Below are 57,671 nucleotides of genomic sequence, written 5' to 3'. Positions count from 1 at the left end.
CCCGGGCCTGAACTCATCGTGTCGCCCACTTGAAAAGGATTAGGGCGGCCCACATTATTACGAATCCAAGCCTCAGTCGAATGGAGCAAACACAGAATTATGAGTGGAATCCGCACAACCTTGCTGCTGGCGGCGCTGACCGGGCTGCTACTAGTGGCCGGGCAGGCAATGGGCGGCCAGACCGGGCTGGTGATCGCCCTGATCCTGGCCGCAGTGATGAACTTCGCCTCCTACTGGTACTCCGACCAGCTGGTGCTGAAGATCTATCGCGCCCAGCCTGCCAGCCCGGCCGAAGCGCCGGTGCTCTATGATGTGGTGCGTGAGCTCTCCAGCCGCGCTGGGATGCCAATGCCCAAGGTCTACCTACTGCCAGAGCAGGCCCCCAACGCCTTCGCCACCGGGCGCGATCCACAGCACGCGGCGGTGGCCGCCACCCACGGTCTGCTGCGCATGATGAGCCGGGAAGAGCTGGCCGGGGTGATGGCCCACGAGCTGGCCCATGTCAAACACCGCGACACCCTGACCATGGCGATTGCCGCCACCATCGGCGGGGCGATCGCGATGCTCGCCAACATGGCACAGTTCGCAATGCTGTTTGGCATGCGCAGTAGCGACGGGGAGAACAGCAACCCGTTTGCGGCGATCCTGATGATGATCCTGGCGCCGATCGCCGCCTCGCTGATCCAGATGGCGATCTCCCGCTCCCGGGAGTATGTGGCGGATGCCGAGGGCGCGGCGATCTGCGGCAACCCATTGTGGCTGGCTAGCGCCCTGCGCAAGCTGGGGCAGGCGAGCCAACGGATCCCGATGCCGGAGGCAGAGAGCCACCCGGCCTCAGCCCACCTGTTCATCGTCAACCCCCTCAGCGGGCGCAACCTGGCGCAGCTGTTCGCCACCCATCCGCCCCTGGAGGAGCGTATCCGCCGCCTGGAGAACGCCGCCTACGGTCGAGGGTGAGGCCACCCCGTCCAGCCGGCATGAGAGCAAGGCGGGGTGAGGTGTAAAATAGCCCTCTGGAATCAAGAATCACAAAGGGAAACCCCATATCTGAGCATATTCACTACGGCTGCGCCTGTAACTCGACTCTCATCGACATGCTGGACAACGCGGGGCTGGAGTTGACCCGGCGTGAATGTGTGAATTCCTGAAGGGCAGCGCAGCCGCTGGCGCCTTTCTCGGCATGGGGCGGCGCGCATCGCCCCCGCCCGCTCGGCTCGCGATCGCAACTTAAAAATCACCCGGCATCACGATGCGCCGATCGCCGGCATCGAAATGCGCAATGTTGCCTGGAGCGCCGTCAACCGGGTCACTACCAGCGCTAAGGAGCTGGGGCCAGAAGAGCGCATTACACCGTTTGAAGCGATGCGTGCGATTACCGCAGATGCCGCCTGGCAGAATTTCAGGAAGCTCGCAAGGGCACCCTGGAAGCAGGCAAGCTGGCAGACATGATGGTACTCTCCGCCGCCCCGATGGCCGTTGAGCCAATGAAAATCAGAGAGATTCAGGTTCTGGAGACGCTCAAAGAGGGGAGCAGCATCTACCGAAGAGCATAGCAGCTGCCGCCGGCTGCACGGATTATTTTTTGCCATGCAGCCAACTGTGGCACTAAAAGAGGCTACTCACAGGGTTTGAAGAAACGCCCCTCCTCCATCGCCTCACGGCACTCGGCACCACTCTGGGTCAACCCGCTCGGCACCTGTACCAGCTCTTCCCGCTCCATGCCGAGCAGCTGCCGCGCCGCATCGCAAGCCTGGGTGCGTGCGCACTGGCCGCGGCTGCCGCAGACCTGCTTCTGCAACGCCTGACAGGGGCTCTTCCGGTTGGTACTGCGCCGCTTGGTACAGACCTGGAAATAGTTCTCGTTATTGAGCGCATCCAGACAGAGGCGACGGCTGTCGAGTTCCACACCCTGCCAAATCGGGTTGAGCCCGCGGTTGCTTAACTCTTCCTTCTCCAGGGACAGCAGCTGCCTTGCCGGATCACAGGCGGGATGCTTCTGGCACTCATTGTGGATCCCACATACCTTACGCACCAGTTGCATGCAGGCCACCTGTTCCATCTCCCGCTGCTGTCGCTCATGGGACTCCAACAACGCCGCATCCATCACCACCACCCCGTCACGCACGATGATCACCGCGCCGTTGTCGAGCTGGTGCACCCCGTCCCAGAGCGGCTGACTCTCGCCTTGCGCGCTGCGACTCGCCTTGTTGGTTTGCGGGTCGATGGAGATTCGGCTGCCATCCTGCATCAGGCCCTCCCAGGGTAGGGGGTCAGCCAGCAATGACAGCGGAAGGACCAATAGAGAAACAATCAGCGACATCTGGTAGAAAACAGCTTTCATCTTGCAGGCTCCGCCTCAACTGCACGCATATGACTGAGTCAGACTAACATAATCCACCTGTAGGTCATTGTTCAGGGTCAGTTTTATCTACAGTCAGCAGACAGGGGGACGGGCCTGCCCCGATAGACTTGTCAGGCCGTCCGGTTAGACTGTCCCATGAGGAGCCTGCCTATGTGGATCACAACCGACCAACTCCTGCTGCTACTGCTGTTGCTGACGACCAACGGTGCCCCGCTGCTGGCGCGGGAGCTGTTGCGCTCGAGCTTCAACCACCCGATCGATGGAGGCCATAGGCTCGCCAGCGACCACCCTCTGCTCGGCCCCTCCAAGACCTGGCGTGGCGTCATCGCAGCACTGCTGCTGACACCGCTGGTATCACTGCTGCTCGGTCTGGGCTGGCAGCTCGGGTTGGTCATCGCCCTGTTTGCGATGCTCGGTGACATCAGCTCCAGCTTCATCAAGCGGCGTCTGGGGATGCCCTCGAGCAGCATGGCGCTGGGCCTGGATCAGGTCCCCGAATCGCTGCTTCCGCTACTCGCCTGTCGGCTGCTGATCGAGCTGCCGCTGACACAGCTGGCGCTACTGGTTGTGCTCTTCTTCATCGCCGAGTTGTTGCTCTCCAGGGTGCTGTTTTGGTTGCACATCCGGCGCCACCCCTATTAGGGCGTCCCGTGGCCGCCGCGCATAATGGAAGGATGATGTGGGGCGCGGTCCGACCTATCTATGGGGCGGCTCGCAGCCGATGCAGGGTTACCTCCGGCGGGCAGTTGAGGCGCACGTTGACTATGCAGCTACCGGTGCCGACGGAGGTGTAGCCACACATGCCATTGTAGTCCCAGGGGCCTGAGCCCATGTAGCGCGGGCACTTGGCATCGAGGGTGATGGGAATACCGCCCGGCAGACAGATTTGGCCACCGTGAGTATGGCCGCAGAGCATCAGATTAAACCCGGCATGGGCCGCCTGACGATAGATCTCCGGGGTGTGGCTGAGCAGGATCGAGACCGCCTCCAGCGGGATCGCGTGGGCCGCCTTCTCGATGTTGTCGACCCGGTAGTAGTGAGCGTCATCGATTCCCACCAGATAGATTCGCTCCTCTCCCCGCTCAATGCACTGATGTTCGTTGAGCAGCATGCGGATGCCCATCGCCTCCAGCGCCGGCAGCATGGTGACACTGTCATGGTTTCCCAGCACCCCGTAAACCGGCTGGCGCAACCCGCTCATCAGCACACCCATCCACTCGATTGCCGCCTCCACCGGCCCATGGGTCTGGGCGCGGTAGTCGCCGGTGAGCACGCAGGCGTCGTACTCCAGCTCCCGCACCGTCTCAACCATCGCGTGGACCGCCGGGGGGTAGATATCAGCATGGATGTCGCTCAGCTGCAGCAGAGTGTAGCCATCGAACTCTGGCGACAGTCCCTTGATCATCACCTCGTGACGGCGCACTTGGATATCGAGGGTGTTGCGCAGCCCCCGGCGATAGAGCCCCACCAGGCGCAGGCTGTTACGGATCAGCGAGTGGACCGAATACCAGTTCTCCGGGTGGAAAAAGTTGATGCCGTTGCCGAAGACCCTGGGCTTGGTCTCCTCCTCAATACCCAGCCGCAGGCGAGCATGCAGCCTGCCAAGGCGCTGTTCCAACTGTTGCCTGATCTCCTGCTCCATGCTTCAAATCTAACCCGGAAGCGGACTCTTCACCAGCTTCGAATCACGATTACGGAACAAAGGTTGCGGGATTTGATGCGGCAGTGCTGTGCGTCCTCCATAAGCAGAAAAAACGAGCGGCCTGAGCCGCCCGCTGACGCCCAACATGAGATCGATTATTCGACCTGGATGATCATCCGCCGCGCAGCATGGCTCATCTCCCCAGCATAGCTACCAGGAGCCAGCAGCCGCCGCACTGCGGCACCGTTGTTGAGGCGTGACTGCAGATCAGCGAGGAACGCGGCAAAGCTGGTGTGCAGCGCCACCGGTCCATCGGGCTGGACGATCGAGTAGAGGCCCACTTCATTGGAGCCCTGGACCACCATGAAGTCACCTTCCAGCCCCAGCAGGTCGATACGCGCACCGGCCTGGCTGATGTGGTGGAAACGCCCCATCCCTTCCAGGTTGAGCAGTAGGCTCTGGTCGACAATGCTCACCCCGGCGGCGCTGGCTGGATCCCAGCTCACCACCAGCACCGCGGGCAGAGCCGAGAGATCCTCCAGGGTCTGGGCGGTGAAGTCGGCCGGGGCACTGCCGAAGGGGGTGACGAAGCCACGTGCCCGCATTGCTGCGGCGATGGTAAAGCTGGAGGTGTTGAGGCTCGAGGTATCAATCTCGTAGTGGTTGGGATCGGCATCCTGCTCCGCTGTAAGGCCAGTGCCGCTGAAGTCGAACGCTTCGGCCTTGCGATGGCTGAAGCGGTCCACCACCATAGCGAAGCCGTCCACACTATTCTCGGCAACAGTGCCACGCAGAGTGGTCAGGTGCATCCGTACCAGACCCTCGCTGGCATCCATCACCAGGTTGCCGGGGGTGGTCTCGGTGAGAGTGCCAAAGACCCGCAGCCGTTGACCGACCGAGATCTCATCCTTGCTGAAGTCACCGCTGGAGAGCTGCTTCTTCACCTGGGTGTTGTCACCCAGGGTCACGCTCACCTGGTCACGGAAGATCACGCTGCCGTCGCTACGCACCAGGGTCGCACCTTTGACAGTGAGGATGTCGCCGCTACGTGTGACCACATCACCAGTGACCACGTCGCTGTCGCCGCCGGGCACGCTGGAGCCGGCATAGACCTCAGTCGCCTCGAAGCGGCGCGGGCCAAACTTCAGATCGCCCACCGCGATGGTGGCAGTGAAGGCCGGCATCGCCGCCAGTGCGCTCAGCCCTGCTGCACCGGTGTAGCTCTGGCCATCGATCTCGAACAGCGTCGCATCGGTGGTCTGCACCTGCAGGGTGCCGAAACGTTCGTCACTGCTCAGACGATGATGGAACGGACGCATCACGACCGTGTAACTACCGGCGGCCTCATCGACCTGCTTTAGCGGACCGCGCACCCGATGGGGCTTGGGCCGCTCGGCATCCACCTCAGCGATCAGCACCGGCTCGATGGTGCTCACCACCTCACTGCCGAACTCGGTGCGGTGGGAGACGTTGAGGTCGAAGTCGAGGGTCAGATTGGCGGGGATGCCGGGGGCGATCAGCAGCCGGTTGTGCTCCTCCAGCTTGACCTCCACATCCAGGCTGGTGACCGGGTTGCCGTCACTGTCGATCAGCCGATCCACATCGACGATCTCACCCGCCGCGTTCTCCACCTGGATCACTGCGTTGCTATAGTCGAGCGACAGGGTGCCCGCCACATAGAAGCCCGATGGCACGGTGGCGGCGGTGAGGAACTCGGTCATATCGACATACTGGGCGAAGTCGACGGTAGTCTGCAGCGGCAGGGTCTCCACCACCACGCCGTTGGCCTTTTTCAAGGTGATAGCGGTAACATCTACGGTATAGGTAGCGAAGTCGCCCGCCGCATCGGTCAGACCGACCCAGACATCACCGCTCTCCCCTTCGACCGAGCCACCACCACAGCCACCCAGCAGTGCGGCAAAGCCGATCGCTGCCAGCAATGAACCCAACTGCAAGAAGCGCTGCAACGCCGCGCCACCTGCCTTAAAAACACTGAAATCTTTGCTACCCACAACAGTTCTCCTCTGTTTGAACTGACTCAAAGGCGACCGGATCGACGCCTGTAGTCAGAACAACGCAGCTGAAGGAGATCGGTTGACAGGGATTGAGTACGGCGGCGTGACATCCATCACAAGCCGCTGGTTGGGAGATTATCGACCCGGTCACCAAATGATTGGTGGTGATCTGTCTGATTGTCGAGGTATCGGCAACAGGATGCTACCATCAAGCCTCCAGGGATGAATTCACGACGGCCTCAACCATCAGACATGGACTGCATCGTCCGTCAGCACCGCTTCCGGGCGACTCGAGGTTCGAGGCCATTGTTCGGTGCACCGGTACGCTTCGGCTCGAGAGCGAAGGCCTTCGCTGACATCGAGCACGACCTCATGAACCGCTTGGCACGTGCGAAGATGGTTGTCCAGCTCGATGAGCAGATCACCATGCCGGCGTATCACCTGGAAATCCAGATCGATCTCCCCTTCCAGGCGAGTCAACACCTCCGCCAAACCGATGGTTGCCGTACCACCTTGTGGCGAGACGTAAAGAAGATCCAGCATCGCATTTTTCTCACGACACAAGGCAATCGCACGCTCCACCGCCACGGGGCCAAATACCTCATCGCCGGCCAAGACCACACTGGGCTGCACTGTATCGGCTATGCCCGGAATGGATCGCGTGGAACGGGCCAGCACCTCGGCCTTCTGTTCCGCAAGGAGCATCTCCCCAGCATCCGCATAGGTCAACGCCTCGCCCATCGTCTTCAATATCTCTTTGATGCCTTTCAACATGCTTCTCTCCGCGGATTCCGTCGATAAAAAAACAGACCCGATGAATCAACCAGTAGCAGCACATCAACGGCACTGCCAGGAACGGTTGCCGAGCTCCACGCACACTGCACACGCATCATCCGGTACCGGCCGTCTCAAAACTCGATATTCATAGCTGTGATCATCAGCAGCAGAAACATCATTGTCATAACACCCGCTCCTGCGCCATTGGCCAGAAAGACATAGCCAATCCAGATCACCACTGCCGCCAGGATCAACGGCTTGCGCAGTCGTTTGAATCTCTTGTCCATCACCCATGCACTCCACTTGAAGTGGACAATACTTGATACCCCGCTGAGCGCCCGGCCGACTTCAAGACGAGAGACTTCAAGACCGAACCCAGCACTCCCTCAGAAGACCACATTCATCATCAGCATCATCACCACCAAGAACAGCAGGGTCATGATGCCGCCTGCGCGCATGAAGTCTGGCACACGGTAACCACCCGGCCCCATGATCAGGGCGTTGACCTGATGGGTCGGGATCAGAAAGGAGTTGGAGGTGGCGATGGCCACGGTCAGGGCGAATACGGCGGGGTCGGCATCCGCGCCGATGGCAATATTCACCGCCAACGGCACCAACAACACCGTGGCACCCACATTCGACATCACCAGGGTAAAGAAGGTCGACAGCAGCGCCACCGCCGCCTGGATCACCCAGATCGGCATCTGCCCCACCACCTCAAGCACCTGTTCGGCGATCCACTTTGCCGTACCGGTGGTCTCGACCGCCAACCCTAGGGGGATCAGTGAGGCCAGCAGGAACACCGTCTTCCAGCTCACGGCCTCGTAGGCCTCTTCGATGCTGAGCACCCCGCAGAGCACCATGCCTATAGCGCCGGTGAGCAGTGCCACCGAGAGGCGCAGATCGGTGAACAACACCAGTCCCAAAGCAACAGAAAAGAACAACATGCATAACCGATCTTCTGCGGACGCAGTTCCTCATGGGGATACTCGGTGGTCACCAGCACAAAGTTGCGGTCCTTCTCGATGCGGGTCAGGGCATCCCAGGCGGTATGCACCACTAGGGTGTCGCCGGCCTGAAAGGGGATGTTGCGGATCTCATCACCCTCATGCAGCGTCTTGCCGTTGCGGTGCAGACCAACCATCGCCAGGCCATAGCTCTTGCGCATCCAGACATCACGGGCGCTCTTGCCGATCAGACTGGAACCGGGCGGTATCACCACCTCCGCGATACCGGCCTTGGTGGGAGCCAGGGCCTCGGCGAAACTGCGCAGCCCCTGGCGCTTTTTCAAAGCATACTTTTCGATGAAGTGGTTGAGATCACAGGGGTCGGCCACCAGCCCCAACACCATCCCCCTCTGGATCTCGGTGGTGCGGGCCAGGGTGCCCGGACCGACTCGGGTCTCCTCGCCAAGACGTTTACTGGCGATCACCCGCACCCGGTATTTGGTCTCCACATCATCCAGTCGCTTACCCACCAGAGGGCTGGTGTCCGGCACCACCAGTTCCGACAGGGAATAGTTGATGCCGTAGACATCCTGGAAATACTTCATCGGATCGGAGCCACTGGTGCTGCTCTCGTTCCCGCTAGCCGGCAGCACAAACCGACCGGCCAATACGAAATAGATGATGCCGGTCGCCACCAGGGCCAGCCCCACTGGGGTGACGGAGAAGAGCGACCAGGTCGTCATCTGCTGTTCCGCTGGCAGCGCCTGGTTGGAGGTGAGAATCAGATCGTTGAGCAGGATCAGGGGACTCGATCCCACCATCGTGATGGTGCCGCCGAGAATGGCGCAGAACCCCATCGGCATCAGCAGGCGTGACATCGGTAGCCCGGAACAGGCAGAGATACGTGAGACCACCGGCAGAAACAGCGCGGCGGCGCCGACATTCTGCATAAACGAGGAGATGACACCGACGGTGCTGGAGATGATGGGGATGATGCGCGCCTCACCGCTGCCACCGACCTTCAGGATGAAGCTGGCCACCCGGCTCATGATGCCGGTCTTGTCGAGACCGGCGCCGATGATCATAACCGCGATGATCGAAATCACCGCATTGGAGGAGAAGCCATCGAACAGATGCTGGGTGTCGACCAGACCCTGTGCCAGCCCCATGACGGGCGCCAGCAGAGAGGTCAGCCCCAATAACACCATCACCGTGGTGGCGGCCACATCCACGCCCACCACCTCAAAGGCGAATAGATAGATGGTAAAGAGCAGCAGGCCGCTAACCCAGGCGATCTCGATACTGGGCACCACCTTTATCATGTAGAGGGCGATAACCGCGAATATCGCGGCCGCAATCCATTGCTTGCGATCCAGGCCCTTGGCCTGCGCGACCATGCGCTCCTCATCGGCAAGTGAGATCAAGACCTTTCCTCCTTTGTCAGCCCAGCAAAAATCCGCTCAATCCCGCCGCACCAGCGGCAAGAAGACGACTTTATGCTAGCTATATGAACGTTAAGAAAAAGCTAAGGAGATGCTAAGGATTCGTGATAGGCAGGCAGATGAGGCTGGCAGGCAAGCGGAAAGCATCACCGGATTCCCGGACCGATCGGCGATCCCGGCAAACCACCCTCCACCCTCTCGATGCAGCTCAGAACGAGAGCCGGAAGATGGTGCCCAGCCCCTCGTGGCTCTCTATATCGATACTCCAGCCGTAGCGCCGACAGATGCGTTTCACCAGGGAGAGCCCGATACCTTCACCGCCGGTCGGACCGGTATAGTAGCGGTCGAATATCCGCTGCATCTGTTCCTCGGAGATACCGATGCCGGTGTCCTTCACCGATATACCCGCCCCATCCAGAGAGACATGCACCTGCCCCCGATCGGTATAGGCGATGGCGTTGCGGATAAGATTGGCGAGTACCACACGCAACATGGGACAGGCGACTGACAGACTCATCTGCGCCTGGATATCCAGTTTTATCTCCAGCGATTTACGCTGCAACAGGTGCCGATGCTCCTCCACCACCTGCTGCAGCATCTCGCCTACCGCACAGTCATACTCCGCCACCCTATCGCCCCGTTCTTCCCTGGCCAACAGTAGCAGCACCGTGACCAGTTCAGACATATCATGAGCAGAGCGGGCGATGCGTTCGACCCGGGAACGCCGGGCTGCATCCATACCGGGATCTTCAAGCAGCACGTCGACCGCGCCTTCAATGACCGCCAGCGGCGTGCGCAGTTCATGGCTGACATCGGCCGTAAACGACTGTTCACGCTCTATGAAGGCGGCCAAGCGCTGCAAATAGGCGTCGAACTCACTGGCCAGGGTGCCCACCTCATCATGCGGAAAATCCCCGGCCAGTGGCGCGCCATGCGCCTCAGGACAGAGCATGGAGACGCGCGCCGCCAACTCCCTTACAGGAGAGATGACCCGCCTCGCCAGCCAGAAACCGAGCAGCGCCGACGCCAGCGTCATGACCAGCATACCGATGCCGAGGAACAGCTCGAATTGGTTCTCCCGATGCCGGATCTGTTCGGCATCGTACAAGACGATGAAATGGCGCTCGTCGTTGAGCCGCACCTCTGCGTAGTACTCCTTGCCCTCCATATGCACCTGATGCAGGCCGGCTGGCAGCTCTCGCAACACCTCCGGCACGCCCATCATGTCGGGCAGGAACACATAGGTATGAATCATCGTACTCGCGGGAGGCAGCGCCCTGGGGTCGGCCTCGAAGCGCACCATGTAATCTTCGAGTTCCGCAGAGAGCGTTTCAGCGATCAGCCGCGCCTCCATATCGATGGCGAGTAGATAGAGGGAGCCGGCCAGCCCCACGCTCACCAGCATGCCCAGCAGGGTAAAGGCCAGGGCGACACGATAGCGCAGGCTGGCCCTGAATCTCATCGGGTGCGACCAGTTGGTAACCGATACCGTGTACCGTGCGTAACAGATGTTTGTCGAAAGGCCTGTCGATCGCCGCACGCAGCACTGACATATGGGCGCGCAAGGCATCGCTGTCGGGGCGCGTATCCCCCCAGATGCGCCGTTCGATCTCACGCCGTGGGACCACCCGGGGAGACTGCCGCAGCAGCAGGGCCAAGATCTTCAGCGGAATCGGCGGCAGGGAGATCGAACGACCGTCCCGCTCCAGCTGCAGAGTGGCAGGATCGAACGCCAGATCGGCCAGCCGCAGCAACTCGCGGGACTGATCACCGCTCACCCGCCGCACCAAGGCCTTCAGGCGAGCATCCAGCTCCTGCATGGCGAAGGGCTTCACCAGGTAGTCGTCGGCCCCGCTGGCGAACCCCTCCAGCTTGTCATCCAGGGTATCGCGGGCGGTCAGCATCAACACCGGGGTGTCGCATCCGGAATCGCGCAAACGTTTACAGACCTCCAGGCCATCCATGTCCGGCAGCGTCAGGTCCAATATGATGGCGTCGTAGACCTTCTCCTGAACAAAATTCAAACCACCCCGGGCGCTGCCTGCCGCGTCTACCACATAACCCCGTGGCTCAAGAAAATCGTAGAGATTGGCCACCAGGTCCGGATTGTCTTCGATCACCAGAATATACATTTCCCTCCTCGGGCCAGTTAGCTCCCCTTGTTTATCCCGCCAACAGACACAGCACCATTTTGTCTACTTTGAGATGTCTTTACACTCCCGGAAGATCCGCTTGTCGCAGCCCCTGCAGATCTCCCGATTCAGTTTCTGGTAGATGGCGCGAATGCTGTCCGTCTTGGACTGGAAGATATGATTCGGATTGATCACATCGAGAGCACCAAAGCGCTCCAGAGCATCCCACAGCCCCTGCTTGACGTGAATCATATAAAACTCTCCACCCATCCCCTTCCGTTTTCGCGCCTCATCGGCCAGCGCCTGAGCGCCGCTGATATCAACAAAGTTGATACCGTTGGCCACGATCGCCAGATGAGTCTGGGCCGGTGACTGTTCACGAATGCGTTCAAACTCATCCTGCACATGGTTGATCGAACCGAAAAAGAGCGAGCCGTCGATGCGCAGGATCTTCAGCTGAGGGCATTGGGGCAGCCCCGGATCACTAGAGAAGGCACTCTTGTAGAGCATGGGATTGGGGGCCCGGCTGACGATACGGGGGCGGGAGACCCGCTCCAGATAGAGCACCAGCGACAGCAGGATGCCAGCGAAGATTGCCAGCTCCAGCTCTAGGAACAGGGCGCCTAAGAAGGTAACCACCATCACCGCCGTCTCCCGGCGGCTGCCCTTCAGGATATGCCGGATCTCCTTGAAGTCGATTAGACCCCAGGCAACCATGAACAAGATGCCGGCCATCGCCGCATTGGGCAGCCAGTCCGCATAAGGGGCCACCAGCAGTACGATCACCACCAGCAGCAGGCCGGCAAATACCGCAGCCAGGGGTGTCTTCGCGCCCGATTGATAGTTGAGGCCACTACGGTTGAAAGAGCCGGTGGCCACATAGCCCGAGAAGAAGCTGCCCACGATATTGGACAACCCCTGGCCGATAAACTCCTGGTTGCCATCGATACGATCGCCGCTGCGGGCGGCGATGGAACGACCGATGGAGACCGCTTCAGTGAGGGCGAAGAGGGTCACCGCCAGCGCAGAGGGGGCCAGATCACGGATCGTCTGAAACGAGAGATCGGGGCTAGAGAGAGGCGGCAGGCTCTGCGGCAGGGCGCCCACCGTCTTGATCGCGGTGACATCGGCGCCGAACAGCTGATTCAACCATGCTGCCGTCAAGCCGCCGGCCAGCATCGCCGCAATCATGTAGGGGAAGCGGGGAAACCAGCGCTTCACCGCCAGCCCTGAGAGCAGGGTGATCACCGCCACCGATAACACATAGGGATTGATTGAGGGGATCTGCTGCCAGAAATGATAGAGGATCTCATGCAGATGGCCGCCTCTCGGCATCTCCACCCCAAAGAAATTCTTCAGCTGCTTGGCCGCAATCAGAATCGCCGCGCCGGCAGTGAAGCCGACTATCACCGAATGGGAGATGAAATTGACCAGCGCCCCCATACGAACCAATCCAAGCACCAACTCGAGCACCCCCACCATGAGGGTCATGGTCAGGGCCAGGGTGACATAATCGGCGCTGCCCGGCTCCGCATAGACACTCAAGGCAGAGAAGAGAACGATAGACGCCGCCGTGGTCGGCCCCGACACCAGGTGGCGCGAGGAACCGAACAGGGCGGCGATAATCGCCGGCACCATCCCTGCATAGAGGCCATACTCCAGCGGCATCCCGGCAATGGATGCAAAAGCCACCCCCTGGGGCAGCACCACCACAGCCCCGGTCAGCGCAGCCAGCAGATCGCTGCGCAACGTCGTGGAATCAACCTGCGGCCACCAGCGCAGGAACGGAAACAGCCTCAGGGCAAGGCCGTGTGCAAAATCTTGTGTCATATAACCTTCTCAACAACTTCACTATTTGTGATACACCACACCGAAAGATGTGGAGCATACGGATAGTAGTCTACCGTTACATATGTGAATAATTCGTTAAGGAGTCTCTGACACGGAGAGCGTCCAGATGTGACGCCAGCCTTTGTCAAACTCTACCGCGGGCTCTTGCTGGAGCGCGACATCAGCCAGCCGCAAGGGACGAAGGTTATTTTACAACGCCTCCCGGCATTGCTGGCACGTCATCTGCTGGCAGAACTCAAGGTCATAGACCAAGCCCACTATAGGGAGCAGAGTGAACGTATTTCATTTACGGATTCGTGATCGAGCGCGAGTTCCTTGATCGCCGTCTCTCGGTATACCACCCAATTGTCCGGCATATCATCAACAGTATTGGTAGTAACGGTGCTTGCCAGGAGATAGTTAGCAAGCTTTAAGACAGCGATGTGCCCACGCAGGTGCGGATCTTCTATGTGATCACAGCATCTCAAGTGGTGTTGGCTAATTGCATAACAGACCGACTCGGGTAGTTCCCAATGCTTAGCCAACATAAATCCCACAACACAGTGATTGGTTCCGAATTGTTCTTCCTCTGCGGCGATCACTCCGATGGGATCATCCTCCCATTTCTCCATAAACCCCAGATAATCCCCGAATTTCTGCGCCAGCAGCACCATGCCTGCGTCATGAAACAAACCACTAAGGTAGGCGTCCTCCGGTGCGACATCGTCGACCATAGCCGCAATTCCTGAAGCACAGTGTGCAATGATCTGTGAGTCTTCCTCTATCTGTCGATAGTCAGCGTTGTTGTTCGCCAAAGCGCGTTTGAAGGCCGAAGCGATAACCAAGTTCTTCAGGTTCGTCAGTCCAAGCATCATAGTGGCATGCTCAACTGATTGTATCTCCGCCCTGCGGCGATAAAGAGGGGAGTTGGCTAATTTTAGAACGTTTCCTGCTAGCGCAATATCGCTCGTGATCAGTTCCGCCACCTTATGGGGACTGGTATTTTGCCGTCCAATTTCCTGGTTGACCTTAACCACAACGTCCGGCATGTTCGGGACGCTCATCCCTTTAATCGTTTTATAAGCTTGGCGAAGTTGATTTTTGGACAGCAAAAACTCGTACGACACCAAATGTAGCTCCCTCTAAGTTGATCTAGTCACGTTAGCGGCTATTGATCGGGATAATTTATCTGAAACCGCATGTTAGGGGGCCTCTACCCAGGCAGACCACTCAGAGCGATCAACTGCTCCAGCGCCTCCACATAGCTTTGAAACGCCGCCCGGCCAGTTTCAGTCAGGGCATAGATGGTCTGGCTGCGGGGAGAATCGTCCAGCTTGTGGGGTTGGATGTACTCCGCCGCCACCAGCTTCTTCATGTGCGCCTCCAGATTGCCGTCGGTAAGGCCAAGCGCCTTCTTAATCTCGGTAAAGCTGGCCTCATCACGCCCGGCCAGATAGGCGACGATGCGGGTGCGCACCGGCTGATGCAGCAGCCGGTCGAGCTGGGCGGGTTGAGACTGTTCGTGGATGCTCATGCAGAGCGCTACTCGCCGATCTCGACCCGCAAAGAGGTATCGATTCTCGGCCCTGTCTCCTTGTCGATGAGTGCCTGGATAGTCAGCCTGGGGACGCGGAAATTATACGAGATCTCCTTCCACTCACCACCACCAATTCGGTAGTGCCCCTCGGGCACCCCGTCTCTCATCAGGATCTCCAACGGCTGGCTCAAGCGCAGCGGAATCGGCTCCAGCTCACTGCTCTGCAACAGGTTGCCCTCCCAGGTCAGATAGAGCGGCACCGGAGAGCCAACCGGCAGGCTAACAATCTGCTCGCCTCTGGCCTGATCAACCGCAAAATCGGCCAGCCGGATAGGCTCAGCCTGGGAATCGAAGGAGACCCGGGTCATCTGATAACCCGCTTCCGCCATCAGACACACCAGCAGCCCCCACCCCACCAGGGCCGATAGAGCCACCAGACGCCGCATCTGCGGCTGATAGCGCAGGATTAGCCCCAGTAGGGGCATCCCGGCCCCGAACAGCGCCGCCGCAAACCACTGGGTGAGCTGATAGTCGGCCCCCAGCGCCAGCAGCAACACACTCGCCAACATCATCGAAGCCCCATACCACTCCAGCGGCTGTTCAGAGAAGAGCCCGTGGATCACCAGCGCCAGGCCAACCAGGAAGATCCAGGCGGCGAAGATCATGTAGCCACCGCCGTAGAACATGGTGGCCACGGACATCAGCACCCCCAGCCCCATCAGAATCCACCACACCTTGGTGAGCTGGCGCTGCACGAAGGATAAGGTCCGATCCTGCCGCCAGCGCAGCCTGCGGGTGAAACGATAGTCGAACAGCCCCGCCGTGGTCAGCACACCTCCCACCAGCAGAAATACCGCCAGCGCCTGGGACCACCGCTCCGGGAAACGCGCATCGGTGATCAGCAGATCGGTAAAGATGGCAAGAAAGCCACCGGCGCCCCCCCAGATCAACAGCGTATGGGGGTCCATACGCACACTCTGCTGGCCCCTCGAGATCATGCTGTAGATCGCATCCAACTGCTCGGGATGGCTCTGTTTCTCCATCACTGATACCTCCAGTCCGATTCTTGCTCTGTGTTTCAGAGTGTATTACTCTGAAACACAGAGTACAACCTCGAATGGACTCTGCAAGCGTTGATCAGACCGATCGACACCACTCAAATCAGGAGATGACAGATGAAACAGATGGTACTGAGCACAATGCTATTGGCACTGGGAATCAGCGGCTGTGCTTCAATGGCACCGCCCAGCAGCGCTGAGATGGCGAAACTGCCCGTTGTAGAGATCGGCAACGGTACACCCGACAGCCCTGACTATGTACTGCACATCCCTGCCGGCCAAACCTTTCCGGTGGAGCTGGTGATCGACGGTTCAATGCTGCAACAGAAGGCTGGCGCTAACACCCAAGTCAGCCTGCAGCGGGAACTCTATCTCTACAAACAGTGGCTCAGCTACGACGGCAAGAGCTGGCAGCCGACCCATGAGCAAGTCGATTTCACCCTTTCTGCCGGTCTGGATGGCGAGGGCGGCAAGGTGGTAGTGAAGGCAAACGACAGATAGCTAGCCAGCTAAGTAGGTTGGGATGAGCAGTCGCGAATCCCAACATGCGCGCCCCCTACCGGGTCCGCGGTGCCGGATCGCTGAGAATCAGCTCCGGCTCGGAAAACGGTGCCAAACGCTCAATGAAGTCGATCACCTCCATCACCGGCGAGCCGCGGAAGAAGCCGGTGGTGGGGCGGTCCATCCAGATCCGGTCGGAATAGAGGCGGATATCGTGGGGCGTGTCGCCAAAGCCGTCATCATCCTGGTCGAAGCCTTCATAACCTTCCCAATGATTGCCCCGCCAGTCGTTAAAACGAGCGCTGATCGGGGCGCTCACCGCCACCGAGGTGAGGTTGTTTTCGAAGTAGTTGTCGTGGATGCGATGACCACCCTTCTCCCCATAGAAGTACATCGCCACCGTGTTGTAGGTGAAGTGGTTGTCGCGTAGGTAGAGGATGTTCTCTGGATCGGTGGGGGAGTTGGCAGTGAGGCCGACCGCGTTGTGCAGGATCTGGTTGCGGGCGATCACCACCTGGGAACTCTCCTTGATGGCCAGGGCCGAGCTGCCGGTGTTGCGGATCTGCTCGATGCGGTTCTCTTCGATCTTCAGGCGGTCCGAGTAGATCGCGACGATGCCAGTATCGTTGCCAATGATCCGGTTGGCCCGCACCTCGTTGTCCGGAGAGAAGATAAACTCCATGCTGATTCGGCTGTCGCGCAGGGTGTTGCCGATGATCCGGTTGGCCGGCGAGTTGGTCAGCACCAGATCGCGCACCTGGCTGAACTGATTGTTCTCGATCAGGTTATCGCGGCTGTACCAGAGCCGCAGCCCCTCACCACGCAGGCTTGGCTCACGGGGGAGCGAGGCGATGCGATTCTCGCGGATGGTGTTGTGATTGCCCTGCTGCACAACGATGCCAAACAACACCTCATCGATCCGGTTCTGCTCGATCCGCACATGGTTCGCCTTCAGCAACAGGCCGGCGTCCATAGCGTCGTGGGAATCACCTGAGTTGATCAGGTGCAGACCACGAATGGTGGTATTGTCCGCCTGTACACTCAGCACCGTGCCCTGCTCGCCACCATCGATAGTGACCTGGCCCTGGCCATCCAGGGTGATCGGCTTGTTGATCACGATCGGACCGGGATAGGTGCCAGCTGGCGGGCGCAGGGTACCGCCGGGGGCGGTTAGATCGATGAACAGCTGCAGTGGCGGCAGGCAGTGGGCGGGGCTGGCGATCAGCAGGCCGGCCAACAAACAGAAGGTGGAGAGGATCGGGCGTGTCATGGATAAGCTGCATCCAGTATTACTGCTGTCTCTCAACCGCGGAGACCATCCGATACTACCGCGAAACGTCTGGCTTGGCAGCTGGCTTGGCCAACAACACAGTGATGGATTTCGCTCGCTCAACCCATCTACATTTGAAACCAAAGTCTCTGTTTTATGTTGCCGGATTAATATTAATACCGGCTCGGCTGCGGCCAGTCGATATGCCGATAGTCACGGCAGCGCCAACCATGCAAGGTGCGCACCACGCCACCTCCAGCGGTGACGGCCGGTACGCTCCCAACCGGCTTGCACTCAGCAAACGCCTGCAGCAGTGCAGGCGCCAGGCCCGCATAATCTGTGACATAGAGGGCGCTTCGCCCCTGCTCCCGCTCCAACCCAGGCCAGAGATGGTACTGGGTAAACCGCCCACCGCCAGATGGCAGCGGATAGGCCGGCAGCCGTTGCGGCCAGTAGAAGGCCAGTTCGCTGGCCAGGTGGTAGTGGGAGGCGATCAGGAAATCGACCGGCCCCGCCTGCGCTGCCAGGGTCGCTATCGCCCCCCGCCAGGCCTGGGTCTTCTTCAGATAGCTCTTGTGCAGCGGCAAACCAAACAGCTGCGGAAAGGGGACCAGGAGCGAGACTAGCATGCCGGCCAGCAGCCCCGCGACCATAAAGCGTCGGTGGCGCTCGAACCACTCCCCCGCATAACCCGCAAACAGCACGATCACGCCGATGTGGATCGGCGCAGGCCAGTTGAGCTGCACCTTGCCGCCGAATGACTTCCAGAGGAAAAACACCATCAGCATCAACGTCAGGCTGCGCACCAGCCAGGCCTCGGGCTGCTGCGGCCGACGCACCAGAGTGGCAATCATCACCAGCCCCAGCAGGGGTGAGAGTGCCAGCGGCTGGCCCAGCAGCACCTCAAAAAAGTTGCCAATGCCCCCGCCCGCCATATGGCCCTGCTCGTGGCGGAACATCACCCAGTCGTGCTGGCTGTTCCAGATCAGCACCGGCGAGACGATGGCCAGCGCCAGCAGCGCACCAAGCCAAGGGTGGGGCTTGAGAAACTGCTGTCGCCACTCGGCTCGCGTCAGCATCAACAGCGCGACGAGGATCGGCAGCAGCGCGATACTGAACTTGGCCAGGGCGCCGATGCCGACCGCAATCCCCATTTCGTACCAGGCGTGGCTCTGCCCCCGTTGCAAGGCGCGCACCGCCGCCCATAGGGCCCAGGTCCAGAAGGGGAAGAGCAGGCTGTCGGTAGTCATCACGCTGCCGAGCATGAAGAAGAGCGGCGAGCTGAGTCCGAGCAGCACCGCCCACCAGCCCGCCGCGCGACTCTGCCAGAGATCCCGCGCAAAATGGAACAACAGCACCAGCAACAGGCCGTGGCTGAGCCAGGCCATCAACCGCACCTGCCAGTCGCCCTGCCCGAACAGTTCGCCTGGCAGTGCGATCGCCAGGGCGATCAGCGGACCCTTCGAGTAGTAGCTCCAATCGAGATGTTGCGACCACTCCCAGTAGTGAGCCTCATCGAAGTTCAGTTCGATGTTGGCAGCCCAGATCAGCAGCGCGTGCAGCGGCACCAGGGCCACCACCAGGAGTAACAGCCACCAGCGATCGTGTCGCTCAATCGTCATCTTTTGGCTTGTCCGCCAGCCCGCCCCCGCTATCACGGCGCACCGTATAGGAGCGGGTATCGCCAGTGGCGAAGTAGGTGCGGGAGTTGAGTTCACTGAGCACGCCGGTGGTCATCAGTTGCACCGCCACCAGGATGAATAGGATGCCAATCAGCAGCAACGGCCGGGTGCCGATATCTTCCCCAAAACCGATCTTGAGCACGCCGAGATAGCCCAGGATCAACCCGCCCAGACCACCGAAAAACATGCTGATACGGCCAAAGAAGTGGCCAGGTCGGCTGAGGAAGCGCAGAAAGAAGTAGACCGAGATCAGGTCGATGATCACCCGGAAAGTGCGCCCCAACCCATACTTAGATTCGCCATGAATGCGCGCCCGGTGGTTGACTACCTCCTCGGTGATGCGCGACGAGGAGGTGTACATCGACATCCAAGCCGGAATGAAGCGGTGCATGTCGCCAAACAGCCGCACTCCCTTGATCACCGAGGCACGATAGACCTTGAGGCTGCAGCCGTAGTCATGCAGGGTCACATCGGTAATACGGCCGATCAGCCGGTTGGCGATGCGCGACGGGATCTTACGAATCAGATCATCCTTGCGCTTCTGCCGCCAGCCCTGGATCAGATCGAGATCTTCCGCCACCAGCCGCTCCACCAGCCGCGGGATATCCGCCGGATCGTTCTGCAGATCGCCATCGAGAGTGGCTATCACCTCTCCCCTGGCGGCATCGAAACCCGCCTGCATCGCCGCGGTCTGGCCAAAGTTACGTTGCAGGCTGATGACTCGCACATGGCCCCCGGAGCTAATCGCCTCCTGACGCAGCGCCTCGCCGGTGCCATCGCTACTGCCGTCGTCCACCAGCACCAGCTCCCATTCCCCGCAGTAGTGCTCCAGTGCCTTGTGCACGTCGTTGAAAAACGGCGCCACATTTTCGATCTCGTTATACATCGGCACCACAACGGAGAGGCGTGGTGCCCGACTGGCATCGCCCTGCTTTTCTTTTTCATTCATCACAATGTCATCACAGTCAAAATCAATCGGAACCACGACAGCGAACGCGGTCGTAGAGGCAGGCGGCGGCGAGGCCCCAGAGAGTACCAATCGCCGCGCCCATCACCACCTGGCTGGGAAAGTGCTTCGCCAAATAGATACGCGACAACGCCACCAGAATCGCGCTCACTAACATAAACAGACGCCACCCCTTCCAGGCGGGTCGGGTGACAAAGAGAAATGCCGTTGCCGCAAAGGAGTTAAGGGCATGGTTCGATGGCATCCCCTTCAGGCTCGCGCCGCACTGTCCCCCCTCGATCAACCGCAGCGGCTCAAAAAACGAGAAACAGGGGCGCGCCTGGGCAAACAGATCCTTCAGCTGCGCCCCCAGGGCATCCCCCAGGGCAACCATGAGGATCAACGCCAGCCACCAGCGCAAGCCTGCTGAGAGCTCTCGGCTGACCGCCGTCCACAACAACAACAGCAACAGTGGAAAAGAGAAGCTGTATTTATCTGAGACCCAGCTCAGCAGCCAGTCGAGAAAGGGGCTGGCCCAACCCTGGTTGATCCAGATAATCAGCGACTGATCAGATGACATGCTCCCTCCCCAACAGCAGCGCCAGCGTCCCAGAGAGCAGCGACAGCCCAAGCAAAAACAGGTGCAAATTGATCGCCGCGCTGAGGGCCTGCTCTGCCGCGGTGCCGGTGGGCACCAGCACCGCCATCACCCCCGCCTCGAAGGTGCCGGCAGCGGCAAACCCCTGCATCGGCAGCACGCTGCTCAGATCACCGGCGATGGCCCCCAGCCAGGCGGCACCTGCAGATGTCTCAGCCAGACTGAAGAGAATCCAGGCGAAGGCCCCCAGCTTGATGCTCCAGTTGAGCAGGGTGAAGAGGATGTTGATCAGCGCCTGTCGGCGCGCCTGCGGAAAGCCGTTGCGCAGCGCCTGCAGCCGCTCCGACCAACGCTCCGGCAGCCGCAGCGCCGACCAGGCGATCAACCGGGGCACCAGCCAGGGAGCAAGCAACGCCATCAGCGGTGCGATCAGCAAAGCAGGGGCGAAGGCGCTGTCGAGCCACAACAGCAGCGCCGCCACACCAATCAGGCTGAGGGTGAGCAGATCGAGAAAACGGAACCAGAGCAGCGCGCCCACCGTCTCGGCCCGACGCACGCCGAAGTAGCGTTTCATCAGCAGCGGCAGGGAGAGCTCGCCAGCACGCATCGGCAGCAGATTGTTGAACAGGTTATGCAGCAGCACCATGCGCAGGCTCAGCGCAAAACGCCCGCCGGTTGCGCTCAGGAAGTGGAGATGGATGCGCAGGGTACGCATCAGGTAGCTGGTCACCACCAAGCCGGCCGCCAGCAGGATTTGGATCGGGCTGAGCGCACGCCAGGCAGCAAGAATTCGCCCCCAACCGACCCAGTACTCCACCGCCGCCAGCAAGACCGCAAACAGCACTCCCCACAGCAGCATGCTGCGGCCGCGGCCAGACTCCGGCTGCATGCGGGTTGCTGCGTTTGTGCTCTGTCCTGTCATTCGTCAATCGGCCCCCGCTGCGCCTTCAACGCGTGGTGCGGCGCGCACCCCGATCAACAACGCGGCGAGCAGGCAGATCAAGGCAATAGCCTGCTGGAAGGCGAGCGCCATAGGGTAGCCAGTATGATCGATCAGCAGCAGTGCAAGGGCGCACAGCAGCAGGAAAACGGTAAGCCGACTGCGACCAGGCTCCCGTTCGCCCCAGCGCCAGCGCTCGGCGAGGCGAGTAGCCAGGATAGCCGCGATCCATCCCAGGCTGGCGCCAGCCAGGATATCCACCGGCCAGTGCACCCCAACCACGCTGCGTGACAGCCCCACCAGAGTCGCCAGGGCAATCAGTGCAACCACCCGCAGCGGGTGCTTTAACCCAGCCAGGCTCAGCACGCCGGCCAGGGCGAAGATGGTCGCGCTGTGACCCGACGGAAAGGAGTGGCTGTGGTACGCTGGACCGATCGTCAGCAGCTCCGACGCTGACAGCAACGCCGGTGGCCGCGGTGCGTCCAGCATCGGCTTCAGCAGATGCACCAGCAGCGCGCCGATCAGCCCCGCCAGGATCGCGACCCAGGCCAGGCGTGGGTTGCGCTGCTGTAGCGGCAGCAGCAACGCCAGCCCCACCAGGCCATCCCCGAGGATCGTGATCGAAGTCCAGAGCACCGGGTCGCCCTGCCCCAGCCGGTTCAGCAGCAGCAACAGTTCGCGATTGAGCGGGCTCTGCCACACTAGCAGCGCCGCGCCGGCGCTCAGCAGAGGCAGCATCCAGACCAGTGGGTGGCGCAGCTTGAGTCGACTCATGGGGGATCTCCGGATCGATTTTCACCAGGACGATGCCGCCCTCATCAAACAGCAGAGTGTGGGGAGGCAGATCGGCACGATGGTGGCGCTTTGTCAGTACCAGGTCGCCTGCCCTGGGCTCCCGGGTGGGCGTGACCGCCTCCCGATAGACGCTGAAGCTGGGCAGTTTAGCGCGCCACATGATCACTTCGCCCGGTAGGCCTCGGGCCAGCTCCGCGGCACGTTTCACCGGCCCCTGCTGGATCTGACCAAATACCGGCAGGAACACCCCGGAGAGGGCAAACACCGCCAGCAGGCCGGTGGCGAGTAGGCTCAACTCGCCTAAACGGCGGCGAAACAACATCAACCCGACCGCCGCAACCAACGCCAGACCGACCCCGCCATAGTAGGCACTGGTGAAGTGCCGCTCAAGCTCGGCCAGGGCCGCCTGAGCGTAGGGGTCTTTGATCTGTGGCAGCGCCATATCCAGCAGGCCCGGCAGCGCCAGCAACAGCCCCAACAGCAGCAGCAGTGGCAGAAAAGCCGCCATACCGAGGCGCCTGCCGCTCAGCCAGACCCCGCCGAGCAGAAACAGTGGCGTAAGCCCGTAGATCAAGTAGTGGGGCAGCTTGGTCGCGGAAAAGGAAAAGAAGAGGAAGACAAAGCCAAACCAGATCAACAGGAACCGCGGCAGTGGCTCGCTCCACCTCTTAACCGCCATCCCCAACCCGCCAACGATCGGCAGGGTAAACGGCAGGGTGGCGAGCAGCAGCACCGGCAGATAGAACCAGAACCCGCCTTGGTGCCCCTCCATCGCATCGCTGAAACGGCCACTGTTGTGGGTGAAGAAGAAGCTCTCGAAAAAGCCCATGCCGTTTTGCAAATACTGCACCAGATACCAGGGGGCCGCCACCAACAGGAACAATCCCCAGGCACGCCAGTCGATCAGCATCGCACCGAGCTGACGCAGCCGGCCGCTCGACAGGCTGAACAGCAGCGCCACCGCACCGGGGATCAATAGCGAGACCGGTCCCTTGGCAAGAAACCCCAACCCTGCAGCAAGCGCAGCAAGACGCAGATAGCGATGCTGTTCGCTCTCAAAAAATCGGTAGAGATTGAGCATCGAGAGGGTCAGACAGAGGTTGAGCAGCGCATCGGCGGTGGCCGCCTTGCCAATCAGCGTGACGCCGATGGAGCCAGCCAGCAGGATGCCGGCAGCAAGACCTGCGCCCTGACCGAAATAGCGACGGCCAAACAGCACCAGCGCCAACGACCAGAGGCTGGCAGCCAGCGCCGAGGGGAGACGAAAGGCAAACTCATTCAGACCGAACAGGGAGACACTAGCCGCCTGCAGCCAGTAGATCAGGATCGGCTTGTCGTAGCGTGGCACCCCGTTGAGGTAAGTGGAGAGGAAATCCCCCCGCTCGAACATCTCGCGGGTCGCCTCGCTGAAGGCCCCCTCGTCGAGATCGAACAGCGGCACCGCATGCAGGTTGAGAAAAAAGCCGACCAGCAGAGTCAGCAGCCAAAGCAGCAGTAGCCGGGCGTCACGATCAGCGCTGAAATCTTGTGTCATGGGCGGCTATCTGGGGACACGCACCACGTTGGCCACGCGGGCAGTCTGTCTGGCTCTTGAAAAGAGCCGAATTCTCTCACACAGCCGTGTGACTGGAAAGTGGCCAGACCTCAGCCTGTAGGCCTTTAACGATGATGTGCTGCGTCCATGCCGGCACCAGAGGAGAACCCCGCCGCATCCACCCTGCCCTTGCGACAGCTCTTGCCGTTGGAAACTGACGCAGCCTGGATCAGCTCAGCCAGAGACCCAGCCGAAGGATCCCCCCGCAGCGCGATCCTCAGCTCAGTGATCATCCCCTTACGGCACTTCATCACCACCCGCCTGCCGCTGCCCGCCCCAAACGCCCGGTCAAACGCCTGCCGCAACTGATCCAGCGAGAGCCGATCACCAATCTTTTCACGAAACAACCGCCCGACCAGGGATTGGTTGATCGCCTTCAGCAGCGCCACGGAATCCTTGAAATAGCGTTCCGCCGTGCCGTAGCAGCTGCCATGTTTAATCCACTCATGACGATGCAGAAAGGAGGCGCTCCCCGGCATCACCCGTTCGAGTGTTTCGCGGGTCGCCGTGCTGAGCTGCAGCCTCGGCAACCCCTGCCAACGCCCCCGCTTGTCACGCTTGCGCAGTTTTTTGCTGGCACCACAGTAGACCTTGCTCTTAGGCTGCGGCCAGAGTCCGTGCAGAGAGAGATAGGAGGCGTCATAGCGGCCGACCTGTTGGCTGCGACACTCCTGTTTATTTCGATGCGTCTCACAAAAGGCCGGCTGCCAGCTCAATGCCAGCAGATAGTCGGCATCTGCTGCGTGGGCCCGCCCTGGCTGATCAGCACCGGCCACCGGAGAGACGGCGATCAGCAACAGCGATAGTAAAAGAGACCTGAGAGGATATCTACGCATGGAAAACGGGACGATGGTGATGAGCGTGGGTTCAGAATCGCCCAAGATACAGGAGCGCCGCTAGCAGCGCGAACGATTGACTCGACACCGGGATACACCACCTTGTAGGCCCAGCTTTAGGCGAGGATGTCCGACTCAAGTTCGTTATTCGCGCCGCCATCGGCACTCCCACACATGAATCCAGGGGCTTGCCGTTGGCGTAGTATCCTGGAGCCATCCCGCTGACTGAGGAGTGACCGCATGATCCTGCGGAGTCTGATTTTTGCCCTTCTGTTGCTGACGGGCAGTGTCTTTGCCGCGCCCAGCGCGAAGCTTTGGCCAGTCTGGCAGGCGCATGATGAGTCGAATCAGCAGGCGCTGGACCACCAGCCCTGGGATGAGCTGCTGGGGCGTTATCTGCAGGTCAATAAGGGGGAGATCAACCGCTTCGATTACCGGGCGATGACAGCAGCAGACCGGGCGCAGCTCAAGGGCTATCTGCAGGGCTTGCAGCAGGCCACGGTGTCCAAACTGAGCCGGGCTGCACAGCGCGCCTACTGGATCAATCTCTACAACGCCACCACGGTGGCGGTGGTGCTGGAGCACTATCCGGTGGAGAGCATTCTCGATATCGACATCTCTCCCGGTCTTTTTAGCAACGGCCCTTGGGGTAAGAAGTTGCTCAAGATTGAGGGGCAAGAGGTCTCACTGGACGACATTGAGCACCGCATCCTGCGCCCGATCTGGCGCGATCCACGGCTCCACTATGCGCTCAACTGCGCCTCGCTGGGCTGCCCCAACCTACAGCCAGTAGCGTTTACCAGGGAGAACAGTGAACGCCTGCTCGATGCGGCCGCGCAGGCCTTTATCAACCACCCGCGGGGCGTCGAGGTGGTCGATGGCAAGCTGGTCGTCTCCAGCATCTATGATTGGTTTGAGGCGGATTTTGGCGGCAGCGACGCAGGGGTGATCAAATACCTGCGCCGCTACGCGCAGCCCCCGCTAAAGGAGGCGTTGAGGGGCGTTGAAGAGGTCGACGACCATCAGTATGAGTGGGGGTCAACGCGATGCGTTAGTTCTGATCACGGGAGAGGCCCGTCTTTTCCATGCAGCTCTCCATCTCGGAGGCGCTATTGCTGCTCTCAAGGCAGCCTTTGGTGGCCTTGCCCTGTTCGACCGACTGGGTGATGTCCGTCAGCATCTGTGCCTTGGTCTCAGCATTCCATTCGATCTTGGAGGCATCAAACTCCTCTTTCGGCGGTCGCTTTTGATGCGGGGCACCCTGCGGCGCGAGGTTCTGCATCATCTTCTGCTGCAGGTCACGCATGATGGTGGTGCACTCAATGAAATCGTCCTTGCTCTCTGCCGCCTGCAGACAGTTGCGGGTACGCTCCATGGCGGGCACCGACTGCTCCAGCATTGGCAACATACGCGACTTTGCCATCTTGAAGATCTGATCCATCTGGGCCTGGTGGTCCGACGGCGCAGCCAGGGCCACAACCGGCAGGAACAGCAACGATGCAACGAGTTTCATGGGGGTCTCCATAGGTTTTTTAGATTCTTCCGTCTCCGCAGGGAGAACGCAGACACTACCGCAACTAACCACTTGTGTGCCAGCGGAAGAGGTCTGTTCTTGAGAAATCCCAGATTGCGGACCAGAATAATCTGCATGAGAACCCTGCTTCTGCTCGCCCTTCTGAGCCTACCCTTGCAAGCTCACGCCTTTTTCTGTCTCGCCTTCAAGGCCGCAGGCAACAACCGGGCATCCAGATTTGAGCGGCTGCACATGCCCCCACCACCCCTGCTGCCACCGCCTCCGCAGCTCGTCATGCCGGTCTGGGCAAATAGCCCTGCAGCCACCACTGCTCCATCCGAAAAGATTGAGCCAGAGCTGATTAACGGTTATCGTTTCCGGCCCCTGCCGGGAAACCGCACCCGCAGACAGGCTGTAATCCCCCTCTACAACCATTAAACTCTCCCGCTTTCACAGCTTTCAGGAGTCTCCCAGTGGCAGAGAAGAGAGTCGATGTCGCCATCATCGGGTCCGGTACCGCCGGTCTCAACGCAACCAGCAAGGTCGGCCCCGCCGGCAAAAGTTTCGTCCTGATCAACGGTGGCGAACCGGGCACCACCTGCGCTCGGGTCGGCTGCATGCCGTCCAAGGCGCTGATCCAGGTGGCAGAGGACTACCATCGCCGCACCCATCTGGGGCGCTACGGAGTGGACGGCTACGAGGAGTTGAAGATCGACCTGCCGGAGGCGATGGAGCATGTGCAAGACATGCGCGACACCTTTGTCGACCGGGTGCTCTCCAACAGCACCGACAACATGGGCGAACGGTTCATCGAGGCCTATGCCCGATTCGTCGATCCCCACACCCTGGAACTGGACAATGGCGACCGGGTGGTAGCCGACAAGATCGTCATCGCCACCGGTTCGCGCCCGGTGGTGCCCGAGGCCTGGCAGGCCTTCGGCGATAAGGTGATCACCACTGACAGCTTCTTCGAGCAGGAGGACCTACCGGAATCACTAGCGGTGGTCGGACTCGGCGTGATCGGCCTGGAGCTGGGCCAGTCGCTGGCGCGTCTGGATGTGAAAGTGACCGGCTTCGACGCGGCTGAGAGCATCGGCGGCGCCACCGACCCCGAAGTGGTGAAAACGGCCCTGGAGATCATGCAGCGCAGCTTCGACATCCACCTGGGCCAACCTGTGGAGATCAGCGAGAAGGGGGACAAGCTGCGGGTCAGCGCCGGCGACAATGCAGTCGTCGTCGATAAGGTGCTCTGCGCCATCGGCCGTACCCCCAACCTGCAGGGTCTGGCGCTGGAGAACAGCGGCCTGGAACTGGACGAGCACGGCATCCCGCTGTTCAACCGCAACACCATGCAGTGCGGCGACTCCCACATCTTCATCGCTGGCGACCTCAACGGCGAGCGACCAATCCTCCACGAGGCGGGGGACGAGGGCAAGATTGCCGGCTTCAACGCCGCCAGCGATTCGGTGCAGGGCTTCAAGCGCAAGCTGCCGCTGGCGATCAACTTCTGTGACCCCAACATCTGTCTGGCAGGCGCCCGTTACGACGAGCTGGATCTGGCGACTACCGCCATCGGCGAGGTCAAGCTGGCGCCGGTGGGCCGCGCCATGATCATGGGGCAGAATCGGGGAGTGATCCGGGTCTATGCCGACAAGGCAAGCGGGAAGATGCTGGGTAGCGAGATGATCTCGGTACGTGGCGAAAACCTGGCGCACCTGCTCAACTGGGCCATCACCCAAGGGCTCACTGTGGGGGATCTGATCCGCATGCCCTTCTACCACCCGGTGATCGAGGAGGCGCTGCAAGCGGCGCTGAACAACCTCTACGCCCAGGTAGAGGCAAAGAATGAGGGCGCTATCAAGGAACTCTATCCGCTCTAAAAAGAAAACGGCCGGGGGAGTCCCCCGGCCGTTCAGTGCCATCAGCGCTTAGATATCGCCGCTATCGCTACAGCTCCAACCCCAGCCTTCGAGCTTCTGACTGAAGGCCTCGGCCTTCACCTCACAATAGCCGCCTTCGGCCTGGGCACTCCAGAGCACCTGCATCTCGCCCGGCACCTCGCTGTCTTTGTAGTAGCGTACCTCACAGGGCGGATACCCCTTCTCCTCCAAGTAGTGCACTTCCACACGCCGCTCCAGCCCCTGATTCTGACAATTGTAAGTGTAGTCGGCATAGACACTGCCACTAAGGCAAGCTGTCAGCAGACCAAAGGCTGAAATATGACGCGAAAAAGCATGAATACGCATAAAAATATCTCCTTGATTTAATGACTGCTCCCGCTCGATCCCACTACAGGGTTGCCTGGGAGTTGGTATAAAAAGACCAGATTGGCCGAGTAAAAACCGGATCTCCGTCCAGAATTTTGCCCTTACGCTGCAGCACCCCCTGCTTCTGTGAATCCGATTCCACAATCATTTAAGTATTTTTCGATACTCTTAATGGTATATACTTTAATGTCGGATTTTTTTACACTTTTTCATCGGGATCGGGGAACGAAATGACAAAGAAAACAAAGGAATCGACGACTGCCGAGGCAGAAGGCGTTTCCGACAGCAGAGAGAGCGAGAGCCGACTGCTGCCCGGTCTGCTCCACTCCATCTTCGACCGCATGCACAAGGAGAACCGCGACAGCGGCAAGGCGCAGGAGAAGATCATCCATGAGTTCACTGCCCGTCTCACCGACGCCTTCAATGAGGTGCATGCGGAATCCAAGGAGCGGGAGCGCCTGCTGGAGGAAAAGCTCAAGGCGATCGAGCAGGAGCAGGAGTACAAGATCCGCCGCATCAAGTTTCTTTCGGTGCCCGGCACTATCATCGCAACAGCCTGCATGGTCTATCTCTTCTACGTGGTGCACGTGATGGAGACTTCCATGACCAGCATGTCAGACGACATGCACCACATGCGCGGCTATATCTCCAGCATCAGCGGCGATACCCGTGTGATGTCGAGTAATGTGGTGACGATGAACAACCACATGGCCGACATGAACGGCAACATCGGTAGCGTCGATGAGAAGATGGGCAACATGAATAGTGAGATGGGCGACATCAAAAAAGAGGTCAAGGGCATGAACGGCAATATGACCCACCTCAACCGCAGCGTCGGTGTCATGACCCGTGATGTCGGCGCCATGTCCCATACTATCTCACCCGTCATGGGCAGCATGGGCAAATTCATGCCATTCTAACTTCCCCACTACCGCCCCAAGCCTCTCCCATCGGAAGGGATGTGGAGCAGGGCCGCTCAGGGTTTGAGATGGATGAAATCCTGAAAGGTCGAACCCTCAAGCTCAGGATGGGCCGCGAGAAAGGCATCGAGCTTTTTCAATGAGTAGGGGGTCAGCGCCTTGGGGTGTCCCATCACATTGAAGATGTCGGCAGCGCCCGATGCCTTCAGGCGGCGGTAGGCCCGCTCCAGCAGGCCCGCCTTGGCGCCGTCGATGGAGGTTACGGTATTGCTGCTGCGACTCAGCAGCTTCCAGTAATGGGCTGCATTGTAGACCATCGACTGACCATCGCCAAAGCTCTTGAATTCACCACCTTTGGCGAACTTCTTGATACAGACCATCTTCCAATAGAAGCTCGGCAGCACCCGGCAGGCGGTGATCGGGATCTCGACGAACCAGCCCTGTGGATCCTCCACCACCGGATCTTCATCAAAGCGCCACTGCTCCTTCTGCGGTGCCTGACGGAAATCGAAACCGCGGATCTCATCCGGCGAATAGCCCGCATCGTAGACCGTGCTGTCGAGCCAGACTCCATGCTGGTGCAGCGCCTCGGCCAGCGGCACAAACGGCTGGATGCACCAGCCGCCGGCCCGATAGGCGAAGATGCGATCACCAACGATCTCTACCAGCCGTTGTTTGTAGCGCCCCACCAACTCGTGGATCTGTTCCCGGTCGAAGTCGTGCAGCCGATAGCGACTGGTATCGATCTGCCAATTGCCATCCCGATACTCGGTATCCTCCCAGTGAGGATGGATGTGCAACTGCACCTCGTGACCCGCCTCGACCAGACTGCGCAGTTGCTCAGTGACCTGCTGGTAGTCACGCTGCAGCTCCGGGAACTCACCAGAGAACCGCTGCAGGCGATCGAGATAGCCCGCATCGACGAACAGAGTGAGACGGGCGCCGTGCTGATCCAGTATCTGGATCAGCTCATTGATGGGCTGGATCATGCAGTGCTCAACACTGCCCACTCTCTGACCAAAGAAGAGTTCGTAATCGAGGGTGATCAGCAGTCGAGTAGTCATTATCTTCCTTTTTTTGTCGGCATGAATGCATGTGACTCACAGCACACAGAATGGGCGATTATGACACTATCCGACTAGGCGAGAGCGAGAATTACCGCACGTCTCGGCGCTGGCAGCCCCTCGACGGTCCGTGTTGAATCTGCCGGGTCGAGATAATCCGCCAACGACTCAAAGCGCATCCAACCGGTAGCGCGCTGTTCCTCGGTGGTGGTCGGGCTCACATCCAGGGTGCGGATCTGCCTGAAGCCGACGCGCCGCAACCAGCTCTCCAGGGTCGCAGGCGAAGGGATGAACCAGACGTTGCACATCTTTGCGTAGCGTCCCTCCGGCACCAGCACCTCTCCTGCCCCGCCCTCGATCACCAGGGTCTCCAGCACCAACTGGCCATCCTTTCGCAGGGCCCCCTTCAACTCGGAGAGATGCTCAAACGGTGAGCGCCGATGATAGAGCACCCCCATCGAAAAGACCGTATCGAACCCCTGCAGATTGGCCGGCAGATCCTCAATTCCCAGGGGCAGAACCTCGACCGGATAGCTGTGGCCGAGGAAGTGGCGCATCGCCTCGAACTGCATCACGAACAGCTGGGTCGGGTCGATGCCGATCACCTGACGTGCGCCCGCCCCAGCCATGCGCCAGCAGTGGTAGCCGTTGCCGCAGCCCACGTCGAGCACCAGTCGCCCGGCCAGCGGTTCGATCTGATCCTTGAGCCGATCCCACTTCCAGTCGGAGCGCCACTCGGTGTCGATCGGCAGACCGCAGATCTCGAATGGCCCCTTGCGCCAGGGGTGGAGCTGCTGCAACAACTGCTCGATCTGCGCCCGACTGGCCGTGTCGCAATCCTCTGGTCGGCCCGCCGTCACCGCGGCTCGATCCAGCTCGCAGCCCGATAGCTTCAGCTCGGGCAATTCTGCGATGGCCTGCTGCCAGCGGCCCATATCGCCGTGGGAGCGCTCCCGCCAAACCACCTCCACCTGCTCGGGCAGTTGTACCAGCCAGCGCCCCAGCGGGGTCTCCAGCAGCGGTTCGATCCAGGCCCAATCGTGCCTCATTTGACCGCCAGCAGGGAGATGAAGTTGAAGCACTGGAACCAGACCTCGACCCGCTCGAAACCGACCTGCTGCAGACGCATCCGATGGGTCGCCAGCGTCTCGGGGATCAACACATTCTCCAGCGCACTGCGTTTCTGGCTGATCTCCAGCTCGGAGTAGCCCTGAGCGCGCTTGAAGCCGTGGTGCATCTCGACAAACAGCGCCTGGCTCTGTGGATCCTCCAGGGCGATCTTCTCTGACAGCACCAGCACACCACCCGGCCGCATCCCCTGCCAGATCGAACGCAGCAGCCCCTCGCGAACATCCAGAGGGAGAAACTGCAGGGTGAAGTTAAGCACCACCATCGATGCGTCACGCACCTCGATATCACGCAGATCGGCGCAGACCAGCTCGATATCTCGCCCCTCTTCGCTAGCCGAAAGCAGCTCTTGCGCCCGCTCCAGCATCGCAACGGAGTTGTCCACCGCAACGACCTGGCAATCACGTCCAGCTGCCCCAGAACGCATCGCCAACGCCGCCGCCGCCAGCGAACAGCCCAGATCGTAACAGCGACTGCCCTCACTGACGCAGCTCACCGCCAGGGTGCCGATCATATTGATAATGGTCCCGTAGCCCGGCACCGAGCGCTTGATCATATCGGGAAAGACTTGCGCTACCTGGCGGTCGAAGACAAAGTCGCCGCTGCCCTGCTGAGGCTCGGCATAGAGGCGGTCGGTTGAGAGATCCTGCGGCATGGTTGCAAAGGGTGACTGTGAAAAGAGCTTATTTTACGCCGATTTTACCGCCGAAGTCGGCCCGATTGCCCCTTGGATTCAGTGGCAAACCAAGCGTATCGCTATCTTGGAAATGTTAGGATTAGCGGGCCACAGGTGATCTACCTGGCGACCCACGGGTGGTCATGTCGATCCATCAGATTTCCAATGGAGGATAGCGCCATGAAACTCCATGCGTTCTTTATGATGCTGCTACTCAGTCAATCCGGACAGGCTGCTGATATCGTCTCCAATCGAAGCATCGGCATGGAGTTGGCCCGTGATTTGGCGAATCAAGCGATCATGGCCTGCCGGGTTGATGGCTATCATGTCAGCGCCGTAGTTGTGGATCGATTTGGTCTGATCCGCGCTGCACTGCGCGATGACCTTGCTTCACGATTCACCTTGGAAATTGCTGAACGAAAGGCCAACCTGAGCGTTATGGCATGGGTTGATAGCGGCCTCTTCAGAGAGTCCCGCCGTGACATCCAACAGGAGCTGAATCACATCGAGGGGCTGATCGTGATGGAGGGCGGCGTCAAAATCACCGCCAGTGGATACAACCTGGGGGCAATCGGTGTCAGTGGCGCCCCTGGTGGCGAAAAAGATGCCGCCTGCGCGCATAAAGCCCTCGAGAAGTTGCGTGAACGAATCGAGTTTTCAATCGAAGAGTAAGACCATAGCAGGCAGATCACTCCTTTTGGCTCTGGTTCCGGTTATAGATTGCGGGCGGCGGTCTCTCCGGCTTTGACATCCACCCTGCTGAGCAGCAGCGCGCCGATGATGAAGAGCAGAGAGACCGAGAGGATGGCGAGACGGGGATCACCCGTGAGCACGCCGACCCAACCCATCAGCAGTGGCCCTAGTACCGCGGCAAATTTGCCCAGCATGTTGAAGAAGCCGAAGAACTCACCGGACTGGTCGGGCGGGATCAGGCGGGCGAACAGCGAGCGTGAGAGCGCCTGGATACCACCCTGCACCAAACCGATCGCCACTGCCAGAGCGTAGAACTCCCACACCTCATCCATGCGATAGGCCCAAAGTAGGATCAACAGATAGCAAAAAATCGCCATCAGAATACCCTGGCGAGGACCATGGCGCTGGCCGATCCGGCCAAACAGGATCGCCGCTGGAAAGCCGACAAACTGGGTCAGCAGCAGCGCGACCATCAGATTGTTGGCATCGAAACCGACCGAGAGACCGTAATCCACCGCCATGCGCACGATGGTGTCGACGCCATCAATATAGAACCAGTAGGCGAGCAGGAAGAGAAAGGTGATACGCAGCTGACGGAGCTTGCGCACGGTCTCTGCCAGCTGGCGGAAGCCAGCCAGCAGTGAATTGGTGCTGGCCGGCAAGATCTGCGGTTCAGGCACAAACAGGAACAGCGGCACCGAGAACAGCGCCCACCAGACCGCCACGCTGACAAAGGAGAGCTTCACCGCCTCGGCCGCATCGGCCAGACCAAACCACTCCGGGTGGAGTGTCATCACCACATCAAAGGCAAACAGCAAGCCGCCGCCCAGGTAGCCCAACGCAAAACCCAGCGCCGAGACCCGATCGTAGTCGCGGTTATCGGAGACCGCCACCAGCAGCGAATCGTAGAAGATGTTGCCACCAGAAAAACCAAGGATGCCGAGCCCATAGAGCAGCAGCGCCATGCCCCAGTTACCCGCCGCCACCAACTGTAGCGCACCAGTCATGATGATACCCATGGCGGCAAAGAAGAGCAGGAAACGTTTTTTCGCTCCTGCCTGGTCGCCGATGGCGCCAAGCAGTGGCGCCATACAAACCACCAGCAGACTGGCAATGGAGTTGGCCATGCCGAGCTGAAAGGTGCTGTCGGTGGCGCTCAGGCCGGAGGCCCAGTACTGCTTGAAAAAGATCGGAAAAAAACCTGCCATCACAGTAGTGGCAAAGGCGGAGTTGGCCCAATCGTAGAAGCCCCAGGCGAGCTGTTGCCGGGGTTCGCTGTGAAACTTTGCCTTCGCCTCTGCCTGCTGCAAATTCAGCCTCACTACGCCGGGTTGGCAGCAGAAAAACTGGCGATCATCGCCATGCGCACCAGCTCAGCGAGGGAGCGAGCAGCCATCTTCTCCATCACCCGGGCGCGATGCGCCTCCACCGTCTTGGCGCTGACACCCAGAGCGTTGGCGATCTCTTTGTTCGCCTTGCCGATTGTCACCATCTCCATCACTTCGTGCTCGCGAGGGGTGAGACGCGCCAGACGGGCCGCCACCTCGGATCGCTGCGCCTGTATATCACGCTGTTTTTCATCAAAGATGATGGCGTGGCGGATGCTTTCCAGCAACAGTTCGTCGTTAAAGGGCTTTTCGATGAAGTCAATGGCACCGGCCTTCATCGCCCGCACTGCCATCGGTACATCGCCATGGCCGGTGATGATGATTACCGGGATCGGAATGCTGTTGCGTTGCAGATACTCCTGCAGCTCCAGGCCACTCATCCCCGGCATGCGCACATCCAGCAGCAGGCAGCCTGAACGTCCAGGATAGTAGCTCTCGATGAAGGCATTGGCCGAGGCGAAGGTCTCCACCTTCATCGCCACCGACTCGATTAACCATTTCAATGAGTTACGCATCGCCTGATCATCGTCCACCACAAATACTGTCGGTTCAGAACTCATACTTATAACCCCGGAAGCTTTAAATCTGGATTGCTCGGCAGCTGCACGGAAAAGAGGGTTCCCTTACCCTTTTCAGAGGTGACACGAATGCTGCCATTATGATCCTCGATAATCCTGTAGCTGATCGCCAGCCCCATGCCCATACCGCTCTGTTTAGTGGAGAAGAAGGGGTCGAAGAGCTTCTCCATAACCTCCGGAGGAATGCCGGGCCCTGTGTCGCTGATCATCACAGCGACCTCCCGCACATTCAACCTGCTCGTGGAGAGCACCAGAATGCGCTGATCGGCCTCTGTCTGCTGCATCGCATCCATGGCGTTGCGCATCAGATTGAGCAGCACCTGTTCTATCTGCACCAGATCAACCCGTACCGGCAGGCCACCCTGCTCTAGCGCTAGTCGCACATCCACCCCTTTTTTTGCTGCATCGTACTCGATGAACGAGGCCACTTCGATCACCAGGTCATTCAGATTGACCAGAGTTTGCTCGCTGGCGTTCTTACCGACCAGGCTGCGCAGACGTTTGATGATCTCTCCGGCACGCTCGGCCTGAACCGTAATCTGCGCCATTGCATCCACCAGCTCCGCCTCGCCACCTATCCCAGCCTGCAGACGCCGCACACAGCCACTGGCGAAGTTGACGATGGCGGCGAGAGGCTGATTCAGTTCATGAGCCAGGCCAGTCGCCATCTCACCCATGGTACTGACTCGACAAACATGCACCAGTTCCGACTGATGCTGGCGGCTCTGTTGTTCCGCATTACGCACCTGAGTAATGTCACGCCCATAGATATGCACATACTCCTGCTCGCTAAACGGTGCCAGCAGCAGCGAGAAGATCTGCTCGTCGCCACTCAGCTCTATCTCCCGCACCCCCCCCTCTTCAAGGGTCTCCAGCACCAGATTGCGCCAGTAGAGCGGCAGGGTCTGTTGTGGTTCGAGACTCCAATAGGCGAGCAAGGGTGCACTGGCGGCATTGGCGTAAGTGATCACCCCACGGCGATTCACCCGCAACACCGGGCTGGGGTTGTCACTGGCGAACGTGGCAAGGCTTTCGATCTCCCGCTCGGCCCGACGGCGGGCGCTGATATCGCGAATATAGACGGTGAATAAGGTAGTGTGCTCAAGCAGGATCGGCATCACTACCGTCTCCACCGGCATCTCATCACCCTGGGCATCGAAGGCCCGCAACTGCAATGGGGCGCTCGCCGCCACCAGTTCAGCTGACTGGTTGTAGCGTTGCAACAGCTTGCCAAACTGCTGACGATCATCCGGGTGGAACAGCTTTACCCCAAGCGACTCCCCCAGCATCTGTTCACGAGTGTAGCCGAAGGTGCGCTCTGCAGTGCCATTGGTCTCCACCACCATGCCGCTGCAATCCACCGTCACGATGGAATCGAGGGAGGAGTCGAGCAGAGCGCTCTTGAGCGCCTCAGACTCCCTAATCTGCAGTTCATGGCGCAACCGTGCCTGCTCCACCGCCTCGCTCACCAGGGCAAAAAAGTCGGGGATCCAGGCCTCCAGCAACAGCAGCTGATTACCCTTCTCGCTGACCGGTTGATTGATGCCCAACGCACGTCGCCCGAAACTCGCGATTCGATTCAACAACCGGTGCAGGCGCATTGAGACAAGAAAAAAGAGCAGTGAGAACACGCCGACAAAGGCAAGCGCGCCCAGGAAACGTTCCCGACGCTCGGTAGAGAGGATGCGCTCCGCCGTCGCCTCCACCCGCTTCCTTGAAACGAAGGTGGAGAACTGCACGTTCTGGTCCCAGTCGGCGAAATCAGTGATCGACTGCGAGGTGATCAGATAGCGGCTGCGCAACTGCTCCAAAAGCATGTTGGCTGTCACTTTTGTCTGATCACTAGAGGCGAGAATCCGCTGCTGGTCCCCCTCGAGCAGTGCCACCACGGTCTCATCGTCGGCCACCGCCTGCTGGGAGTCGAGCAGAAAGATCGTATCGAGGGGGATGATCAACATCAGGATCGCGGCCTTACTCTCGACTGGTTGCGCCACCCCCGCCCAAACCAGCAGAAAGGGGGCCTTCCACAAGGTGGTGAGCAGTGCCCCATCACCACCCGGATAACGGCTTGCCGCACGCTCCAGCGGAAATGGCAGATCCTGCCGGTGAAAAATCTCCCGCGGTTCAAGATCCTGGTCAAGAAGTACAATCTGACTTGGCGTGACGGCGCCCAAGGAGACAGGAGCAGGCGCCATCCAGTCGGGCAGCCGGTTGAGATAGGTTTTCGGCTTCTCCCTGTCCTGTGCCCAAGCAGGGCTTTTTACATACTCGACAAGACGCCAATTCTGCGCCAATCCCGTCGCCGTCAGACGCCACTGCCCAAGATATTGCTGAAAGCGATGACGGCTGTCTCTGGCGCGTTGCTCTAACTGCTGCTGCAGTTCTTTTTGGAAGATTTCACCCAGCGCCCGGCTCTGCAGTGGATCCAGCACCAACCAGACGATCAAACCGCACAGCAGTCCCACCAGAACTGACATCCAGGGAAGGGGAACTCGTTCAATCCAGGGACGGTACCACCGGGGAGTTCTATCGGGCATCGGTTTCGATTGGTCCAGCTAACATTCCCGTCAATCAAAGTAGGAAAAGAACCCTCACAATATTCTTATTTTCCCCGCTTATAGTCCCAGAAACCGCGTATCCTGGCCAGCGAGCGTACAATCATTTACTGGATTGAAACGGACGAAGATGAAACATCACACAAAGAGGTAGTATCAAGACGGAAGAAGTAGTTTTCGAAGGCAAAAAAAGAGGCACTGCCGAGTGCCTCATCCGGAGATTCCAGGCCGATTCCCTGGGGAAAAACTCTTAGCGCTTCAAAAACTTTTGTGCTGATTGCTCAGGGGATAGCCCGAGTCACACTGTCAGCCTGCTGTGTGCTATATGACGTCTGGTAGGCGCGTTGGGAAACGGTCGCATAACCAAACAGAACCATGCGCAACATCTGCCTGACCTTCGAATCCATCTCGCAGAACATCAGACCGACGCCATCGCTCCCATGATGCACCACAAGAGCCTTGGCTTTGCATTGTTGTGTACCAGAACCACAAGCCACTGGAAATGAGAGTTCAACCACAGCGTTTCTGGATAATTTGATAACACCAATATCGATGAACATGCCACCCAAACTCAAATTCCTTGTCCTTCCAGTCACAAGGCCAAGGTTCCGATAGTTTAATACCACGTTAATCGACATGGGTTTACGTTGATTGCAACGATGCTCCACTTCACGTCCTCCTGGTGGCAATGGGTCAGCTGGCCAGATTTCTGGTGAAGAATTATCAAGCAGCTGGCACTGGCAAAAAATTCGGACGATTGCCTTTAATCTACAGGGAACTCCCTAGGAACCACCCCCCCTAATCCTTCAGTGGAGTATGGTCGAAAATAGAGTTTTTACCAGCTTTCCACCATTTCCTTAGGGCCTTTCATTTGGTGATCGGATAAACTAACCGCAAATCCTCTCCGGAAATGCCTATGACTGACCCAGCCCCCATCGATATCGAGAATGCCATCCTTCCCGGCTTTCTCAGGCGTCTCGGTGCGATGTTTTACGACAGTCTCCTGTTGCTTGCCCTGATCATGCTATCGATCACCCTGATCACCCTCCCACTGGGCATGCCTGAGGGCAATGCACTACTGTTTTTCCAGCTGTTTTTATGGGAGATCATCCCCCTCATCTTCTTCACTGGATTTTGGGTCCATGGCGGGCAAACCCTGGGCATGCGCGCCTGGCGACTGCGTCTGGTGCGTTCCGACGGCCTGCCTCCAACCTGGCGGGATGCACTGCGACGCCACCTGGCTGCCCTCTTCTCGCTAGTCACGTTTGGGCTCGGTTTTCTCTGGATTCTTGTCGACTCCAACAAACTCGCCTGGCACGACCACCTCTCCGCCACCCGGTTGGTCCTGAGCCAACGCTGAGACAATAGAAGATGGACGTCCTCTCCCTCCAGGGCATCACCTATGCCTGATTGGCGATTCTCAGCAACCAAAAGGAATTCCATTCCCTTTCATCGCCAGTTGATCCTTGTAAAATTGTCACCTCCTCCTGCAGATTTGCTGCGCATGAAAAAATTGAAACGACACCTCCCCCTGTTACTGCTTGCGTTCGGGCTCGCCTTCTCCAACCCGGCACTATCCGGCCCTAAACAGATGTTGATGCTGATGGAGATGCTGAAACAGAACGGCAGCCTCACTGAGGCCCAGTTTCAGCAACTCAAGGCCGCCATGGAGGCGGAAGAGCCACCAGCAACACCGAGTAGCAGCCCCGCCCCCGCCTCACCCCCGATGACGGCAGAGCCAGCGCCGAGCGAGACCAGGGAAGTCCGGCTCTCCACCCGCGGCGGATCGATCAAGGCCGAGGCCTATGACGGCGAATCGAGCCTGGAACTGACCGCCCAGATCGCCGCCGATGCCGCCTTCTACAGCTCAGATCAGAGCGACCTGGGCGATGGCGCGGAGATCCGCTACGCCCGTATCGGGCTGGAAGGCAGCCTCTATGGTGCCTGGGAGTATGAGCTGGAGGCCGACTTTGCCGGCGAGGATATTGGTCTAAAAGACGCCTGGCTCGGCTACCGCAGCCTCGGCCATTCGCTGATCCGAGCCGGCCTGTTCAAACAGCCCTTCAGCCTCGAAGAGGCCACCCCCTCTGCCTACCAGACCTTCATGGAGCGTTCCCTGATCAACGAACTTGCACCAGGCAAGAATATTGGCGTCGGAATGGAGAGCCACGATACTCACTGGTATCTGGCCGGCGGTATCTTCGGCGAGGGCCCCAACGATGCTGATGACAAGCTGGATGACGAGGGCTGGGGCGGCAGCCTGCGCGGTGTCTGGGCGCCCTTGCCAGAGAAGGGCCGGGTGATCCATCTCGGTGCCAGCGCTGACTACCGCAACTTTGGCGGCGACTCAGATACAGAGGCGAACTGGCGCATCCGCACTCACCCGGAGTCTCACATCGTCGATAAAACGAACTATCTGCTCGATACCGGCAAGATCAAGCATATCGACCACAGCCGCAGCCTCGCCCTAGAGGCCGCCGCCGTCTATGGTCCCTTCTCGCTGCAGGGCGAATACCTGCGTACCCGTATCAATATCGAAGACCATGCTGAGCCGCTCAACTTCCACGGCTACTACATCGCCGGCAGCTGGTTCATCACCGGCGAATCCCGCAACTACGACATCAAGCAGGCCCGTTTCGAGCGCATCACACCACGCAGCAACTTCAGTTGGGGGGAAGGCCGTGGCGCCTGGGAGCTGGCACTGCGCCACAGCTACCTTGACCTAGATGATCAAGACATCCAGGGCGGCCGGCAGTCCAACACCACTTTTGGACTCAACTGGTATATCAATCCCCACACCCGCTTCATGGCAAACTATATACTTGTCGACACAGATCCGGATGCAAGTGGACTCAACAACAATCCCAAAATATTCCAGCTACGGGGCCAGTATGACTTTTAGTGCATCAGGCAAACCCATCAGAGCCGCCAGAGCGATCACTCTGGCGGCTCTGATGTTGTGCGCCACCGCCCCCCCTGTGCACGCAGAGGCAGAGAACCTGAGGGCACAGACCCTGGTGATCGGCAAAGTTAGCGACAGCCCGCGTAAACACTTCACCCGCCTCAAGCCGATGGTCGATTATGTCGGCAAAAAGATGCGCGATCTGGGCATCACCCTGACCCGAGTATTAATGGCAAAAAACAACGCGCAGATGATTCGCTATCTGCAGCAGGGCAAGGTCGACTGGGTCACCGAGACCCTCTTCTCCTCAATCCTCTTCGAGCAGCAGGCCGGGGCCGAGATCATCCTGCGCAAATGGAAGAAAGGCGTGCCCGGCTACCATACCGTCTTCATCACCCGCAAAGAGAGCGATATCCACAGCCTGGAAGACCTGAAAGGCAAGCGTCTGGCGCTGGAAGATCCGGGTTCCACCACTGCCTTCTACATTCCCGCAGGCATACTGCAAGAGGCCGGCCTGGAACTTGAACTGCTCAGCAACCCGCGCCAACATCCGGCGCCTGACAAGGTTGGCTACGCCTTCGCCAAAGGTGAGATCAACATCGCCACCTGGGTGCACAAAGGCCTGGCAGATGTGGGCGCCTACAACAACCTCGACTGGAACACGCCTGACCACACCCCCCCTGTCTTCAAAAAAGATCTGCGTATCTTTCATCGCTCCTCAGACCTGCCACGGGGCTTTGAACTGGTTCGACCGGGTCTGGACACATCGATCAAACAACGCCTGATTGAGGTATTGAAAAATGCCCACCGGGATGCCGCCGCCGAGGCTGTCCTGAATGCCTACCAGCAAACCGCCAAATTCGACGAAATCAGCGCAGAGACCCAAGCCATACTGGATCATGTCAGAGAACATTCAGCCGTGGCACGCGGAAACCTCCATTGAAAGGGCTTCAGCTTCAATCAAAATATTCGCTGACACTTCTGGCACTGGTCATCGGTGTCGTACTCTCAGTCTCGAGCGTGCTGCTCTACCAGTTCGATGACGCAATAGGTGACTATCAGGAGGCCAATGCCTCCACCCTCAAACGGGCACAGATCAAACAACTGCAACACCAGGGGCTGACCCTCACCGGAATCCTCGCGCAGAGCCTGATCAACCCCCTCTACGAACTCGATATGGAGGGCATAGGTCAGCTCCTGCAGACTGCAAACAGCCAGCCCGATGTGATCCGGACGCTGGTATTCGACGAGAAAGGCCGGATCGTCCACGATGGCGAGGAGACACTGCCGCGATTCGGCCAGCTGATGAGTGAACCACTCGCCTTCCAGGCCCTGCAGTCGCAGGCGCCGCTGACCCACCTAGAGGCGGACCGCCTGAGTATCGCCGCCCCCATCAGCCTGGAGAAAAACCAGCTGCTGGGCGGCATCTATATCGATCTCTCCCTGAGCCAGATGCTCAAGGTGGTGCGTGATTCGAAGAGCCGTCTCGAGTTGATCAGCCGCACCCATATCGATCGAAACCTCAACTCTATCTGGATGCTGCTGCTACTGTTAGGTGCCGCCAGCATCCTCGCCGGACTGCTGATAGCCTATCGGCTGAGCCGGCCAATTGGACGGCTGGAAAAGCTCGCCCAGCGCATCGGGTCCCGCGACTATAGCGCCGTCAGCCACATCGATCGTAACGACGAGATCGGCAGCCTAGCCCGTACCTTAGAGAAGATGGGGCAGCATCTGCAGAGCACCACCATTTCGAAAGAATATATGGATGAGATCCTCCACAGTATGCGGGATCTGTTGCTGGTCACCGACCTCTCGGGCAGAATCACCCGCATCAACCGGGCCTTTAGCCAACTCAGTGGTTACACCAGCCAGCAGGCCATCAGCCAATCCATCGGGCAAATCATCCCCTATAGTCTCGACAAACACAGCAGCTGGGCGGAATACCTGGAAGAACCGCACGAAGTCAGCGCCCACGAATGCACTCTGCAGGCAAGCGATGGCAAACAGGTTCCTATCCTTCTCTCCGCCTCCATGCTCGACCCCAACACCGGGCACCAAGGCATGGTGCTGGTGGCGCAGGACTTAACCGAATACCGGGTGGCGCAGCAGCAGATCCATCATCTCGCCTACTACGACCTGGTCACCGGCCTGCCCAACCGGGCACTCTTCATCGACCGTCTGAGACAGGCAATCCGTAGCGCGCGGCGTGAGCAGAATCGCATGGCGCTGTTTTTTCTCGACCTGGACCGCTTCAAAAACATCAACGATACCCTCGGTCACGAGATTGGCGATCAGATGCTCGAGGCTGTAGCGGCACGGCTGCAGAGCCACAAACGGGAGGAGGACACCATCGCCCGCTTCGGCGGCGACGAGTTCACCCTGATCATCCCCCGAATTGAGCAGACCGATGACCTCATCACCCAAGCAGAACGCATCACTTCCCTGTTTCAGCAGCCCTTCAACATCGGCGGCTTGGAACTCTTCTCCGGCACCAGCATCGGCATCAGCCTCTATCCCGATGATGCGTCGGACGCGGAAACCCTGATTCGCAATGCCGACACCGCCATGTACCGCTCAAAAGAGCGCCGCTCAAACGGTTTCGAGTTCTATACCGACGACATGAACACCCTCGCCACCGAGTTCATGAACATTGAACACGGTCTGCGACGCGCCCTGGAGAACCAGGCCTTCGAACTGCGTTATCAGCCCCAGGTCAACATCAAAACCGGCAAGCTCAAATCAGTTGAGGCACTGCTGCGCTGGAGGCGCAGCGAACACGAGATACTCAAACCGGATCTTTTTCTGCATGTGCTGGAGGAGACGGGGCTAGTCATCCCGGTGGGCGAATGGGTGTTGCGTCAGGCCTGCAGGCAATTGAAAGCCTGGCAGCAACTGGGGGTAAGGATAGAGCGGGTGGCAGTCAACATCTCGCCACGCCAGTTCGTCTCCCCCAACCTGGCCGAAACGGTCTCTGCAATCCTTAAAGAATACCAGCTTCCCGCCAGCAGCTTGGAGCTGGAGATCACCGAGAGCGGCCTGATGGAGGATATGGAGCACACCATCGAACTGCTCGGCCAGCTCGCTGACATGGGGGTCAAACTCGCCATCGACGACTTTGGCACCGGTTACTCCTCACTAGAACATCTACGTAATTTTCCGGTGCAGACGCTGAAGATCGACCGTTCGTTCATCCATGGCATGGAGACCGAGCAGAACCGCGCGGCTATCGTGCAGGCGATCATCAGCCTGGCCAACATCCTTGATCTTAAGGTGGTTGCCGAAGGGGTGGAGACAAAGCAGCAACAGGCCCTGCTAGAGGAGTTTGGCTGCCGGATTGTACAGGGCTATCTCTACTCACTGCCGTTGATGGCGGAGGAGATTCCCGGCGTCACTCAACACGACTAACAACCGCCCGCCTGAGCCGGTTTGCCAAGCAGATCAATCGGAGGCATCGTTCGCCGACAGGAAATCGATCAGGCTGCGAAAACGATTGTAGTCCCGATAGCCAAACAGTGGATCATCCGGAATCAGCGCCCTGGCAGCAGCCCGCTGCCAATCCTCATCGTTCATACACGCCTCCAGGCCGGGAAATGCCACTCGCTCCTCCAGATCGATATGCTGGTGCTGTAGCGCCACATACTCCCGCCCGCGGATCACCAACTCTTCACGGGTCACCACCTCACCCTGGATCACCCCCTCCAGGGTCTCCCGAAAACGGTGGGTAAAGGCGACCAGCTCACCATGCTGCTCGCTCAAACGGTCCAATACACTGCGCAACTTGCCCGCCTTCCCACGGGCCACCCTGAAGATCACGTCTTCTGTTGGATGGTGGACTGAATCGGCGTAGTGCTCAATGTAGTCGAGAAGCTCGATCTCCAGATCGAAATTGGAATCCTGACCGTCCGACAGAGCATCCAGTTTGTGCTCCAGCAGATCGAGCAGTCGGGTCAGGTTGCGATGATCCTGTAGTAGCCTTTCGAGCAGCGGATTCATACCTCTCTCCTGTTGCGGATCCAGCGCCACAGCCACCCCTGGAGCGGCGCTTCACCAACACGCACATAGCTGAGGGCGTGTTCATTTTGCAAGGTCCACTCCATCCGGTCGTGGGCACCTCCCGAGCCACAAAACAGCAGGCGGTCCCCCTGCTCGAGCCGTTGTGATTCGGCAGGCAACATGATCCTTTGATCATTCCTGATGAGCAATAGGGGAATACACCTCAGCCTCTGTTCACGTTTGCCCGGATCGCGCATGATCTCTGCCAGATTGACTCGCTGATGTTCACGCAACGCCAGTTCAACCGCATAGGCTTGCTCCTGGTTGATCGCCAACTCCCAGACATCCGGCACCCGATGCTGGATCAGCGCCGAGATCCGGCTCACCAGCTCGCAGGCCCAGCTATCCTCTTCGTAGAGCATCAGTTGCACAAGCTCGTAGAGCAGAGGGGTACCGAGCAACACCCGGATGCGATTGGCGATGATTGCACTCGGATGCATCACCATATCGGCCTTCACCGCCTCGATCAGGGCTTCGTTGTCCTTGCGATTCTGTCGCAGGATGACAAACAAATCAGAATTGAGCGCCCGCGCGGTCATGATGATCGACAGGTTGTTGGCATCGTTATCGGTACCTGCAACGATACCGACTGCGCGTTCGATTTCCGCCGCTCTCAGGGTCTCTTCCTCGGTACCGCGCCCTATCACGAAGGGCTTTGGCGGCTCCCCGGTCTTCTTGGGAGTAGCCTCAATCACCACCACTTCCATGCCCTCTTTGCGCAGCTGATCGAAGACTGCCCTGCCGAAACGACCATACCCGCACACCACCCAAAGCCCATGCCGCGGCGGATAGATCGGCTCCCCAAGTGGGGCATCAGCCACCGAAGTCAGCCACTCCTGTAACAGGTTGAGAGCGGGGGACTGTAGGGCGGTGGCAAAGTGGACGGCAAAGGTGTCGAACGGGTCGATAATGGAATCAGTACCGAAACTGGCCATGTTGGCCTCAATGTCGTGAGAGTCGGCCCGGCAGATGACGGTAATATCAGGGTGTAGCAACTTGGCGGTGATAGCGATCTTCAGATTGGCTTCATTGGAGTTGGTAATCGCCACCACCCCGGAACAGAGCGGATGATCAAGTCCCGCTTCTGTCAGATGTAGCGGCAGACGTGCATCGCCACACAAGGCGGGCACATATTGACGCAGATTCTCCAGCGCCAGCAGGTTGACCCGTTCCTGCCTGATGTCAATTGCCACCGCCTGCTGGTTTCGTTCGGTCAATGCCTTGATCAGCGCACTGCCGGTCTCACCATAACCGCACACCAGATAGAACGACTCCCGCATCTGCCGGATCCGACGAGCAAAACGCCGTTCAATCAGTGCCTGATGGAAAGTGGCATCCTGAAACAGAGTGAGCAGGGTACCGATAGAGTAGAGCCAGACGATGACGGTAAAAAATATCGCGAAGGTCACCCAGAGCCGTTGCGCATCGGTGAATTCGTAGGGGATCTCGCCAAAACCGATAGTACTTGCCATGAAACTGACAAAGTAGAAGGCATGAAAAAAATCCATATGCCAAAGGTTGCCTTCGGCATCCTGGCCAGGTATCAGCACCAGCCCCAATACCGCCACCGAGTAGGTAAAGATGAGGGCCAGCAAGGGCGCACGCATGCGCCGCATCACCAGGAAAAAAATGCTGTTCATAGCGTAGACCCGGGCTCAGCGCCGCAGCATTACTGTCTCGATCACTAACAGCACCACCGACACAACATTTGCCAGTAACGCACCTCCCGAAAGCGAGACGATGCTCGCCATTACCGTCGGCGTCAAACCAACATGAGTCACATGAGCCGCAATCCCCCAGACCAGCGCCCCTGCAAACAGCTGCAGCAGCGCCGCCAGACTTGTGGCAAGCAACACCGCTCCCATCTGCGTGCGGTCGCCAAACTTGAGCACGGTGGCGATCAGATTGACCACGATCACAGCAAACAGCTCATAGACATGGTGGTGAGCGGGATTGTCAATTTCCCCAACAAAAAAACCAAAATTAAGCGTCAACGAAAGAACGATAAAAAAACCGAACAACACCTTCTCGGGATTCATCTTTGCTTACCTTGGTTACAATCAGAAAATGTCAGGGCAAACCACCACATAGATTGAAGCATAGCTGCCGCCAGCAAGGAGAGAGCAGTCTGCTCCATCAGTCAAAATATCCTAAAGCCTGAATAAAAACGACCGCTATAAACGGTGATCAACAGTCATTTGAGGATGCCGTATTGCAGGCACCAAAGGACTGGTCCATCCATTACCGAGTGAGCGCAGATGGCAACATTCATCAAATCCGTGGACGACAGAACCCGCTTGGCGGGCACCAACCGGCTTGAAGTGCTGCTGTTCAGCCTCGGGCACGACGCAAACACCGGACGCGAAGAGACATTTGGTGTCAATGTTTTCAAGGTTCGCGAGGTGATGCTGGTACCTCAGATCACCCACGCCCCTGAGATGCCCCCCTCGGTAGAAGGTATGGTCAGTCTGCGTGGCAACATGATTCCGGTCATCAACCTGCCAAAATTCTGTGGCGTACAGACTGACGAGAAACCCGGCATCCTGATCATCACCGAATACAACAAAAACGTGCAGGGGTTTCTGGTCCACTCGGTTGACACCATCGAACGACTCGCCTGGGAGAATGTCAGGGTACCGCCACCGATGATGGTACAGCAGCATGGCGGACTGGTTACCGCAGTTACCGAGCTGAAGGATGGCCGGCTGGTGATGATCATGGATGTGGAGATGGTACTCGCTCAGACTTCCGGGTTCGGTCAGAGTGAAGAGATCTTCGAAGGCATCCCAAGAATGGAAGAGGAAGGCATTACCATCCTGTTCGCCGATGACTCGGTGGTCGCCCGGGACCAGATCATCCGCACGCTCGATCATATGGGGATCAAGTACATCAGCACCGCCAACGGATCGGAAGCTTGGGCAAGAATACGTGAGATTGCCAATCGGGCAGAGGCAACAGGGCATAAAAGCAGCGACTATATCCAGTTGATTCTTACCGACGTCGAGATGCCGGAGATGGATGGTTACGTGCTTACCAAAAAGATCAAGGAGGACTCCCGATTGAACGATATTCCGGTCATCATGCACTCGTCACTCTCTGCCGACGCCAACCAGGAACTCGGACGCGGTGTCGGTGCTGATGCCTATGTGCCAAAGTTCGAACCCACTGAACTGGCCGTCAAGCTACGCCAGATGCTGGCAAAGAACAAAGCTTGACGCTTACTCCACAAGAAACCCCTTTATATGGACGCAGCCCGTTCGCCAAGCGAAACCTGCTGGCAAAGAGTATCGATTGCGTACGCAGGATCTTGCGGGGGGGCGATACCACACTGCTGCGCAAGCCGCCCAAGCTGCATATAGGCCTGGCCCTCCGCTAAACGGGCTAGTTTTCATCCTGCCTCAGCTTATCAAGTCGCATCTTCCGGCTGGCCCGTTGCTGCTGGTGTAGTTTGCCGGCCAGGTGGAGCCCATCCATGTAGGGCACAACTCCATTATGCCGGATGACCTCCCGACCTAACGGGCTGTTGGCGAACTGGATAAACTTCATCACCTTAGCGCGGTTTGTTCCCCTGAGATTAGTTACCAGATAGAGCGGTCGATAGAGCAAATAGGCTCCCGATTTGATATTTTCATAGCTGGGGGATTTGCCTTCCAGTTTGAGGATTTTAACATTACGTTTCCTGGCACTACTGACACCGGTGATTGCCAGACTGTTGAGATTGTTTCCAACCGCCTGTTCCAACGGACCTGATGAGGGGAATATGTTGTCAGAGGCGAACTCCATGTTAGGCGCAGCAAAAAGATACTCCCGGATAGCGTGGCCCACACCTGATATCTTGCCCTTCCGAATCAACAGCTCGATTGGCTGGTTAGTTCCACCCAGCAGCTTCCAGTTGGTGATTTTACCCTTGTAGATTGCTCTCAGATCCTCCAGTGATATATCGTTCACCGGGTTCTTCTTATGGGTGATGACCACCAGCGCATCCCAGGCAACGGGGTGGAATTGAACCGATCTCTCCGCCGTATGCCCCCACAGTTTATTGCGGCAACTGCCACCTATATCAACCTTGTTGGCAGCTACCTGACGAATGCCCTTTGTAGCGCCTCCGCCGGAAAGCTGGATCTCTGTTCCAGTCTCCCGTTGATAGGCTTTGCTCAACTCGGCCATAAAGGCCTTTTTAGTAATGCCACAACCAACCCAGGTCAGAGTGTCGCTGTAAGCTGGAAATGTCGCAAAGCAGAGCAAACCGGCGTAAACGATATAGCGGACAGTACGACTCAAGCGCATATCTCCTCCACCGGACTCCCTTCCGCTCTGAATGATTGGATGACCTGCCGATTGTCATACCGATTGAAGCTGCAAACAATTGTGGTTATTACTGATGTATAGTCAACATTCAGTCCCCCACAGGCAAAAAGCATCCGATTCTGCGATCGTTGTTACTATAGGTAACAAATGCTAGGCTTCTAGGATGAGCATCCGCCCTCCTCCCGGCCCAGGCTACGATAAAACCCTGATCCTGTTTCTGCTGGCCTGCACCCTCTTCAGCGGTCCGCTCCTCAGCTGGTGGACTAGCAGCGACTCACCTTGGTATATCCCCTATCTGATCTGGCTGCTGGTGATCCTGTTCGGCGCCCTGCTACAGAGGCGAACCCCTGATGACCCATGAGCTGGGCATCCTGTTCGGTGCCGGTTTCATCTATCTGCTGCTGCTGTTCCTGGTCGCCTACGCCGCAGACAGCGGCCGTATCCCGGAGCGCTTGATTCGCCACCCACTGGTCTACACGCTCTCACTGGGTGTCTATGCCACCTCCTGGAGCTACTATGGCAGCGTCGGTTTTGCCCAGTCCGAAGGCTACCTGTTCCTCACCATCTATATCGGCGTCACCCTTGCCTTTGCCCTGACGCCAGTACTGCTGCAACCGATTCTTCGCCTGACCCGGGAATATCAGCTCACCTCACTGGCCGACCTGTTTGCGTTCCGCTTCCGCAGCCAGCTGGCCGGCGTGTTAGTCACCCTGTTCATGCTGATCGGCACCCTGCCCTACATCGCACTGCAGATTCGCGCGGTGACCGAGTCGATGCGGATCTTGACCCAGGAGGCCACTCCCCAGATGTTGGCGTTCGGTTTCTGTCTCACCCTGATCCTGTTTGCCATCCTATTCGGTGCACGCCACGTCTCTCCCCGAGAGAAACACCAGGGGCTGGTGGTGGCGATCGCCTTCGAATCACTGGTCAAACTATTGGCGTTAATCACCATCGGCCTGTTCGCTCTGTTTGGCATCTTCTCCGGACCCAGTGAGCTCAATCAGTGGCTGGCGGCCAACCCGCAGGCCGTCGACAGCCTCTACCGGCCGGTCCGTGAAGGCCCTTGGCTGACCCTGCTGTTTCTCGCTTTCGCCGCCGCCTTCCTGCTGCCACGCCAGTTCCATATGCTGTTTGCTGAGAACCTTGACCCCAGGGCGATCCGCACCGCCAGCTGGGCCTTTCCGCTCTACCTGTTCCTGATCAACCTGGCAATCCCACCGATCCTCTGGGCCGGCAGCCGCGCTGGCGTCAGCCTGGATGCGGACTACTTCGTACTCGGCATCACCCTCGACAGCGGCACCAGCTGGCTGCCCACTCTCGCCTTCATCGGCGGTGTCTCCGCCGCCAGCGCGATGGTCATCGTCACCACTGTGGCGCTCTCCTCAATGGTGCTCAACCATATCCTACTGCCCTGGGTCTACCCCTATCCCCAGGTCAATCTCTACCGCTGGCTACAGAGTTCACGCCGGGTGATAATCGGCGCCATCATCCTCGCCGGCTACGCCTTCTACGTCCTGTTACAACAGAACCAGCGACTGGTGGAACTGGGGCTGATCTCGTTCGTCGCAGTGGCCCAGTTTTTACCCGGCATCATCGGCCTGCTCTATTGGAAACGCGCCAACCGCAACGGCTTCATCGCCGGTCTAATGGGCGGCATGCTGGTATGGGGCATCACCCTGCTGGTGCCGTTGCTCGATGCATCCGGTTTCATCCGTTCCGAGATCGATATCACAACCATGCAGGCAGTCACCGGCCTGTCAAAGTGGGAGTTCTCTAGCTTCTTTTCAATCAGTCTTAATCTGCTGCTGTTTGTCACCGGTTCCCTGCTCACCCGGCAGAGCCGTGGTGAACGCGATGCCGCCGGCGCCTGTTGTGCCGAGTCATTCACCCCCCTAAGCGGCGTGGTCAGTGCCAGCAGCACCGAGCAGTTCACCCAGGAACTCTCCCTGGTTCTGGGCTGGGAGGCTGCAGAAAAAGAGGTGCAGCAGGCCCTCAGCGACCTTGGCATGCCGCCTACCGAGACCCGCCCGGCAGAGCTTCGACAGCTGCGCGAGCGCATCGAACGCAACCTCTCCGGCCTGATTGGGCCACAGCTAGCCCACATCATCATCAATCGCCGCCTCAGCCTGGATACCCATGCCAAGACCGCACTGGCCGATTCGGTGCGCTATGTGGAGGAGCGGCTGGAGGAGTCGCGCTCCCGCCTGCAGGGCATGACCGCTGACCTCGACAACCTGCGCCGCTACCAGCGCCAGATCCTGCTCGACCTACCGCTCGGCGTCTGCACCGTCGACCGTGAGCACAGTGTGGTGATCTGGAACCTGGCGATGGAGGTGATGACCGACCTGCCCGCCAAGGATGCAGTCGGCATCGACCTGCACCGGCTACCTGCCCCCTGGGGCAACCTGCTGAGCGGTTTTGCCAGCGCCCAGGATCTGCACATCCACCACATGGAGGTAAAACATCAAGGCAAATCCCGCTGGTTCAACCTGCACAAGGCGACCATCCCCTCGCCGGTACCGGCTGACCATCCGGTTGAGCAGGCACGCACCAGCCAAGTGATGCTGCTGGAGGATCTCACGAATCTGGAGACCCTGGAGGCGGAGCTGGAGCACAGCGACCGACTCGCCTCCATTGGCCGCCTTGCCGCCGGCGTCGCCCACGAGATCGGCAACCCGGTCACCGGCATCGCCTCGCTGGCACAGAATCTGCGCCACGAGCGGGAACCCAAGCTTATCGACGAGAGCATCGAGGAGATCCTGCGTCAGACCCAGCGCATCAGCGCTATCATCCAGACCCTGATGAACTTCAGCCGCAGCGACCCGCTGGGCAAAAACTTCCACCAGTTTCCACTGCGCGAGGTGGTGAATGAGGCGATCCGGCTGGTGCGGCTCACCCGCAACGGCCGCCAGGTGGAGTGTCTCAACGCCGCACCGGCAGGCCTGGCACTGTTTGGCGACCGCCAGAGCCTCTCCCAGGTGCTGGTCAATCTCTTCAGCAACGCCTGTGATGCCTCCGTCCCCGGCGACCGGGTGGAACTGCTGGCGCGGGAGAGCGGCAAACGCGTCATCATCGAGATACTGGATCAGGGCTGCGGCATCGACGAGCAGCAGCAGGCCTTCATCTTCGAGCCCTTCTTCACCACAAAACCGGTCGGTGAAGGCACCGGCCTTGGCCTCGCCATGGCCTACAAGATCATCAGCGATCACAACGGCAGCATCGAGCTCGACTCGCAGCCCGGCGTGGGCACGCGGGTGATCATCGAACTACCGAAACAGGCGGAGAGTATCCATGCCGCAGATACTGATCATTGAAGATGAGGCGGTGATCCGCACTGCCTTGCGACGCCTACTGGAGCGCCACGGTTTCCAGATAGCCGAGGCCGGCTCAGTGGAGGAGACTGAGGCCCTTGATCTGAACGGCTTCGACCTGATCATCTCCGACCTGCGCCTGCCCGGTGCGGCGGGTACCGAGATCATCCAGCACGCCGATGAGGTGCCGGTGCTGATCATGACCAGCTACGCCAGCGTGCGCTCAGCAGTTGAGGCGATGAAACAGGGCGCTGCCGACTATATCGCCAAACCCTTCGACCATGACGAATTGCTGTTGCTGGTGCGCCGGCTGTTGCGGCAGTCCCAGCAGCAGCGCCAGCAGGCCATCCTCAAGTCGGAGATGGAGAAGCACTATCCAGTAAAAGGGATGGTCGGCAGCTGCGATGCGATGCGCGATGTCTGCCGGCGCATCGAAAAGGTCGCCCCCACCGATGCCACGGTGCTGATCCTGGGTGAATCGGGCACTGGCAAGGAGCTAGTCGCCCGCGCCCTGCACGAACAAAGTCGACGCAACCAGGCCCCCTTCATCGCCTTCAATTGCGCCGCCATCCCCGAACATCTGATTGAAACAGAGTTATTTGGTCATCGCCAAGGTGGCGAAGCGGAGCAACCCGGGCTGCTCAAGCAGGCCAATGGCGGCACCCTATTTCTCGATGAGGTCGGCGAACTACCGCAGGCGGCCCAGGCACGCCTGCTGCGCCTGCTGCAGAGTAGTGACAACTACGCCGCCGGGTCAGACTCGACAAGCCAGCTCGATGTGCGCATCGTCGCTGCCACTCACCGGGATCTGCGCCAACTGGTGCAGGAACAGAGCTTTCGCAGCGACCTCTACTTCCGCCTGCGGGTGGTCGAGATGGTGCTGCCACCGCTGCGCGAACGGGGCAACGACATCCAGGCGCTCTCCCGTTTTCTGCTCGACAAGACCTGCAAAAAGCTCAACAAACCCCGCATCAACCTCAGCCGGGACGCACTGACATCAATCAAGCGCTACCACTGGCCCGGCAATGTACGGGAACTCGCCAACGCCATCGAACGGGCAGTAATCCTGTGCGATGGGGAGACCATCACCCCCGATCTGCTGGCCATCGACCACCAGGTCGCCACCCGGCGGCGCAAGTCAGACCAGCGCGGCGAGCAACTCTCACTGGAGCAGTACTTTCGACAATTCGTGCTGGAAAACCAGGATCAGATGACCGAGACCGAGATGGCCCGCCAGCTCGGCATCAGTCGCAAGGCGCTATGGGAGAGACGTCAGCGATTTGGGATACCGCGGGAGAAGAAAAAACGGATAACAGATTAAATACAATGCCATTAAGTTATCGCGCAAGTCACTGTATTTATCATAATAATGCGCACTTATCACGAGCACTCGAGAGCCGGAAATGCATCGCAAGCCCATCTCGGAGACAACGGAAAAGAGAACCATCCTGAAGGTCAATTGAGAATACCTATAGGCCGATAAAGACACTTATTGACTCTGATGCATTTCGCCGGGAAGCGCAGAAAAACAGAACAGATTTCACGCGGAAACGGTCCCTTCCCTTTGAGCACCTGATTCCGTTAATGCTGAACTTTCGAAAGGGCACACTACAAGACAAGCTGGACCAGTTTTTTGAAACCATAGGCGACGGGAAGCCACTCCCCCGGATCATGGCATCGGCCTTCTGTCAGGCGAGGCGCAAGCTGAAGTACGAATCATTTATCCAACTCAATGAAGCGCTGCTGGAGAGTGCAGAAAAGCAGATGGGACAAAAGCGCTGGCAGGGTTATTGATTGCTCGCTGACCTGCCAGAGCTGGGTAGACTCAATCCAAAGCAGATCGCTACCTTGACTGGCGTTGCCCCTTTCAACCGTGACAGCAGGCGTCTGCGTGGCACGCGTCGTATCCGCGGTGGCAGAGCCAGTGTGCGAACTGTGCTGTACATGGGCGTCCTCTCCTCGATCAGTGTAATCCTGTCCTACGGCGTTTTTATAACCGCCTGGTTGCCCAAGGCAAGCATAAAAAGATCGCCATCACAGCCTGCACCCGGAAGCTGATTGTTATCCTCAATGCCATGGTCCAGGCCCCACGTAAATGGAATGAAAATATGGCTTAATAGGTTGATTTAGGGCCACAGTCGCTTGTTATGTGTAACTTATAACTTACTTAGAGGCTGCAAAACCTTGTTTAATACTTCCTCGAACTGGACGAGAAAAGAATGTTTTCTTTAGCAAGTCAAGTGAAAATTGTTCACTACGATTCCATGGAAAAAGGGAAACACAGCGCGCCATAGTACAATAACCAAATATTATCTGCGCCCACGTACCTATGGTAGGGATCCAATATATCAATTGCAGTGGCCCTGGTAACGCAACAAGAAGAAGAATTAGATACCAAAACCGCACTTGAATAGGAAAGGCGGTAATACTACGTTCTCGAAGCACGAAGTGAAATAACTGAAACACAGTAAGGCTTATAGCAAGCATAAATCCTATCGATTCTCCCAACACACCATATGTAAGCAGTCCTGCTGTTACCAACCAATACCACCAGCCGATATCTTTATACTCAATCATGAACATATAAATACCCTCAGTTTAAAATCACACATAACGTTGCAAATAACCGGATCACAAAAGGCTGACGTCTTTTGTGATTCAAGTTTATTTCTCTTGTTAGGCCATTCCACGTAATTCAGCTATTATGTTTGTACTATTTACAAACATACGGCCAAATACGCTTAGTGTCAGATGGTGCCAATATTCCATCAGCATTCATGTAAGGTATTGGTACCCATTTTTGATTACCCAGTAGCTTTGCCAAGGATAGTGATTCATACGGTGGATCAAGACGATAAAACGCATTCGGATCCATAAAATATCCGTCTTTTGGTGTTACCACTACTCCATCATTAGACCATTCTGGGTACTTGCTGTAGAGAACGGCAAAATGTAACGCATCACGACGCACTCTTCTTCCCATCTTTCCAGTATTTGCCGTTTTCCCAATCTCATCTCCCATCTTGACATTCGTACCAATTGACAACGTTGGCATCTCCTGGAGATGAGTGTACTGGGAATACGTCCAAAATGGCAGACCTGTCTGCTCTGGAGTATGCCTCAAAATTATTTCGATACCTTTTCTATTAAACTCATTTAAGAATTTACCCACAACAACACCGTTGGCGATAGCCCTCACTGGTGTTCCTCTTGGTTGATGGATATCAATTCCTTTATGTAATGCTGGACGCTTGCGTTTGTATGAATAGTCAATTGCCCATCTTTCACTATCAATTTCCGGGCAATCTCCTCCATCAATAAAATCTGGTCTCAGATAAGTCTCGATAACTCCTCTAGACTTTTGAATAGCAACATTATCAGCCTCCCCTCCGTCTTTATATTTACCCACCATCTTGCGAATTTCATCATTAATCTGACTTGGTGAGACAAAACCGTCTAGCTTTTCACAGGATTTACAGGATGCAGAGAATTGCATTTCTTTATAACCCTTACGTGACTCTTTCACACACCCTGTAGTCAATATCACCAAGGCCATTGCTATGCCTACATAAACTAACTTCTTTGCATTTTGCATTTTATGTTCTCCCAAAGCCCTCTCAATAACATGCTAGACGCCAGGCATATTAACCGCCTAACGCCTCACATCAGCGGCAGAAAAAAGCAGAGCGACGAGGCATGAGGAGCGCTGCTTTTTGCTGTCCGCTGCATGTGATTGTTAGATTTTTTGGTTAATAAATAGCCTATCAATATTATTTTTCTTGGGTTAAAAGATGCTTCGTTTGCCATGATCGCTGAGGTACATTTTTTGCTAAAGAGGTCTGGTTTCTCCAATTTTCATAATCCATAGTGCTTCCTCGGCGAATCCATTATCCAATCCTGCTCTGCTAAAACGCCTTGGTGGTTCCCACGGCGGTTCATCAGATAAATTAATCGTCCCCCAATGTGATGCTATTAAAGTATTTGCGCCAACTTCCTTCCCCACTGTAACTGCTTCTTCAGGAGTAACATGTGACATCCACATCAATTTCCTTGGTTCATAAGCACTTATCGGTATAATTGCATAATCAAATGGGCCATATCGGCTGCCAATCTGTTTAAAAATAGTATTTGAATATCCGGTATCACCAATAAAGTGAATTTTATTTGTAGAGCCTAGCATTATCCATGACGCCCATAAGGTTTTATTTTGATCGTCTGTACTTCGCGCGGAATCGTGAACAGCAGGTAAAGCAATTAACTTTATGTTGCCAATGGATATCTGATCGTTCCAGTCTAATTCTGTTACGTTTATATACCCTCTCTCAGTAAAAAACGATTTTAGACCAAAGGGTACCACCACTTGAATTGCGTCTTTATTTGCTAAGTATTTAACGGTTTCATCGTCTAAATGGTCGTAATGATTATGTGAAACAATCACTATATCTATAGATGGAAGCTTATCTAAAGGGATCCCAGGCGGTACAAACCGCCTGGGGCCAGCCCAAGAAATGGGACTAGCAAATTCCGTTAAAAAGGGATCTGTCAGGATTGTTTTTCCTGAAATTCTAATAAGAAAACTCGCTTGGCCTAACCAGGTTACTCGGTCGCCCTCAACAGAATTTAGAAGTTGCAAAGCTTCAAATTCAGGTAGCACATGCCCATCTGGGACATCTGGGAGAAAAACTGAATCCCAAAATCTACGCAGATAAAAAAACGTGCCTTTAGGTGCGGCTGTTTGCACAGGGGGATAATTTTGAAACCCAGCTGAAGTTTGATGCCTATGTTTGTTATCCATTTCTTTGTTGTTTTGATTTGACATAACAGAACATGCAAAAGACATAATTAATGTAAATACTGCACCAGTGATAGCTTTTGTGTGTTTTTTCATCTCTTCCAAATCTAACGCTTCGCATCACCGGCGACAAAAAGCAGAGCGAGGAACGAGCGGCGCTTTTTGCCGTCCGCGTGCATCTGCCTTGTATGGTTAAAACACATCTCTATAAGCGAGTTAGACTGGGCCCATAACCTGTAGCCGCAGGTTATCGGAGTCGTAGCCCGATGATGCAGTGGCGCCGGCCTCACCGAGATCGTTAACAAGCGTGTGGCGCGACTCCGACTCGATCGATCACTCGAACAGTCGAATGGGCCCATAGCCTGAATTTAGCAAGGCGGAGGGGTTTCTACCATGACCACAGCCAATCTCTCGAGTATCAATGTCGGTATCGACGTCGGTAAAGACCGCTCGATGTCTATGTCCGCGAACTGGACACGGCTTTCAGTCTCACGAATACCCCCCAAGGCGCGAAGCCTCTCACTCAAACGCTGCAATCGGATGTGATCGAGCGGGTCGTCATCGAAGCGACGGGACGCTACGAGCGCCATTTTGTCGAAGCCGCGAGCACGGTCGGCTT

At 58.1% G+C, this 57,671-nt stretch carries 52 protein-coding genes and 4 pseudogenes; 18 read left to right on the top strand and 38 right to left on the bottom strand.

What is annotated here, in order from left to right; genetic code table 11:
• Positions 1–99 precede the first annotated feature (99 nt).
• Positions 100–957, top strand: a complete 858-nt coding sequence (gene htpX, locus Ga0074115_RS08380) for a zinc metalloprotease HtpX (protein WP_005958739.1) — start codon at positions 100–102, stop codon at positions 955–957.
• 287 nt (positions 958–1,244) lie between these two features.
• Here the strand turns inward: htpX and Ga0074115_RS17315 are convergent, their stop codons facing one another.
• A complete protein-coding gene (locus Ga0074115_RS17315; protein ID WP_232432993.1) occupies positions 1,245–1,589 on the bottom strand; it encodes a hypothetical protein in 345 nt (114 codons plus the stop codon).
• A gap of 26 nt (positions 1,590–1,615) precedes the next feature.
• Entirely contained in the window at positions 1,616–2,341 is a 726-nt protein-coding gene (locus Ga0074115_RS08375) for a hypothetical protein (protein WP_232432992.1), read from the bottom strand.
• Positions 2,342–2,512: 171 nt separating this feature from the next.
• On the opposite strand from Ga0074115_RS08375, the gene Ga0074115_RS08370 reads away from it, so the two are divergent.
• Positions 2,513–3,004 (top strand): CDP-archaeol synthase, encoded by a 492-nt coding sequence (locus Ga0074115_RS08370; protein WP_057957213.1) that lies wholly within the window; start codon positions 2,513–2,515, stop codon positions 3,002–3,004.
• Between the two features lie 58 nt (positions 3,005–3,062).
• Here the strand turns inward: Ga0074115_RS08370 and Ga0074115_RS08365 are convergent, their stop codons facing one another.
• The 11 genes and pseudogenes from Ga0074115_RS08365 to Ga0074115_RS08320 form a co-directional block, all read right to left on the bottom strand.
• Positions 3,063–4,004: a metallophosphoesterase gene (locus Ga0074115_RS08365; protein WP_057957214.1), complete on the bottom strand. Its 942-nt coding sequence runs from the start codon at positions 4,002–4,004 to the stop codon at positions 3,063–3,065.
• 155 nt (positions 4,005–4,159) lie between these two features.
• Positions 4,160–6,016, bottom strand: a complete 1,857-nt coding sequence (locus Ga0074115_RS08360) for a DUF4382 domain-containing protein (RefSeq protein ID WP_232432991.1) — start codon at positions 6,014–6,016, stop codon at positions 4,160–4,162.
• 249 nt (positions 6,017–6,265) lie between these two features.
• Complete coding sequence (locus tag Ga0074115_RS08355) at positions 6,266–6,793, bottom strand: hypothetical protein (RefSeq protein ID WP_057957107.1); 528 nt, start codon at positions 6,791–6,793, stop codon at positions 6,266–6,268.
• A 134-nt stretch (positions 6,794–6,927) separates the two neighbouring features.
• The gene (locus Ga0074115_RS16460; protein ID WP_198295057.1) at positions 6,928–7,083 is read right to left on the bottom strand and encodes a hypothetical protein; all 156 of its coding nucleotides are present in this window, start codon (positions 7,081–7,083) and stop codon (positions 6,928–6,930) included.
• A 99-nt stretch (positions 7,084–7,182) separates the two neighbouring features.
• Positions 7,183–9,140 (bottom strand): annotated as a pseudogene (locus Ga0074115_RS08350) (SLC13 family permease).
• Positions 9,141–9,393: 253 nt separating this feature from the next.
• Complete coding sequence (locus Ga0074115_RS08345) at positions 9,394–10,647, bottom strand: sensor histidine kinase (protein ID WP_057957106.1); 1,254 nt, start codon at positions 10,645–10,647, stop codon at positions 9,394–9,396.
• Positions 10,637–11,317, bottom strand: a pseudogene (locus Ga0074115_RS08340) (response regulator transcription factor); the annotation flags it as partial. The pseudogene Ga0074115_RS08340 and the gene Ga0074115_RS08345, both read right to left, overlap by 11 nt.
• Before the next feature lie 63 nt (positions 11,318–11,380).
• A complete protein-coding gene (locus Ga0074115_RS08335; RefSeq protein WP_057957105.1) occupies positions 11,381–13,147 on the bottom strand; it encodes a SulP family inorganic anion transporter in 1,767 nt (588 codons plus the stop codon).
• Between the two features lie 278 nt (positions 13,148–13,425).
• Positions 13,426–14,274: an HDOD domain-containing protein gene (locus Ga0074115_RS08330; RefSeq protein ID WP_157292713.1), complete on the bottom strand. Its 849-nt coding sequence runs from the start codon at positions 14,272–14,274 to the stop codon at positions 13,426–13,428.
• A gap of 86 nt (positions 14,275–14,360) precedes the next feature.
• A complete protein-coding gene (locus tag Ga0074115_RS08325; RefSeq protein ID WP_057955582.1) occupies positions 14,361–14,681 on the bottom strand; it encodes a winged helix-turn-helix domain-containing protein in 321 nt (106 codons plus the stop codon).
• Positions 14,682–14,689: 8 nt separating this feature from the next.
• The gene (locus tag Ga0074115_RS08320) at positions 14,690–15,727 is read right to left on the bottom strand and encodes a hypothetical protein (RefSeq protein WP_232432990.1); all 1,038 of its coding nucleotides are present in this window, start codon (positions 15,725–15,727) and stop codon (positions 14,690–14,692) included.
• 132 nt (positions 15,728–15,859) lie between these two features.
• On the opposite strand from Ga0074115_RS08320, the gene Ga0074115_RS08315 reads away from it, so the two are divergent.
• Entirely contained in the window at positions 15,860–16,243 is a 384-nt protein-coding gene (locus Ga0074115_RS08315) for a hypothetical protein (RefSeq protein ID WP_060528409.1), read from the top strand.
• A gap of 55 nt (positions 16,244–16,298) precedes the next feature.
• Here the strand turns inward: Ga0074115_RS08315 and Ga0074115_RS08310 are convergent, their stop codons facing one another.
• From Ga0074115_RS08310 to Ga0074115_RS08280, 8 genes and pseudogenes are all read right to left on the bottom strand, one after another.
• Complete coding sequence (locus Ga0074115_RS08310) at positions 16,299–17,513, bottom strand: right-handed parallel beta-helix repeat-containing protein (protein ID WP_057955585.1); 1,215 nt, start codon at positions 17,511–17,513, stop codon at positions 16,299–16,301.
• 173 nt (positions 17,514–17,686) lie between these two features.
• On the bottom strand, positions 17,687–19,135 hold the full coding sequence (locus tag Ga0074115_RS08305; protein WP_057955586.1) for an ArnT family glycosyltransferase: 1,449 nt from the start codon (positions 19,133–19,135) through the stop codon (positions 17,687–17,689).
• Positions 19,125–20,144, bottom strand: coding sequence for a glycosyltransferase family 2 protein (locus Ga0074115_RS08300; protein WP_006473719.1), 1,020 nt, complete (start codon positions 20,142–20,144; stop codon positions 19,125–19,127). Before Ga0074115_RS08300 ends, Ga0074115_RS08305 begins: the two co-directional genes overlap by 11 nt.
• A 22-nt stretch (positions 20,145–20,166) precedes the next feature.
• The gene (locus tag Ga0074115_RS08295) at positions 20,167–20,721 is read right to left on the bottom strand and encodes a phosphatase PAP2 family protein (RefSeq protein ID WP_057955587.1); all 555 of its coding nucleotides are present in this window, start codon (positions 20,719–20,721) and stop codon (positions 20,167–20,169) included.
• Positions 20,711–21,661: a lysylphosphatidylglycerol synthase transmembrane domain-containing protein gene (locus tag Ga0074115_RS08290; protein ID WP_057955588.1), complete on the bottom strand. Its 951-nt coding sequence runs from the start codon at positions 21,659–21,661 to the stop codon at positions 20,711–20,713. Before Ga0074115_RS08290 ends, Ga0074115_RS08295 begins: the two co-directional genes overlap by 11 nt.
• A gap of 3 nt (positions 21,662–21,664) precedes the next feature.
• A complete protein-coding gene (locus tag Ga0074115_RS16725; RefSeq protein WP_232432999.1) occupies positions 21,665–22,168 on the bottom strand; it encodes a phosphatase PAP2 family protein in 504 nt (167 codons plus the stop codon).
• Positions 22,169–23,342: 1,174 nt separating this feature from the next.
• Positions 23,343–23,864, bottom strand: a pseudogene (locus tag Ga0074115_RS16720) (ArnT family glycosyltransferase); the annotation flags it as partial.
• A 269-nt stretch (positions 23,865–24,133) separates the two neighbouring features.
• Positions 24,134–24,904, bottom strand: a complete 771-nt coding sequence (locus tag Ga0074115_RS08280) for a ribonuclease T2 family protein (RefSeq protein WP_232432989.1) — start codon at positions 24,902–24,904, stop codon at positions 24,134–24,136.
• Positions 24,905–25,144: 240 nt separating this feature from the next.
• Between Ga0074115_RS08280 and Ga0074115_RS15815 the strand changes: the two genes are divergently transcribed.
• Positions 25,145–26,071 (top strand): DUF547 domain-containing protein, encoded by a 927-nt coding sequence (locus tag Ga0074115_RS15815; protein ID WP_232432988.1) that lies wholly within the window; start codon positions 25,145–25,147, stop codon positions 26,069–26,071.
• On the opposite strand, the gene Ga0074115_RS08270 is transcribed toward Ga0074115_RS15815, so the two are convergent.
• Positions 25,956–26,417 carry a hypothetical protein gene (locus Ga0074115_RS08270; protein WP_057955591.1) on the bottom strand — a complete coding sequence of 154 codons (462 nt, stop codon included), beginning with the start codon at positions 26,415–26,417 and terminating at the stop codon, positions 25,956–25,958. The genes Ga0074115_RS15815 and Ga0074115_RS08270 overlap by 116 nt on opposite strands.
• Positions 26,418–26,552: 135 nt before the next feature.
• Between Ga0074115_RS08270 and Ga0074115_RS08265 the strand changes: the two genes are divergently transcribed.
• On the top strand, positions 26,553–26,855 hold the full coding sequence (locus Ga0074115_RS08265) for a hypothetical protein (protein WP_057955592.1): 303 nt from the start codon (positions 26,553–26,555) through the stop codon (positions 26,853–26,855).
• Between the two features lie 35 nt (positions 26,856–26,890).
• Positions 26,891–28,297: a dihydrolipoyl dehydrogenase gene (locus tag Ga0074115_RS08260; protein WP_060528407.1), complete on the top strand. Its 1,407-nt coding sequence runs from the start codon at positions 26,891–26,893 to the stop codon at positions 28,295–28,297.
• 48 nt (positions 28,298–28,345) lie between these two features.
• On the opposite strand, the gene Ga0074115_RS08255 is transcribed toward Ga0074115_RS08260, so the two are convergent.
• Positions 28,346–28,663 (bottom strand): hypothetical protein, encoded by a 318-nt coding sequence (locus Ga0074115_RS08255; RefSeq protein WP_232432987.1) that lies wholly within the window; start codon positions 28,661–28,663, stop codon positions 28,346–28,348.
• Between the two features lie 251 nt (positions 28,664–28,914).
• On the opposite strand from Ga0074115_RS08255, the gene Ga0074115_RS08250 reads away from it, so the two are divergent.
• Complete coding sequence (locus tag Ga0074115_RS08250; protein ID WP_057955595.1) at positions 28,915–29,604, top strand: hypothetical protein; 690 nt, start codon at positions 28,915–28,917, stop codon at positions 29,602–29,604.
• Between the two features lie 56 nt (positions 29,605–29,660).
• On the opposite strand, the gene Ga0074115_RS08245 is transcribed toward Ga0074115_RS08250, so the two are convergent.
• The 3 genes from Ga0074115_RS08245 to cmoA all read right to left on the bottom strand — a co-directional run bounded on the left by Ga0074115_RS08245 (position 29,661) and on the right by cmoA (position 32,451).
• The gene (locus Ga0074115_RS08245; RefSeq protein WP_060528406.1) at positions 29,661–30,668 is read right to left on the bottom strand and encodes a polysaccharide deacetylase family protein; all 1,008 of its coding nucleotides are present in this window, start codon (positions 30,666–30,668) and stop codon (positions 29,661–29,663) included.
• Positions 30,669–30,742: 74 nt separating this feature from the next.
• Entirely contained in the window at positions 30,743–31,717 is a 975-nt protein-coding gene (gene cmoB / locus Ga0074115_RS08240; protein WP_057955597.1) for a tRNA 5-methoxyuridine(34)/uridine 5-oxyacetic acid(34) synthase CmoB, read from the bottom strand.
• Positions 31,714–32,451 (bottom strand): carboxy-S-adenosyl-L-methionine synthase CmoA, encoded by a 738-nt coding sequence (cmoA, locus tag Ga0074115_RS08235; protein WP_060528405.1) that lies wholly within the window; start codon positions 32,449–32,451, stop codon positions 31,714–31,716. Before cmoA ends, cmoB begins: the two co-directional genes overlap by 4 nt.
• Positions 32,452–32,652: 201 nt before the next feature.
• Here cmoA and Ga0074115_RS08230 point away from each other — a divergent pair, with 201 nt between their 5' ends.
• Positions 32,653–33,144, top strand: a complete 492-nt coding sequence (locus Ga0074115_RS08230; protein ID WP_057955608.1) for a GlcG/HbpS family heme-binding protein — start codon at positions 32,653–32,655, stop codon at positions 33,142–33,144.
• A 41-nt stretch (positions 33,145–33,185) separates the two neighbouring features.
• Here Ga0074115_RS08230 and Ga0074115_RS08225 read toward each other — a convergent pair whose 3' ends face one another.
• The 4 genes from Ga0074115_RS08225 to Ga0074115_RS08210 all read right to left on the bottom strand — a co-directional run bounded on the left by Ga0074115_RS08225 (position 33,186) and on the right by Ga0074115_RS08210 (position 38,354).
• Positions 33,186–34,481, bottom strand: coding sequence for an MFS transporter (locus tag Ga0074115_RS08225; RefSeq protein WP_408642711.1), 1,296 nt, complete (start codon positions 34,479–34,481; stop codon positions 33,186–33,188).
• A gap of 5 nt (positions 34,482–34,486) precedes the next feature.
• Entirely contained in the window at positions 34,487–35,113 is a 627-nt protein-coding gene (locus tag Ga0074115_RS08220; RefSeq protein WP_057955599.1) for a response regulator transcription factor, read from the bottom strand.
• Between the two features lie 2 nt (positions 35,114–35,115).
• Positions 35,116–37,596, bottom strand: coding sequence for a PAS domain-containing sensor histidine kinase (locus tag Ga0074115_RS08215; protein WP_232432986.1), 2,481 nt, complete (start codon positions 37,594–37,596; stop codon positions 35,116–35,118).
• A gap of 371 nt (positions 37,597–37,967) precedes the next feature.
• A complete protein-coding gene (locus Ga0074115_RS08210) occupies positions 37,968–38,354 on the bottom strand; it encodes a PilZ domain-containing protein (protein ID WP_157292711.1) in 387 nt (128 codons plus the stop codon).
• A 248-nt stretch (positions 38,355–38,602) separates the two neighbouring features.
• Here Ga0074115_RS08210 and Ga0074115_RS08205 point away from each other — a divergent pair, with 248 nt between their 5' ends.
• The 4 genes from Ga0074115_RS08205 (at position 38,603) to Ga0074115_RS08190 (ending at position 43,993) form a co-directional block, all read left to right on the top strand.
• Positions 38,603–39,046 carry an RDD family protein gene (locus Ga0074115_RS08205; RefSeq protein ID WP_057955602.1) on the top strand — a complete coding sequence of 148 codons (444 nt, stop codon included), beginning with the start codon at positions 38,603–38,605 and terminating at the stop codon, positions 39,044–39,046.
• A 144-nt stretch (positions 39,047–39,190) separates the two neighbouring features.
• Entirely contained in the window at positions 39,191–40,588 is a 1,398-nt protein-coding gene (locus Ga0074115_RS08200) for an OprO/OprP family phosphate-selective porin (RefSeq protein WP_057955603.1), read from the top strand.
• Positions 40,578–41,531, top strand: a complete 954-nt coding sequence (locus Ga0074115_RS08195; protein WP_232432985.1) for a phosphate/phosphite/phosphonate ABC transporter substrate-binding protein — start codon at positions 40,578–40,580, stop codon at positions 41,529–41,531. The genes Ga0074115_RS08200 and Ga0074115_RS08195 overlap by 11 nt, the downstream gene beginning before the upstream one ends.
• Positions 41,528–43,993, top strand: coding sequence for a putative bifunctional diguanylate cyclase/phosphodiesterase (locus Ga0074115_RS08190; RefSeq protein ID WP_057955605.1), 2,466 nt, complete (start codon positions 41,528–41,530; stop codon positions 43,991–43,993). Before Ga0074115_RS08195 ends, Ga0074115_RS08190 begins: the two co-directional genes overlap by 4 nt.
• Before the next feature lie 33 nt (positions 43,994–44,026).
• On the opposite strand, the gene Ga0074115_RS08185 is transcribed toward Ga0074115_RS08190, so the two are convergent.
• From Ga0074115_RS08185 to Ga0074115_RS08175, 3 genes are read right to left on the bottom strand one after another with little or no spacing between them, the layout of a single operon-like run.
• The gene (locus Ga0074115_RS08185) at positions 44,027–44,581 is read right to left on the bottom strand and encodes a hemerythrin domain-containing protein (protein WP_060528402.1); all 555 of its coding nucleotides are present in this window, start codon (positions 44,579–44,581) and stop codon (positions 44,027–44,029) included.
• Positions 44,578–46,281: a potassium channel family protein gene (locus Ga0074115_RS08180; RefSeq protein WP_057955606.1), complete on the bottom strand. Its 1,704-nt coding sequence runs from the start codon at positions 46,279–46,281 to the stop codon at positions 44,578–44,580. The genes Ga0074115_RS08185 and Ga0074115_RS08180 overlap by 4 nt, the downstream gene beginning before the upstream one ends.
• Before the next feature lie 15 nt (positions 46,282–46,296).
• Complete coding sequence (locus tag Ga0074115_RS08175; protein ID WP_006473694.1) at positions 46,297–46,680, bottom strand: DUF6394 family protein; 384 nt, start codon at positions 46,678–46,680, stop codon at positions 46,297–46,299.
• A 219-nt stretch (positions 46,681–46,899) separates the two neighbouring features.
• Between Ga0074115_RS08175 and Ga0074115_RS08170 the strand changes: the two genes are divergently transcribed.
• Positions 46,900–47,856, top strand: coding sequence for a chemotaxis protein (locus Ga0074115_RS08170; RefSeq protein WP_057957350.1), 957 nt, complete (start codon positions 46,900–46,902; stop codon positions 47,854–47,856).
• 166 nt (positions 47,857–48,022) lie between these two features.
• Here Ga0074115_RS08170 and Ga0074115_RS08165 read toward each other — a convergent pair whose 3' ends face one another.
• Complete coding sequence (locus Ga0074115_RS08165) at positions 48,023–48,928, bottom strand: substrate-binding domain-containing protein (RefSeq protein ID WP_060528401.1); 906 nt, start codon at positions 48,926–48,928, stop codon at positions 48,023–48,025.
• A 184-nt stretch (positions 48,929–49,112) separates the two neighbouring features.
• Here Ga0074115_RS08165 and Ga0074115_RS08160 point away from each other — a divergent pair, with 184 nt between their 5' ends.
• The 5 genes and pseudogenes from Ga0074115_RS08160 to Ga0074115_RS15810 form a co-directional block, all read left to right on the top strand.
• Entirely contained in the window at positions 49,113–49,310 is a 198-nt protein-coding gene (locus Ga0074115_RS08160) for a hypothetical protein (RefSeq protein WP_057956996.1), read from the top strand.
• On the top strand, positions 49,300–52,263 hold the full coding sequence (locus Ga0074115_RS08155) for a sensor histidine kinase (RefSeq protein WP_057956997.1): 2,964 nt from the start codon (positions 49,300–49,302) through the stop codon (positions 52,261–52,263). The genes Ga0074115_RS08160 and Ga0074115_RS08155 overlap by 11 nt, the downstream gene beginning before the upstream one ends.
• Positions 52,241–53,581: a sigma-54-dependent transcriptional regulator gene (locus tag Ga0074115_RS08150; protein ID WP_057956998.1), complete on the top strand. Its 1,341-nt coding sequence runs from the start codon at positions 52,241–52,243 to the stop codon at positions 53,579–53,581. Before Ga0074115_RS08155 ends, Ga0074115_RS08150 begins: the two co-directional genes overlap by 23 nt.
• Positions 53,582–53,844: 263 nt before the next feature.
• Entirely contained in the window at positions 53,845–54,054 is a 210-nt protein-coding gene (locus Ga0074115_RS08145) for a hypothetical protein (protein WP_060528400.1), read from the top strand.
• A pseudogene (locus Ga0074115_RS15810) lies at positions 54,055–54,377 on the top strand (transposase); the annotation flags it as partial.
• Positions 54,378–54,423: 46 nt separating this feature from the next.
• On the opposite strand, the gene Ga0074115_RS15805 reads toward Ga0074115_RS15810, so the two are convergent.
• From Ga0074115_RS15805 to Ga0074115_RS16715, 4 genes are all read right to left on the bottom strand, one after another.
• On the bottom strand, positions 54,424–54,843 hold the full coding sequence (locus Ga0074115_RS15805) for a hypothetical protein (protein ID WP_082626913.1): 420 nt from the start codon (positions 54,841–54,843) through the stop codon (positions 54,424–54,426).
• A gap of 130 nt (positions 54,844–54,973) precedes the next feature.
• Positions 54,974–55,855 carry a M23 family metallopeptidase gene (locus tag Ga0074115_RS15800; protein ID WP_087959754.1) on the bottom strand — a complete coding sequence of 294 codons (882 nt, stop codon included), beginning with the start codon at positions 55,853–55,855 and terminating at the stop codon, positions 54,974–54,976.
• Positions 55,856–56,089: 234 nt separating this feature from the next.
• The gene (locus Ga0074115_RS15795; protein WP_082626914.1) at positions 56,090–57,148 is read right to left on the bottom strand and encodes an MBL fold metallo-hydrolase; all 1,059 of its coding nucleotides are present in this window, start codon (positions 57,146–57,148) and stop codon (positions 56,090–56,092) included.
• 272 nt (positions 57,149–57,420) lie between these two features.
• Positions 57,421–57,671 (bottom strand): hypothetical protein (locus tag Ga0074115_RS16715; RefSeq protein ID WP_232432984.1); only part of this gene is annotated, 251 nt, incomplete at its 5' end.

This window comes from endosymbiont of Ridgeia piscesae, from assembly GCF_001443665.1.
Taxonomy (GTDB): domain Bacteria; phylum Pseudomonadota; class Gammaproteobacteria; order Chromatiales; family Chromatiaceae; genus Endoriftia; species Endoriftia persephonae.
The sequence above is the reverse complement of the archived record's forward strand: the minus strand, read 5'-3'. Positions and strand labels throughout refer to the sequence as shown.

Bases quoted from the DNA above. Each gene is read 5' to 3' on its own strand.
- htpX (WP_005958739.1), top strand. From the start codon at position 100: ATGAGTGGAATCCGCACAACCTTGCTGCTGGCGGCGCTGACCGGGCTG.
- Ga0074115_RS08345 (WP_057957106.1), bottom strand. From the start codon at position 10,647: ATGAGATTCAGGGCCAGCCTGCGCTATCGTGTCGCCCTGGCCTTTACC.
- Ga0074115_RS08320 (WP_232432990.1), bottom strand. From the start codon at position 15,727: ATGGAGAAACAGAGCCATCCCGAGCAGTTGGATGCGATCTACAGCATG.
- Ga0074115_RS08145 (WP_060528400.1), top strand. From the start codon at position 53,845: ATGCTGAACTTTCGAAAGGGCACACTACAAGACAAGCTGGACCAGTTT.
- Ga0074115_RS08300 (WP_006473719.1), bottom strand. From the start codon at position 20,144: ATGAATGAAAAAGAAAAGCAGGGCGATGCCAGTCGGGCACCACGCCTC.
- Ga0074115_RS15815 (WP_232432988.1), top strand. From the start codon at position 25,145: ATGATCCTGCGGAGTCTGATTTTTGCCCTTCTGTTGCTGACGGGCAGT.
- Ga0074115_RS08220 (WP_057955599.1), bottom strand. From the start codon at position 35,113: ATGAGTTCTGAACCGACAGTATTTGTGGTGGACGATGATCAGGCGATG.
- Ga0074115_RS08280 (WP_232432989.1), bottom strand. From the start codon at position 24,904: ATGCGTAGATATCCTCTCAGGTCTCTTTTACTATCGCTGTTGCTGATC.
- Ga0074115_RS15805 (WP_082626913.1), bottom strand. From the start codon at position 54,843: ATGTTCATGATTGAGTATAAAGATATCGGCTGGTGGTATTGGTTGGTA.
- Ga0074115_RS08375 (WP_232432992.1), bottom strand. From the start codon at position 2,341: ATGAAAGCTGTTTTCTACCAGATGTCGCTGATTGTTTCTCTATTGGTC.
- Ga0074115_RS16725 (WP_232432999.1), bottom strand. From the start codon at position 22,168: ATGCTGGACGCACCGCGGCCACCGGCGTTGCTGTCAGCGTCGGAGCTG.
- Ga0074115_RS08315 (WP_060528409.1), top strand. From the start codon at position 15,860: ATGAAACAGATGGTACTGAGCACAATGCTATTGGCACTGGGAATCAGC.
- Ga0074115_RS08310 (WP_057955585.1), bottom strand. From the start codon at position 17,513: ATGACACGCCCGATCCTCTCCACCTTCTGTTTGTTGGCCGGCCTGCTG.
- Ga0074115_RS08245 (WP_060528406.1), bottom strand. From the start codon at position 30,668: ATGACTACTCGACTGCTGATCACCCTCGATTACGAACTCTTCTTTGGT.
- Ga0074115_RS15800 (WP_087959754.1), bottom strand. From the start codon at position 55,855: ATGCAAAATGCAAAGAAGTTAGTTTATGTAGGCATAGCAATGGCCTTG.
- Ga0074115_RS08295 (WP_057955587.1), bottom strand. From the start codon at position 20,721: ATGTCATCTGATCAGTCGCTGATTATCTGGATCAACCAGGGTTGGGCC.
- Ga0074115_RS08205 (WP_057955602.1), top strand. From the start codon at position 38,603: ATGACTGACCCAGCCCCCATCGATATCGAGAATGCCATCCTTCCCGGC.
- Ga0074115_RS08180 (WP_057955606.1), bottom strand. From the start codon at position 46,281: ATGAACAGCATTTTTTTCCTGGTGATGCGGCGCATGCGTGCGCCCTTG.
- Ga0074115_RS08230 (WP_057955608.1), top strand. From the start codon at position 32,653: ATGAAACTCCATGCGTTCTTTATGATGCTGCTACTCAGTCAATCCGGA.
- Ga0074115_RS08165 (WP_060528401.1), bottom strand. From the start codon at position 48,928: ATGCGCTTGAGTCGTACTGTCCGCTATATCGTTTACGCCGGTTTGCTC.
- Ga0074115_RS08355 (WP_057957107.1), bottom strand. From the start codon at position 6,793: ATGTTGAAAGGCATCAAAGAGATATTGAAGACGATGGGCGAGGCGTTG.
- Ga0074115_RS08250 (WP_057955595.1), top strand. From the start codon at position 28,915: ATGACAAAGAAAACAAAGGAATCGACGACTGCCGAGGCAGAAGGCGTT.
- Ga0074115_RS08160 (WP_057956996.1), top strand. From the start codon at position 49,113: ATGAGCATCCGCCCTCCTCCCGGCCCAGGCTACGATAAAACCCTGATC.
- Ga0074115_RS08370 (WP_057957213.1), top strand. From the start codon at position 2,513: ATGTGGATCACAACCGACCAACTCCTGCTGCTACTGCTGTTGCTGACG.
- Ga0074115_RS08155 (WP_057956997.1), top strand. From the start codon at position 49,300: ATGACCCATGAGCTGGGCATCCTGTTCGGTGCCGGTTTCATCTATCTG.
- Ga0074115_RS08365 (WP_057957214.1), bottom strand. From the start codon at position 4,004: ATGGAGCAGGAGATCAGGCAACAGTTGGAACAGCGCCTTGGCAGGCTG.
- Ga0074115_RS08255 (WP_232432987.1), bottom strand. From the start codon at position 28,663: ATGCGTATTCATGCTTTTTCGCGTCATATTTCAGCCTTTGGTCTGCTG.
- Ga0074115_RS17315 (WP_232432993.1), bottom strand. From the start codon at position 1,589: ATGGCAAAAAATAATCCGTGCAGCCGGCGGCAGCTGCTATGCTCTTCG.
- Ga0074115_RS08195 (WP_232432985.1), top strand. From the start codon at position 40,578: ATGACTTTTAGTGCATCAGGCAAACCCATCAGAGCCGCCAGAGCGATC.
- Ga0074115_RS08185 (WP_060528402.1), bottom strand. From the start codon at position 44,581: ATGAATCCGCTGCTCGAAAGGCTACTACAGGATCATCGCAACCTGACC.
- Ga0074115_RS08175 (WP_006473694.1), bottom strand. From the start codon at position 46,680: ATGAATCCCGAGAAGGTGTTGTTCGGTTTTTTTATCGTTCTTTCGTTG.
- Ga0074115_RS15795 (WP_082626914.1), bottom strand. From the start codon at position 57,148: ATGAAAAAACACACAAAAGCTATCACTGGTGCAGTATTTACATTAATT.
- Ga0074115_RS08335 (WP_057957105.1), bottom strand. From the start codon at position 13,147: ATGACACAAGATTTTGCACACGGCCTTGCCCTGAGGCTGTTTCCGTTC.
- Ga0074115_RS08290 (WP_057955588.1), bottom strand. From the start codon at position 21,661: ATGACAGGACAGAGCACAAACGCAGCAACCCGCATGCAGCCGGAGTCT.
- cmoA (WP_060528405.1), bottom strand. From the start codon at position 32,451: ATGCCGCAGGATCTCTCAACCGACCGCCTCTATGCCGAGCCTCAGCAG.
- Ga0074115_RS08325 (WP_057955582.1), bottom strand. From the start codon at position 14,681: ATGAGCATCCACGAACAGTCTCAACCCGCCCAGCTCGACCGGCTGCTG.
- Ga0074115_RS08170 (WP_057957350.1), top strand. From the start codon at position 46,900: ATGGCAACATTCATCAAATCCGTGGACGACAGAACCCGCTTGGCGGGC.
- cmoB (WP_057955597.1), bottom strand. From the start codon at position 31,717: ATGAGGCACGATTGGGCCTGGATCGAACCGCTGCTGGAGACCCCGCTG.
- Ga0074115_RS08305 (WP_057955586.1), bottom strand. From the start codon at position 19,135: ATGACGATTGAGCGACACGATCGCTGGTGGCTGTTACTCCTGGTGGTG.
- Ga0074115_RS08265 (WP_057955592.1), top strand. From the start codon at position 26,553: ATGAGAACCCTGCTTCTGCTCGCCCTTCTGAGCCTACCCTTGCAAGCT.
- Ga0074115_RS08200 (WP_057955603.1), top strand. From the start codon at position 39,191: ATGAAAAAATTGAAACGACACCTCCCCCTGTTACTGCTTGCGTTCGGG.
- Ga0074115_RS08270 (WP_057955591.1), bottom strand. From the start codon at position 26,417: ATGAAACTCGTTGCATCGTTGCTGTTCCTGCCGGTTGTGGCCCTGGCT.
- Ga0074115_RS08150 (WP_057956998.1), top strand. From the start codon at position 52,241: ATGCCGCAGATACTGATCATTGAAGATGAGGCGGTGATCCGCACTGCC.
- Ga0074115_RS16460 (WP_198295057.1), bottom strand. From the start codon at position 7,083: ATGGACAAGAGATTCAAACGACTGCGCAAGCCGTTGATCCTGGCGGCA.